At 59.1% G+C, this 56587-nt stretch carries 53 protein-coding genes and 5 pseudogenes (1 of these 58 only partly in view); 26 read left to right on the top strand and 32 right to left on the bottom strand.

All coding sequences use genetic code 11. The features are described 5' to 3' along the window. The 3 genes from MUG96_RS20345 to MUG96_RS20335 form a co-directional block, all read left to right on the top strand. Positions 1–322, top strand: partial view of a CPBP family intramembrane glutamic endopeptidase gene (locus tag MUG96_RS20345; protein WP_246988914.1) — the final stretch only. The gene continues 545 nt to the left of window position 1, outside the view; 322 of the gene's 867 nt are visible here — the last part of the coding sequence; its start codon lies beyond the left edge, outside the window; its stop codon occupies positions 320–322. A 109-nt stretch (positions 323–431) separates the two neighbouring features. Next, positions 432–977, top strand: coding sequence for a hypothetical protein (locus MUG96_RS20340; RefSeq protein ID WP_246988913.1), 546 nt, complete (start codon positions 432–434; stop codon positions 975–977). Positions 978–1027: 50 nt separating this feature from the next. After that, complete coding sequence (locus MUG96_RS20335; RefSeq protein ID WP_246988912.1) at positions 1028–1879, top strand: DUF6920 family protein; 852 nt, start codon at positions 1028–1030, stop codon at positions 1877–1879. Between the two features lie 59 nt (positions 1880–1938). Here MUG96_RS20335 and MUG96_RS20330 read toward each other — a convergent pair whose 3' ends face one another. From MUG96_RS20330 to MUG96_RS20315, 4 genes are all read right to left on the bottom strand, one after another. Continuing rightward, positions 1939–2760 carry an ABC transporter permease subunit gene (locus tag MUG96_RS20330; RefSeq protein WP_246988911.1) on the bottom strand — a complete coding sequence of 274 codons (822 nt, stop codon included), beginning with the start codon at positions 2758–2760 and terminating at the stop codon, positions 1939–1941. Continuing rightward, positions 2757–3731: an ABC transporter ATP-binding protein gene (locus MUG96_RS20325; protein ID WP_246988910.1), complete on the bottom strand. Its 975-nt coding sequence runs from the start codon at positions 3729–3731 to the stop codon at positions 2757–2759. The genes MUG96_RS20330 and MUG96_RS20325 overlap by 4 nt, the downstream gene beginning before the upstream one ends. Before the next feature lie 104 nt (positions 3732–3835). Beyond that, on the bottom strand, positions 3836–4441 hold the full coding sequence (locus tag MUG96_RS20320; RefSeq protein WP_246988909.1) for a hypothetical protein: 606 nt from the start codon (positions 4439–4441) through the stop codon (positions 3836–3838). Next, entirely contained in the window at positions 4442–4753 is a 312-nt protein-coding gene (locus MUG96_RS20315; RefSeq protein ID WP_246988908.1) for a DUF8065 family protein, read from the bottom strand. 344 nt (positions 4754–5097) lie between these two features. Between MUG96_RS20315 and MUG96_RS20310 the strand changes: the two genes are divergently transcribed. From MUG96_RS20310 to MUG96_RS20285, 6 genes and pseudogenes are all read left to right on the top strand, one after another. Next, on the top strand, positions 5098–5847 hold the full coding sequence (locus tag MUG96_RS20310; protein WP_246988906.1) for a CPBP family intramembrane glutamic endopeptidase: 750 nt from the start codon (positions 5098–5100) through the stop codon (positions 5845–5847). Positions 5848–6016: 169 nt separating this feature from the next. Further along, complete coding sequence (locus tag MUG96_RS20305; RefSeq protein ID WP_246988904.1) at positions 6017–6646, top strand: hypothetical protein; 630 nt, start codon at positions 6017–6019, stop codon at positions 6644–6646. A gap of 88 nt (positions 6647–6734) precedes the next feature. Then, complete coding sequence (locus MUG96_RS20300) at positions 6735–7538, top strand: CPBP family intramembrane glutamic endopeptidase (protein ID WP_246988902.1); 804 nt, start codon at positions 6735–6737, stop codon at positions 7536–7538. A 922-nt stretch (positions 7539–8460) separates the two neighbouring features. Beyond that, positions 8461–8670 (top strand): annotated as a pseudogene (locus MUG96_RS24315) (hypothetical protein); the annotation flags it as partial. 264 nt (positions 8671–8934) lie between these two features. Continuing rightward, complete coding sequence (locus MUG96_RS20290) at positions 8935–9501, top strand: DUF7437 domain-containing protein (protein WP_246988900.1); 567 nt, start codon at positions 8935–8937, stop codon at positions 9499–9501. Then, positions 9501–10040, top strand: a complete 540-nt coding sequence (locus tag MUG96_RS20285; protein ID WP_246988898.1) for a PIN domain-containing protein — start codon at positions 9501–9503, stop codon at positions 10038–10040. The genes MUG96_RS20290 and MUG96_RS20285 overlap by 1 nt, the downstream gene beginning before the upstream one ends. Positions 10041–10183: 143 nt before the next feature. Here MUG96_RS20285 and MUG96_RS20280 read toward each other — a convergent pair whose 3' ends face one another. From MUG96_RS20280 to MUG96_RS20245, 8 genes are all read right to left on the bottom strand, one after another. Further along, positions 10184–10597, bottom strand: a complete 414-nt coding sequence (locus MUG96_RS20280; RefSeq protein ID WP_246988896.1) for a TRAM domain-containing protein — start codon at positions 10595–10597, stop codon at positions 10184–10186. An 84-nt stretch (positions 10598–10681) separates the two neighbouring features. After that, positions 10682–10834 carry a DUF7837 family putative zinc-binding protein gene (locus MUG96_RS20275; RefSeq protein WP_246988894.1) on the bottom strand — a complete coding sequence of 51 codons (153 nt, stop codon included), beginning with the start codon at positions 10832–10834 and terminating at the stop codon, positions 10682–10684. Positions 10835–11748: 914 nt separating this feature from the next. After that, complete coding sequence (locus MUG96_RS20270; protein ID WP_246988892.1) at positions 11749–13170, bottom strand: PAS domain S-box protein; 1422 nt, start codon at positions 13168–13170, stop codon at positions 11749–11751. A 3-nt stretch (positions 13171–13173) separates the two neighbouring features. After that, entirely contained in the window at positions 13174–15372 is a 2199-nt protein-coding gene (locus tag MUG96_RS20265) for a PAS domain S-box protein (RefSeq protein ID WP_246988890.1), read from the bottom strand. A 20-nt stretch (positions 15373–15392) separates the two neighbouring features. Continuing rightward, a complete protein-coding gene (locus MUG96_RS20260) occupies positions 15393–16910 on the bottom strand; it encodes an ATPase domain-containing protein (protein WP_246988888.1) in 1518 nt (505 codons plus the stop codon). Positions 16911–17000: 90 nt separating this feature from the next. After that, the gene (locus MUG96_RS20255) at positions 17001–19595 is read right to left on the bottom strand and encodes a PAS domain S-box protein (RefSeq protein WP_246988886.1); all 2595 of its coding nucleotides are present in this window, start codon (positions 19593–19595) and stop codon (positions 17001–17003) included. Beyond that, entirely contained in the window at positions 19592–20017 is a 426-nt protein-coding gene (locus MUG96_RS20250; protein WP_246988884.1) for a chemotaxis protein CheW, read from the bottom strand. The genes MUG96_RS20255 and MUG96_RS20250 overlap by 4 nt, the downstream gene beginning before the upstream one ends. A gap of 4 nt (positions 20018–20021) precedes the next feature. Beyond that, a complete protein-coding gene (locus MUG96_RS20245) occupies positions 20022–22244 on the bottom strand; it encodes a HAMP domain-containing methyl-accepting chemotaxis protein (protein WP_246988882.1) in 2223 nt (740 codons plus the stop codon). A gap of 212 nt (positions 22245–22456) precedes the next feature. Here MUG96_RS20245 and MUG96_RS20240 point away from each other — a divergent pair, with 212 nt between their 5' ends. Next, the gene (locus tag MUG96_RS20240) at positions 22457–24217 is read left to right on the top strand and encodes a globin-coupled sensor protein (RefSeq protein ID WP_246988879.1); all 1761 of its coding nucleotides are present in this window, start codon (positions 22457–22459) and stop codon (positions 24215–24217) included. A gap of 113 nt (positions 24218–24330) precedes the next feature. After that, positions 24331–25056, top strand: coding sequence for a DICT sensory domain-containing protein (locus MUG96_RS20235; RefSeq protein WP_246988877.1), 726 nt, complete (start codon positions 24331–24333; stop codon positions 25054–25056). A gap of 290 nt (positions 25057–25346) precedes the next feature. Here the strand turns inward: MUG96_RS20235 and MUG96_RS20230 are convergent, their stop codons facing one another. Then, positions 25347–25595 (bottom strand): hypothetical protein, encoded by a 249-nt coding sequence (locus MUG96_RS20230; protein WP_246988875.1) that lies wholly within the window; start codon positions 25593–25595, stop codon positions 25347–25349. Between MUG96_RS20230 and MUG96_RS20225 the strand changes: the two genes are divergently transcribed. The 3 genes from MUG96_RS20225 (at position 25572) to MUG96_RS20215 (ending at position 28897) form a co-directional block, all read left to right on the top strand. Beyond that, on the top strand, positions 25572–27677 hold the full coding sequence (locus tag MUG96_RS20225; RefSeq protein ID WP_246988873.1) for a PAS domain-containing protein: 2106 nt from the start codon (positions 25572–25574) through the stop codon (positions 27675–27677). The two genes, MUG96_RS20230 and MUG96_RS20225, sit on opposite strands and share 24 nt — an antisense overlap. Before the next feature lie 200 nt (positions 27678–27877). Then, entirely contained in the window at positions 27878–28381 is a 504-nt protein-coding gene (locus tag MUG96_RS20220) for an IS630 family transposase (RefSeq protein WP_246988871.1), read from the top strand. A 261-nt stretch (positions 28382–28642) separates the two neighbouring features. Then, positions 28643–28897 carry a transposase gene (locus MUG96_RS20215; RefSeq protein ID WP_246988869.1) on the top strand — a complete coding sequence of 85 codons (255 nt, stop codon included), beginning with the start codon at positions 28643–28645 and terminating at the stop codon, positions 28895–28897. A 191-nt stretch (positions 28898–29088) separates the two neighbouring features. On the opposite strand, the gene MUG96_RS20210 is transcribed toward MUG96_RS20215, so the two are convergent. Beyond that, the gene (locus MUG96_RS20210) at positions 29089–29754 is read right to left on the bottom strand and encodes a helix-turn-helix domain-containing protein (RefSeq protein WP_246988867.1); all 666 of its coding nucleotides are present in this window, start codon (positions 29752–29754) and stop codon (positions 29089–29091) included. A 668-nt stretch (positions 29755–30422) separates the two neighbouring features. Here MUG96_RS20210 and MUG96_RS20205 point away from each other — a divergent pair. From MUG96_RS20205 to MUG96_RS24310, 3 genes and pseudogenes are all read left to right on the top strand, one after another. Continuing rightward, on the top strand, positions 30423–32273 hold the full coding sequence (locus tag MUG96_RS20205; protein ID WP_246988865.1) for a cytochrome c oxidase subunit I: 1851 nt from the start codon (positions 30423–30425) through the stop codon (positions 32271–32273). Positions 32274–33193: 920 nt separating this feature from the next. After that, on the top strand, positions 33194–33469 hold the full coding sequence (locus MUG96_RS20200) for a DUF433 domain-containing protein (protein ID WP_246988863.1): 276 nt from the start codon (positions 33194–33196) through the stop codon (positions 33467–33469). Further along, positions 33470–33604: pseudogene (locus MUG96_RS24310) on the top strand (DUF5615 family PIN-like protein); the annotation flags it as partial. Positions 33605–33647: 43 nt separating this feature from the next. Here the strand turns inward: MUG96_RS24310 and MUG96_RS20195 are convergent. After that, positions 33648–33932: a type II toxin-antitoxin system RelE family toxin gene (locus tag MUG96_RS20195; protein ID WP_246988861.1), complete on the bottom strand. Its 285-nt coding sequence runs from the start codon at positions 33930–33932 to the stop codon at positions 33648–33650. Next, entirely contained in the window at positions 33925–34197 is a 273-nt protein-coding gene (locus tag MUG96_RS20190; protein ID WP_246988859.1) for a ribbon-helix-helix domain-containing protein, read from the bottom strand. Before MUG96_RS20190 ends, MUG96_RS20195 begins: the two co-directional genes overlap by 8 nt. Positions 34198–34638: 441 nt before the next feature. On the opposite strand from MUG96_RS20190, the gene MUG96_RS20185 reads away from it, so the two are divergent. From MUG96_RS20185 to MUG96_RS24425, 3 genes are all read left to right on the top strand, one after another. Next, positions 34639–34998, top strand: coding sequence for a toxin-antitoxin system TumE family protein (locus tag MUG96_RS20185; protein WP_246988857.1), 360 nt, complete (start codon positions 34639–34641; stop codon positions 34996–34998). Next, positions 34991–35440 (top strand): HVO_A0114 family putative DNA-binding protein, encoded by a 450-nt coding sequence (locus MUG96_RS20180; protein WP_246988855.1) that lies wholly within the window; start codon positions 34991–34993, stop codon positions 35438–35440. Before MUG96_RS20185 ends, MUG96_RS20180 begins: the two co-directional genes overlap by 8 nt. Before the next feature lie 187 nt (positions 35441–35627). Then, on the top strand, positions 35628–35777 hold the full coding sequence (locus tag MUG96_RS24425; protein ID WP_443984569.1) for a DUF7563 family protein: 150 nt from the start codon (positions 35628–35630) through the stop codon (positions 35775–35777). A 508-nt stretch (positions 35778–36285) separates the two neighbouring features. Here the strand turns inward: MUG96_RS24425 and MUG96_RS20175 are convergent. The 8 genes and pseudogenes from MUG96_RS20175 to MUG96_RS20140 form a co-directional block, all read right to left on the bottom strand. Further along, the gene (locus tag MUG96_RS20175; RefSeq protein WP_246988853.1) at positions 36286–36684 is read right to left on the bottom strand and encodes a VOC family protein; all 399 of its coding nucleotides are present in this window, start codon (positions 36682–36684) and stop codon (positions 36286–36288) included. Positions 36685–36765: 81 nt separating this feature from the next. Next, positions 36766–36864: pseudogene (locus MUG96_RS20170) on the bottom strand (CGCGG family putative rSAM-modified RiPP protein); the annotation flags it as partial. Between the two features lie 227 nt (positions 36865–37091). Then, complete coding sequence (locus tag MUG96_RS20165; RefSeq protein WP_246988851.1) at positions 37092–37808, bottom strand: ZIP family metal transporter; 717 nt, start codon at positions 37806–37808, stop codon at positions 37092–37094. A gap of 326 nt (positions 37809–38134) precedes the next feature. Beyond that, positions 38135–38521 (bottom strand): ArsR/SmtB family transcription factor, encoded by a 387-nt coding sequence (locus MUG96_RS20160; RefSeq protein WP_246988849.1) that lies wholly within the window; start codon positions 38519–38521, stop codon positions 38135–38137. Between the two features lie 273 nt (positions 38522–38794). After that, positions 38795–40348, bottom strand: coding sequence for a bacterio-opsin activator domain-containing protein (locus MUG96_RS20155; RefSeq protein WP_246988847.1), 1554 nt, complete (start codon positions 40346–40348; stop codon positions 38795–38797). A 136-nt stretch (positions 40349–40484) separates the two neighbouring features. Further along, entirely contained in the window at positions 40485–40715 is a 231-nt protein-coding gene (locus MUG96_RS20150) for a hypothetical protein (protein WP_246988845.1), read from the bottom strand. Positions 40716–40725: 10 nt separating this feature from the next. After that, positions 40726–41796 (bottom strand): sensor histidine kinase, encoded by a 1071-nt coding sequence (locus MUG96_RS20145; protein ID WP_246988843.1) that lies wholly within the window; start codon positions 41794–41796, stop codon positions 40726–40728. Positions 41797–42345: 549 nt separating this feature from the next. Further along, on the bottom strand, positions 42346–42765 hold the full coding sequence (locus MUG96_RS20140; protein WP_246988841.1) for an ArsR/SmtB family transcription factor: 420 nt from the start codon (positions 42763–42765) through the stop codon (positions 42346–42348). A gap of 164 nt (positions 42766–42929) precedes the next feature. Between MUG96_RS20140 and MUG96_RS20135 the strand changes: the two genes are divergently transcribed. Beyond that, complete coding sequence (locus MUG96_RS20135) at positions 42930–43514, top strand: response regulator (protein ID WP_246988839.1); 585 nt, start codon at positions 42930–42932, stop codon at positions 43512–43514. A gap of 68 nt (positions 43515–43582) precedes the next feature. On the opposite strand, the pseudogene MUG96_RS20130 reads toward MUG96_RS20135, so the two are convergent. Then, positions 43583–44425, bottom strand: a pseudogene (locus MUG96_RS20130) (RNA-guided endonuclease InsQ/TnpB family protein); the annotation flags it as partial. 508 nt (positions 44426–44933) lie between these two features. On the opposite strand from MUG96_RS20130, the gene MUG96_RS20125 reads away from it, so the two are divergent. Further along, on the top strand, positions 44934–45605 hold the full coding sequence (locus tag MUG96_RS20125; protein WP_246988837.1) for a helix-turn-helix domain-containing protein: 672 nt from the start codon (positions 44934–44936) through the stop codon (positions 45603–45605). A gap of 96 nt (positions 45606–45701) precedes the next feature. Here the strand turns inward: MUG96_RS20125 and MUG96_RS20120 are convergent, their stop codons facing one another. The 3 genes from MUG96_RS20120 to MUG96_RS20110 all read right to left on the bottom strand — a co-directional run bounded on the left by MUG96_RS20120 (position 45702) and on the right by MUG96_RS20110 (position 48114). Next, on the bottom strand, positions 45702–46919 hold the full coding sequence (locus MUG96_RS20120) for an RNA-guided endonuclease InsQ/TnpB family protein (protein ID WP_246988835.1): 1218 nt from the start codon (positions 46917–46919) through the stop codon (positions 45702–45704). Positions 46920–47098: 179 nt separating this feature from the next. Beyond that, a complete protein-coding gene (locus tag MUG96_RS20115; protein ID WP_246988833.1) occupies positions 47099–47575 on the bottom strand; it encodes a hypothetical protein in 477 nt (158 codons plus the stop codon). Further along, complete coding sequence (locus tag MUG96_RS20110; RefSeq protein ID WP_246988831.1) at positions 47572–48114, bottom strand: helix-turn-helix domain-containing protein; 543 nt, start codon at positions 48112–48114, stop codon at positions 47572–47574. The genes MUG96_RS20115 and MUG96_RS20110 overlap by 4 nt, the downstream gene beginning before the upstream one ends. A gap of 210 nt (positions 48115–48324) precedes the next feature. On the opposite strand from MUG96_RS20110, the gene MUG96_RS20105 reads away from it, so the two are divergent. Next, on the top strand, positions 48325–49725 hold the full coding sequence (locus MUG96_RS20105; RefSeq protein ID WP_246988829.1) for an ATP-binding protein: 1401 nt from the start codon (positions 48325–48327) through the stop codon (positions 49723–49725). A gap of 50 nt (positions 49726–49775) precedes the next feature. Here the strand turns inward: MUG96_RS20105 and MUG96_RS20100 are convergent, their stop codons facing one another. Together MUG96_RS20100 and MUG96_RS20095 are read right to left on the bottom strand one after the other, a co-directional pair. Beyond that, a complete protein-coding gene (locus MUG96_RS20100) occupies positions 49776–50576 on the bottom strand; it encodes an SWIM zinc finger family protein (protein ID WP_246988827.1) in 801 nt (266 codons plus the stop codon). A gap of 94 nt (positions 50577–50670) precedes the next feature. Further along, positions 50671–51321, bottom strand: coding sequence for a helix-turn-helix domain-containing protein (locus tag MUG96_RS20095; protein ID WP_246988825.1), 651 nt, complete (start codon positions 51319–51321; stop codon positions 50671–50673). A gap of 176 nt (positions 51322–51497) precedes the next feature. On the opposite strand from MUG96_RS20095, the gene MUG96_RS20090 reads away from it, so the two are divergent. Beyond that, entirely contained in the window at positions 51498–51920 is a 423-nt protein-coding gene (locus MUG96_RS20090) for an HD domain-containing protein (RefSeq protein WP_246988823.1), read from the top strand. Positions 51921–52093: 173 nt separating this feature from the next. Here the strand turns inward: MUG96_RS20090 and MUG96_RS20085 are convergent, their stop codons facing one another. Beyond that, on the bottom strand, positions 52094–52726 hold the full coding sequence (locus tag MUG96_RS20085) for a vWA domain-containing protein (RefSeq protein ID WP_246988821.1): 633 nt from the start codon (positions 52724–52726) through the stop codon (positions 52094–52096). A 181-nt stretch (positions 52727–52907) separates the two neighbouring features. Between MUG96_RS20085 and MUG96_RS20080 the strand changes: the two genes are divergently transcribed. Both MUG96_RS20080 and MUG96_RS20075 read left to right on the top strand, forming a co-directional pair. After that, entirely contained in the window at positions 52908–53678 is a 771-nt protein-coding gene (locus MUG96_RS20080) for a hypothetical protein (RefSeq protein WP_246988819.1), read from the top strand. A 1481-nt stretch (positions 53679–55159) separates the two neighbouring features. After that, positions 55160–55593, top strand: a pseudogene (locus MUG96_RS20075) (transposase); the annotation flags it as partial. A 183-nt stretch (positions 55594–55776) separates the two neighbouring features. Here MUG96_RS20075 and MUG96_RS20070 read toward each other — a convergent pair. Further along, positions 55777–55944, bottom strand: a complete 168-nt coding sequence (locus MUG96_RS20070; protein WP_246988817.1) for a hypothetical protein — start codon at positions 55942–55944, stop codon at positions 55777–55779. Between the last annotated feature and the right edge of the window lie 643 nt (positions 55945–56587).

Here is a 56587-nt window from a genome sequence, read left to right as displayed (position 1 = left end):
CCTGTTCGTGGTGGCGGGTTCCTCACAGGCCGGTGACCCAGTCTACTACTACGCGCTCGCGGTCATTGCCCTCTCGGTCGTGTTTACCTGGCTATACAACGAAACCGGCGGGAGCGTCCTGCTGACGATGGTATTGCACGGGTCCGTGAACACCAGTGGTATTCTCTACCTCGTCGGTGGCGGTGCCGCACTCCAGACCGACCTGCCGAACGGACTCCTCGCAGTGGTGTTCCTCGTCGCCGCACTCGTCGTCGTCGCTGTCTACGGCAGCGAGCGCCTCGCGGAGGTCGAGATTCCGAAACGCCCGTCTGGGAGTCAGTGATCAGGAAAGGTAGCTTCCACCCACCAGTTTTTCACGACGAGGGTACTGTCGGTCAATCCGCACACTCAGTGACGAGAATATATACAGAGTGGCCGCGAAACCGTCATCGATGGCGAGCAATATCGGATTCGACACCTCGACCGCCCGACTGCTCTCGATCGGAATGGCGTTTCTCGCTGGCGTGCTCGCGGGCGCTGTCCTGCTGATGGCCGTTCCTGGACTGGCCGGAGGGCCGGCAGACACGGGACCGGACCCCGAGAATCCCCCGTTCTCGACCTCCAGTGGTGGCCCGAGTTGTTTCGATGGTGAGGTGAACCCGAATGCCGGCTGGGTTCACGAGATTGCCGTGGGCAACTCCTACGCCGTGGATCTCAACGCTACCATCGTCCACGACGCCGGAACGGTGGTGCGAGCGGACGTGATTCCCCGGAGCGGTAACGGCTACGAACTCGCACTCAGCACAGAATCGGAGACAACGGATCGATCGGTCGACTGTGAGCGCGTCCGGACAAAATTTGCTATGGCCGCCTCACTGCCCACCACCTATGAGGAATTGATCGTGACGATGAACGGCCGCGAACTCGTGCGGACGACCCGTGAGGACACGACGGGTGACCTCTACCCGCTCCCGAATCCGCTGAACGCCACCGAGTGACGGTGCCAATCCGAGCTAATCTTTAGGGACTGGGCGTCGACCGACGTTCCATGCGACGCACACGTGCCCTCCGCAGCGTACTCGGTGCAGTCGTCGTCTCTCTGGTCGGCCTCGTCGTGGGGCGAGCAATTCGAGACTGGAACACGGAACGAGAGACTGCCAAACTCAGACGGACAGCCGATACCGACCGCAGCGAAGTGGTCAGGATGGCGGATCTGGACGAAGTCCCCCAGCCGGTACGGGATTACTTCGCGAACGTCCTCCGCGACGGGCAACAGTACGTGACCACCGCGCAACTCGAGCAGGAAGGAGAGCTGCGGCCAGGCGATGCCGACTCCGAGTGGAAGCCGTTCACCGCGACGCAGTACATCACGACCGACCCGCCGGGGTTCCTCTGGGACGCGACGGTGCGCTTCTGGCCGCTGATCGACCTCCGGATCGGTGACCGCTACCGAGATGGCAGTGGGCGTGCGAGCGTCTCCCTGTTAGGAGTCCTCCCGCTCGGTGGTGACGAGGCGAATCCGGAACTTGACGAGGGAGAGTTGCTTCGCTATCTCGCCGAGGCGGTCTGGTATCCGACGGCGCTCCTGCCCAGTGAAGGTGTCGAGTGGGAAGCAGTCGATGACGACACCGCCAGGGCAACCCTCGAGTACGGCGGTGTCACGGCCACGCTCACGTTTCACTTCAACGAGGAGGACGAGGTGACGAAGGTCCACGCCGAGCAGCGCCCGCGACGCGTAGACGACGGCTACGAACCGACACCCTGGACCGGTCGCTGGCACGAGTACGAGACGCGGAACGGAATGCACGTTCCGACGGCTGGCGAAGTCATCTGGCACCTGCCGGACGGTGACATGGAAGCATGGCGGGGCCGAGTCACAAATATCAGCTACGACGTGTGACGAGTAACGCCCAGCAACCCTGGGACCTTGGCTGTCGACACACCTGATTCGTTCGCTCCTCAGAGGTCGGAACCGCGGAAGCGTCGGTACCCAATGGCCAGCGGAACGACGAGCCAGCCTGCTAGCAGGAGGAGGCTCATCCAGCCAGTGAGGTAGAACGGCGTGGGGCCGGCAGCCGAGAGATTGCCGAGGAACCAGCCGATCGCGTGCTGGTAGGCGGCTGTCGGCGTGACGACGCCGAGGAACTCAACGAGCGGCGACGTGGTCGTCATGCCCTGGGCCGAGAAGCCGTTCAAGACGAACGCTGCACCCAGTGGCAGGAGGTCGGCGAGGAATTCGAGGACGACGAATGCGCCGAGTCCGAACGCCATCGCGCGGCCACTGGAGTCGGTCGTTGCCGAGATACCGACCATGATTCCCACGTACGCGACTGCGAGCAGGAGGGTGAGGCCAGCGAAGGCGACGTAGTCGACGAGCGAGAAGGACCCGAAGATGGCCAGCAAGACGACGAGCGTCACGGCGAGTCCAGTGAGAATCGCGACCGAGAGGACTGCCGTGCGGCCGACGAGTTTCCCGAGGACGATGTCACGTCGGGTGTGTGGGAGCCCCAGGAGGAGCTTCGCGGAGCCACTGCTGCGTTCGCCAGCGATGGAGCCGACAGCGACGACGATGGCCGCGATGGCGATGAACAGCGTCGCGGGTGCACCGAGCATGAACAGCAGCCCGATCGTCGAGACGCCGCCGCCGCTGAGTTCCGGCACGGTGGCGTAGAGGTACGCCATCCCGGCTGACATGAGGACGAACAGTGCAGTCAGCGCCCAGAGTGCCTTCGAGAGCCGGGCGTCCTGGAAATCCTTCCGGGCAACAGCCGCCCAAGTCATGCGTCCTCCTCGGTATCGTCACCGACGGGAGATACGGGTTCCGTCTCCATCATTGCCTCGCCCTCGGAATCGACGGTGTAGGCAGCGAACATCTCCTCCAGCGAGGTTTCTTCGAGGTCGAAGTCCGAGACGACGCCACCTGCATCTTCGACGGCGTGGAGGACGTCGATTTTGGCGTCGTCGGTACAGAGGACCGACAGAGTCCGGTCGCCGTCGGTCTGGACGCTGGAGACGCCGGCGACAGCGCGAGCGGCACTGGTGACGTCGTCGGTCACGGCATCGACGGTGAGGGTGAGTCGGACGTCTGTGCCAAGCGCGTCACGCAGCGCGTCGATGGTGTCGACGGCGACGAGTCGGCCGTCACGGAGGATGCCCACGCGGTCACAGACAGCTTCTACCTGTTCGAGAATGTGTGAGGAGAAGAATACCGTTGCTCCGCGGTCACGCTCCGCGCGGATGATCTCGCGCATCTCGCGAGCCCCGTTCGGGTCCAGTCCCGTTGATGGCTCGTCGAGGACGAGAATCTCCGGGTCACCGACCAGTGCCATCGCGAGGACGAGGCGCTGTTTCATGCCCTTGGAGAAATCTCCGGCTTTGCGGTCGGCAGCGGCCGCGATGCCGACCCGCTCCAGCAGTTCCATCGGGTCATCGTCGGTGCCCTTGGAATCGATGGCGAACGCGACGTGCTGGCGGGCAGTCAGTCGGTCGTAGAGGTGGTACCCGTCCGGGAGAACGCCAACGCGCTGTCGCACAGCCAGCGATTCGCGCTGAGCGTCCATCCCGAGTACGGTGGCGGTCCCACCGGTGGGGCGGACGAAGTCGAGGAGGATGTCGATCGTCGTCGACTTCCCGGCACCGTTCGGGCCGAGGAAACCGAATATCTCTCCTTCCTCGACGGAGAGCGAGACGTCGTCGAGGGCCGTGACGTCACCGTACTGTTTGGTGACACCTGTGAGTTCGATTGCAGCCATGCTAGTACTTCGTGTCCGCACAGCATAAAGATAGAACGTGTGACATTATCACGGCGGCTGGACACAACCTGCGGTCGCGACTGTCGCGCGAGTCATCGAGTTCGTCAGGGAAGGAGATCGTTGTCCAGAATGTCACTGCAATCGATCGGGATTCCCTCCCACGCAGCTTTCACAGCGTTGTATCCGGTCCAGCCCTCACGTTCCAACAGTTCACCGCAGGCTTCACAGAACTCACGACGAGAAATCAGGTCGTTGTCGGAGAGAATGTAGAACAGAAACGGCGGTGCCAGGACACGAATGTCTTCGTCCTGGTCCTCGACAGCGCGACGAATCGAGCGCCGGCCTGCCGCGTCCATCAAGATGACGTAGTCGATAGCGTCCGGATTCTGTACCACTTCCTGTCGGAGTGACTCCTCGCCGGCGTCCGCCCCATGGGGCCGGGGAACACTCGTCACTCGCGTGAGCGGGAGGTCGTCATCCGCGAGCGCCTCGAGCGCGGTACGGCTTCCGTGATGAAGCCGGTAGGGACGACTGCCTGCCGGCGCGGTTTCGCGTGTTTCCTCGACGTGCCGCTCGAGTTCCTGTTTGCAGACGTTGGTCGTTGTGAGCCCGATGTTCTCGGTTATCTCGGCCCACAACGAGCTAGTCGCAACGGCGATCAGCGTGTCCGTATCGACGAGGATTGGATACCGCGTATCGTCGCCAGCCATCTAGACGAGATAGTCGCTGGTATCGTCCTCGGCGGCCTCCCGGAAGGCGTCGATGTCTTCTTGAAGGCGGTCGAACTCGTCACCGAGGAGGACTCGAGCAGCGTCCTCCGAGAGGTCGCCCGCCGAATAGTGCTCGTAAATCGCAATCTTGTCGTCGTCGGTCATCGCTCGACGAAGCATCTGTGTGAGTCCCTCACGTGCGAGTTCGCTGATATTGATCCCGCCCAGATGGATGGCATCCAGTTCGGTTGCTGCCTCTTTGAGCGGGCCAGCACGGAATTTGATCGTGTCGTCGAGCGATTCCTGACTCATAGCAGGGGATACGGAGGCCGGTCTGATAAGTTGTTCCCCTGTGTTTGAACATGTTGGTACACTTTTTAGCGCTGTGTCTTCGTCGCGCCAGAAAGTTGGCCTGCTGATAGAGATACGAGGCTAAGATCTCGCCCGTCAGGGTGGGGAGGATGTCAACACTCAGAATCTGAATACAGTCGTACCCACTTGTCGCGATTCGAGGGACCCTCGAAACAGACTGACATCGCCTCGGTCGCCGGACACATGAACTACGAGCGACAACAGTGAGAGAAGCTTTCACTGCTACTTTATGCTTTAGCAACACGTCTGTAGAGATACGCACTCCGTCCGGAGTTCGAAGTCTCATGTCAAACACAATCGAAACGACAGTCAGGAGTGGCACCGCACGCTCGCGGCCCGGCCGTACTATTGCATTCACAGTCGGGCTGCTTGGAATCGCACTCCTCGCACAGATCATCGTCGGTGCCGTCGCGTCGGTGTCCTATCTCAGCCTTGGCGGGGCCTTCGAGAACCCGTGGGCAGTCGTTATCCTGACGATCCCCACACAGTTCGTGCTCCTCGGCGTCGGCTACCTGTTCGTGACTCGATATCTGAATGGACTCCGTGCCGCCGTCCCCTCGAGAACGCAACTCGGGCTGGTCGCTGGCGCGACTGTCCTCATGCTCGCGCTCAACGCGGCCGGGAACCTGGCGCTGTCGAGAGCCGGCGTCGTGACACCGCCAGACGCGATGCTCATTGCAGCGTCCGCCCAGCCGCTGATCCTGCTGGCGTTCGCCGTGCTGTCGCTGGTACTGGTCGGGCCTGCCGAGGAACTCCTCTTCAGGGGTGCCGTGCAGGGGAACCTCCGGACGGCGTTCGGTCCGGCCGTCGCGATCGGGGCTACCGCGGTCGTGTTCGGGCTGATCCACGTTTCGAACTTCCTGGCTGTCGGCGCACCCCTGACGGTCGCCGTCTGGGCGAGCATCGGGCTTGTCGTCCTCAACGGCGTCATCTACGGCGGACTCTACGAACGAACTGGCAATCTCACCATCCCGATTCTCGCCCACGGCCTGTTCAACGCCGTCGGGTTCGTGTTCTACTTCGTGACGATCTAAACGCCACGAACGTATTCGATTTCTCGGTCCTGGCTCCGGTTTCGCGACGACCAGTATACTTCGGCGAGACTGACTGTGTAGTGCGAACCGGTTGGCCTCGTCTCGAACACTGACCCGTGCAATCACGCGTCAATTTGTCTATATCTTCGTGCGGGACGTACCACTGATCATGTCTTCCCGATCTCAGTTACTGTCGTTTGCAGTCGTGGGCATGGTCGTGATCGCCAGTGCGTTCGCGTTCATCGGGTTCGCGGCGGCCGAACACCGGACGGATGTCCAGCAGCAGGTCGCGACCTCGTCCACGAACGGCGCGTCGATGACTGTGCCAACTGCGCTACAGCTCTACGTCGTCGGGCCCGAACCGATGAGGGGGCAGGTCGAAGACGCGTTGGTCACCGCGTTCGACGACCGGGGAATCGACGCCCAGGTCGTGACTGACCTCCAGTCCGCGTACGACCGACCGGTTCTTCTGGTTGCAGTTCGGGACTCCCGCCTCGCGTACAATCCCATCACGCCGTCGGCGGCAGTCTCGATAGGTTTCGAGTACGCGGCGGACGGGAACGTGACGCAGTTTGGCCAGGACGGTGACGCGGCCTTCGACGTAGCGCTCGTCGACGACCGACTCATGCGTGGCGAGACGATCGCGGTCGTTCTCGACGACCAGAATACGCTGTTCCGGAGCGGCGAGATACGAGTCACCGACGAGAGTAACGGTGTGATTTCCTGGCCGGGGTATCAGGCATACGTCCTCGAAGCGGTCGGTGAAAGCACCGTCGTCTCACTCCTCGATACTGATTAGCGTCGCTGGCCGTGCCGCGGAACTATCGCTCTCTGCTGCGACAGAGTGTCAATAAGACTATAAGTAGTTAGACAGCGTAGTAGAGTCAATGACCTCTATCGTCGAGCGCCGGCCAGTCGTATTCACACTCGGGACGGCGATCGCCATCGTCGCGGTGACGGTGGCGTTCCGCCTTCTTGTCGCACCACTCCTGCCGTGGCTCACGCTGGACGGCGTGGGACTCGTCCTGAACTGGGTGTTCGTCCTGTTGGTCGTCGGTCTCGTCGCGTGGCTGGGCTGGTGGGAGAAGATCCGCCTGACTGCACCGGTCAACCGACGTGCACTGGTGTACCTGCTGCCGTTCGCCGCGCTGGTCCTGTTGCCGGTCGCGTTCGGACTCCGGATTCCCGAAGTCTCGCTCGTGACGGGCGAAGTGTTGCCCGTGTGGGCGACGCTGCTCGTCCTCGTGGTCGGCGTCGCGCTGGGCGCTGCAATCCTGGAGGAACTCCTCTTCCGTGGTGTCCTCCTCCGTGCGCTGGAGTCACGCGGCCCGCTCGTCGCCGGGATACTGCCGGCTGTCCTGTTCGGCCTCACGCACGTCTCGAAGATTATTCTCGGCGGATCCGTCGCCGAGTGGCTGCCCTCGATGCTCCTGATCATCCCGCTCGGCATCGGTCTCGCGGCCGTCACGCTTCGCCTCGGGAGCCTCTGGCCGCTCGTACTCTACCACTTCACGCAGGACGTCACGGGCCTGCTGGCCGCCAGCCAGTCGTCACTGTACGTCCTCAGCACCCTGGGCCTAGTCGCACTCGTCGGCGTGATGGGCCTGTGGCTGCTCTGGCAGGACCACCGTGTCTTCAGAGCCGAGCGACTGGCTGCCGCTTCGGATATCAATGATCCAAAACCGACCTGACCGGCGCACTACTTTGATTTCCTGCTGTCAGTCTCTCATTCTCCACGACACTCGGTCACGATAGAATCCCCGTCGATTCCGAGTCGGTGATTGATCATACTGGGCGCTACCTGCGACGAACATTTGTGGTGATCAAATCATGCGGAGTTGATGCTGTATTTGCGCTGTGTATGCAGCATCACTCCCACCACCTCCTCGGTCTCTTTCAATAACGGCGTGACCGATGTAGAGGGTGAGTGTAGCAGACCAAGTTCCACCTCACGATGAACGCGGCTAAGATTCTTCCGGCAGCCGGCTTTGAACACAAAAGGCAATTAAAACATGCCCCACACTCTCCTTTTGATCTCAAGTAGTCGAGATGGTACCATGGCAGAGTTAGGACTGTGGACAAACGCGGTAGGTCTCCTTACTATACTGGTGGCCAGAAGTAATCGGATATTCACCCAGAGAAGCCCCGTTTAGAAGAGTTGAGACGGTTATTCTACCAAGATGCCGCGTGAAGACTTCTGGCTGTTAGTATAGTATAGTAGGTACCCTGTTGCTTTTCATGCACACGACCAACCAGTACCATTCGGCCATACAGGATATCGGATCAATAGCTGTGGCGTATCTCGGTCTCATTCTCCTCGGGGTGTCGGTATCAGTCACGGGAGTCGCACTGGTGCTGAGGGCGAATCCTGATTGACATGGGCATCGTGCGGCACGGTCGCGGTTCGACACGCGAGTGACCGACTCGCGCCCTGTATTCAGCAGCGTCTGAACGAATGACTGAGTATCTGATAGAAGCGGCCTGCTGCATACAGAGATTCACTGCAGCAGTCCGTTACCGACTACATACCGCGCATGAGGGTTTGCACTGGGATACGATATGACAGGAGTGACGCGTCAGCGGGCATTGTTCGGACGCGATCGTTAGGTATTGCGAGTAGTCGAAGATTGCGAGGCGTTCGACTTACAGACCGTCGATTATGGACAAGTAATCGGCTACACGGGTGACTGTCCCGTCAAAACCGCTCGAAATGGGATTCTCCGAGTCGGGAGCCATAGCAAGTACGGTTTTGGAGAACTACGAGTGAAACCGGTCGAAACACCGACTGACGAGGAGGTGAACGCCAAAGGCACCACTATGTAGCTGTTTGTAGTAGAGCACCTGCCTGGATGCCTCGGAGTTCCCGATACAACTGATAAAGATATCGCACTCCAATCAAAAATTACGGCGGCGTCTGCCTCGCCAACACGCTCCCTGAGGTATTCCCTATTTTTACGCCGTTAGCGATGATGTTGCTGTCTCCGAACCCCGTGGAATCCAAACTTCATGACCGCGCCCATCTGTTGAGAGCATAACCTGAGGCAGTAGCAGAAGACCTAATACTCTATACGTGGAACATGGATTGTGATGTCAACGGGCTCTCGATTGAGTGATTCCGTAGATCCTGAGGAGACACTCGGTGACCTCCTCACCTACGCCGAATTGCTGAAGACGCCGCAGTTGGCACGCCTCTACATCTATGTCCTCCAGCACGGTCCGGTAGCTATCGAGACCGTCAAGGCTGATCTCGATATTCCGCATTCGACTGCCTATAAGTACGTGGGCGAGCTCGAAGAGATGGGTATCCTGACTCGCCACGAAGACGAGACGCCCACCCAGATTGCTGTTGACCCGATTCGTCTCACGCTCGAAACCGCGCACGGTGATGTCGTCGCAACGCCCGTTCTCGTCGATGCTATCGGGCGACAGCTCAAGAACGAGGACATCCGAGTGTTCGTCGATCGTCAGGGGATTCCGAAGCTCGCGGCTGCCCTCCATTACACGCTGCGGGTGATGAATGGCGAACTCACCCAACGCACTGCCACTAACAAACTCGATGTGCATCCAGTGGAGGGGATGACCGTCATTACGGCGTTACAGGAGGTCATCGAAGCGGCGAGTGAATACGACCCATACCTGGAGCCTTCGGAGTAATGCCGGCCGAGGAGTTGCCGAGCGATAGCCTCGCAATCGTCGATACCAGTATCATCTACGCGATGGGTGGCCCATCCAATGAGAAGTATCAGGCCTTCGAGCAGTATGTGACACGGCGGAACATCAGCGTCCGAATCCCCGACCATGTCGCTGAAGAACTCGGTGAAAGTCCGGACGCATACCACTATCAACGTGACAGGCTGCGATCGGCACAGGATGCTGGGTGGCTGGAGCGAGCAGATGTTGACTTTACTGATTCCGATGTCTCCGACGCCATCGACAGGACGCGAGAGCGGATCTACAATCTATCGGCGGATGATGTCACCGAAGACGAGATCGAGACAACCGATGCCGTGCTTGCTGGACTGGCGTACCAGTATGCTACGGAGCAGACGGGCCATGTCGCAGTTCTGGTCAGTGATACACTGGCCGAGCAGGCGATTGCTGATGTCCTCGCAGCGATGGGCGTTGGAGAAGAGACATCAGTAATCGAAGGTCGGATATTTCTGGACGATTTGCTGGATACGCAGTTCGATTGAGTCCCTGCAATTGAGGGTTTGGACTCCCGTTGGTTCCGTGGCTGTTGCTGCTGTTACCCCACGCAGTAGATATTCATTCGGCTCGTGGGGTAACTCTTAATTGAGGCAGCACAGTTAAGATTCAATTTCCGGTTCTTTGCGACTCAGTCGTAGTAGCTGATGCGTTCAACAACGTCTGCAAAGGCGACGTTCTCACGGACATCAGTAATCTCGATGGTGACTCGCTCTCCCTGCTCGGTATCGGAGACAATGACAACAAAGCCACGTTCGACACGGGTGATCCCGTCGCCCTGATCGCCGATGTCTTCGATTTCGACGGTCCGCTGTTCACCTTCTGTGACCGGTGGTTCCTGTGGTTCTGGTTCGAACTGTGACCTTGTGTCGGTATCGACGGCTTCGGTGGTTGACGGAGAAGGAAGCACAGCTACACGGTATGTTCCGCCTTGACCGATGTTCCCACGTTGAATCTCTCTTTTTGGAACTTCAACGATATACGATCCGTCCCGCTCTTCAAGCGTGGCCGAAAACAGGCAGCGAAGTTGGTCAGGGATATCCATCAGTAGTACCTTCTGCGATACACCCGAGCGAGAACACTTGGCTCTGCTGTCCGAATTCGTTCAGACCCCGTCGGAATCCAGTTGTTACTCTGGCGCTACAACATCCTCACACGACGGACATTCGGCCCATGTTCCATCGGTCCCGTCGTCTTTGGTGTACTCAACGAGCAGCCACGCCTCTGGAATACGCTCGCCGCAGTCCGGGCAACGACCAAGAGACGATTCGTCGGTGTTCATGCAAAGGGACTGGAAGGAGCGTGTGACAGTGTTCCTTCCATTCGTTCTTGCTTCGTCCTCGAATGTAAGGTTTCGGCGTTTTCCACGTTCAGAAACCCGTTTTCAGGTCGGTTGAACTGTCCACTAAGGTTAACTCACCATCACCTGTACTGCAGGGACGATGGGAGTTCACTCGCTCCTCACGCGACTACTCTCTGGTGGTGGCTCCGATGTCGTAGTTGAGTGCCGCCACTGTGGGACAACTGTGTCGTCGAAGGCTGAGGAGTGTCCGGACTGTGGGGGCAGTGAAATTTGTCGATACGAAATTCCGGAGTAGTCTCGTGGTTTCGTGCGAGGATGCGATCGCTGATCAGTACAGAGGATCGAGCTATCACGACGAACAGCCTTCTACTAATATCTGTCACAAACGGCGTGCTGAATACAGGGCGCGTATGCAGCAGGCTCTACTCGTCCCAATTTTAATTCCAGTGATAACAAATGGGGAGTCTATGGACTTGGTCACCCGATAGGATAGGAATCGCTTCACGATGAAGAGAAAGTACTCCATGAGCGAGTTCTACTTGAATCCCTCTACAATGCAATCGACGAAGTCTTCCCGAAACAAGCCGACTCTTGCACAAGCGAAGGTAAAATAATCCCCTATTTCGATGGTCTGAGTCAGGAGTAGACATCGCTAATCGGAGCCAGCCGCGTTTCGACGGGCGACCTAACGGAGTCGCGCTAAAACACGGAGCCGGATAGCAATTGAACGCCTGATCTGTTATTTTTTAAGCGGTATTCTGAGAACGGAAGATTGGTGCGGAAGACATTATTCCTAATTAAGAATACACGAACGGGGCCGCAGTTGACCAGATATTGGACCGGTTGTCTCAATGCATAGGCGACATGGGATGTTTGAGTGTTGGCCACGCCCCCTATTGTGACATCACGAACTCGAACCGCGCCCCATCTTCGGGCTCGTCTGTCACAGACACCGTCCACCCGTGAGCCTCCACGATCCGTTTTACGATGGTCAGTCCGAATCCGGTGCCCCCACTCGTCGAAGAGTGGCCTGGTTCGAAAACCTCTGCGCGCCTCTTTGCGGGAATCCCAGACCCATCGTCTTCGACGTAGATGGTGTCCTCATCGACGCGTCCGACACGAACAGTCACGTCCGTGCCACCGTGTTCGATAGCGTTTCGGAACAGATTCTCGAATACGTGTCGTAACCGGTCGCGATCGCCCTGGAACGTCATCTCGTCAGCTATCTCGAGGGTCGCCGCGTCTGCATCTACCGTTCCCCAGCACTTCCCGACGAGGTCGGTCAGACTGACCGTCTCCGTTTCGTCTATCGTCTCACCCTGTCGAGCGAGTGTCAACGTGTCCATGACGATTGCCTCCATCCGGTCGAGCGATTGTACGAGTGGATCCAAATGTTCGCTCTCCGTTTGTTCGTCAAGGAGTGTTGCGCGGGCCTGTGCGACGTTGAGCGGATTCCGAAGATCGTGGGAGATGACACTCGCAAACTCGTCGAGCCGCTCCTTTTGACGACGAAGCTGTCGTTCCCGTTCGACACGGTCAGTGACGTTTCGGGTGATTCCCACAAGACGGGTTACGTCGCCGTCAGTGAGTACCGGTGCGAGGTTCGTCTGCCAGATGCGTGCCTCCTCGTTGACTCGCAGTTCTTCCTGATACGAGATCGGCTCACGAGATTTGACACACCGGTGATAGTTTGCTTCGAGTTCTGCTCCCGCTTGCTCACCAAACACGTCTCGAGGCGTTTCTCCCCGGACCTCTTCGGTCGTGAGGCCGGTTTGACGCTCGTATGCCGGGCTAAGACGGTCGAACTCGAACGTAATGTCGTGGTCTGAAGCGTCGACATCAATGAAAAATATCGCGTCCTCTGCATTGTTCAGGAGGGCCTCGTACTCGCCAGCGAGTTCGCGGAGTTCGCGTTCACGGTTTTTCCGTTCGGTAATCTCACGACTGTTGAGGAGAATACCGTCGATGACATCGTCGTCGAGTCGGTTCCGCATCGTGGCCTCGATCCAGCACCACGACCCGTCGGCGTGTTTGAATCGGACTTCGACTGTCTGGGGTTCGTCCGGGGTTTCCAGAACGGCTTCGACCGCGTCGGCATTTCGTTCCCGGTCGTCCGGATGGACGAACTCGTATCCAGTGTTCCCGACCAATTCCTCGGGATCGTAGCCGAGGACTCGTGTGACGGCGGGGCTCACGTACGTTATCGTTCCCTCTGTGTCGATGATCGTGGCGACATCGTTCGACTCTTCGACCAGCGTCCGATGCAGGTCCGTCTGCTTCTCGTTCTGAGTTTCCGAAGGTCCAGTCTCTTTCATTGGTCAGTGGTGTTCGGCGGGTGTTCCCCGAGCGGATGCGTCGGCGGACATCCGGGGGAGACTCAATACGATGCCTGTTCCACGCGATGCGTCATCCACGAAGGTGACTTCGCCACCGTACAGCGAGACAGTCCAGTAGACGATCCAAAGCCCGAGTCCAGTACCGTGCTGGAGCGGTGTTTCCTCGCCCCGTTTGATCGTTTTCAGTTCGTGAGTTGGAATCTCCGGTCCGTTATCGATAATTTCGATGTCGATCCACTCTTCAGACCGCCTTTCACTGGATGGCCTGGCGGTAACCATCACCTCGGGAACCTGTTTATCGTTGTGGACGACAGCGTTGTTCAGTAGTTCCTCCAGTACCAGTCGCAATCGGTGGTCTGCTCGAGCGTGGAGTGGATCGGGATCATTGAAATCGAATGAAGCGGCCGGATACTCCTCGGAAAAGCAGCTAACGACGTCACCAACCAACTCCGTCACATTGGTAACGGTCTCAGATGATACATCGTCTTCGAACAGTGAGCGTACAGTACCAGCTTTGTCACTCAGCGTCGCCAGGGCGTTCACTTGTTCTTCGATCGCGCTCACATGCGCCTGGGCTTCGTCATCGCTTAGTGATTCATGGAGTAGTTCGGCCCGACCCCGAACAACGGTCATTCCGTTCTTGAGGTTGTGGCGCAAGACGCGATTGAGCACGTTGAGTTGCTGTTTTCGCAGCCGACGGTTCGTCACGTCGGCTTCGATCGTGACGAAGTGTGTGATTTCTCCGTCGTCGTTCCCGATGGGCGAGATCGTCTGGTCGACGTGGTACAACTCCCCGTTTTTGCGCTGATTGATGAGATTCGCATTCCACTGCTCGCCCGAGAGAATCGTCTGCCACATCCGATCGTAGAACACCTCGTCCTGTTTCCCTGACTTGATAATTCGGGGCGTCCGACCGACGGCTTCCGTACGAGTATAGCCGGATCGGGCTTCGAATTTCGGATTCACGTACTCGATGGTTCCGTCCCTGTCAGTGATGAAGACTGCATGCCCTGCATTTTCGACAGCTTTTTTGAACAGTTGGAGGTCCATCTCGCGCTCTTTGCGCTCGGAGACGTCCTCCTGAAATCCGACGTAGTTCACGACGGTGCCAGTGTCGTCTCTCACTGGCGCGATACTGACGCGGTTCCAGAACTGGCTGCCGTCCTTCCGGTAGTTCCGGAGTTCCACGGACACCGGCTCGTCGTTTTCAACCGCCGTTCGCATTTCAGCGACTGGTTCATCACGCGTCTCCTCTCCCTGAAGGAACCGACAGTTCCGCCCGAGCGCCTCTTCCTCAGAGTACCCCGTCAGCGCTTCGAATCCCTCGTTGACGTAGATCATCGGGTTGTCCTCCCGGTCGGGATCGGTGATGGTGATCCCGACGGGTGCTTTGTCCATCGCCTGGGACTTCAGCTCGAGTTCTCGTTCGTACGCTTTCCGTTCAGTCACGTCGCGTGCAGAGAGGATTACCGGTGACTGTTTGGAATCCCCGAGCGTCGCAGCCGACATCTCCAACTGTCGCTGTTGTCCCCCATTTGTTTGACACGTGAGGTCGTCTGTCGTTCCCTGCCCGGCCTCCCGTACCTCCTGGAGAAAGGACCGAAACCGCTCGCGATTATCGGCGTGAATCGTCTCCGTCGGGGATACAGAGAGTAATTCGTCACGCGAATATCCCACGAGGTCACACGCTGCCGGATTACACTCGGTAATCTCGTCGCCAGAAGGGGCAACCACGAAGATCGCGTCGTTCGTCGAATCGAACAGCCGCTGAAATCGAGTCTGAGCGTCCTCGTAGCGCTCGGACAACTCCACCGACTGCTCGCGCCTAGCCAACAGGTTCCCCACTCGACGAAACAGGGTCGTTCGGTCAACAGGTGCTGCCACCACTTCGTCGATGAGCAGTGGTCCGTCGCCGTTCTGCTCGGCCGGCAGCGGGACAGTTCCCCTCGACCCCTCCTGTTGGATCAGCAGTACGGGAGTGAAAGTCGGATGGACCTCGTTTTTATGCTCCCGTAACGCGTCTCGATACGTTGGTACCATCTGTTCACCAACGAGGTAACAATCGACGGGCTGGAGGGTGTCGTCGGCGATGACGTCGTACCGCTCGTCGAGAAATTCTTCGAGGGCTTCCCGGTCGTTATCGCCCTGTATCAGGAGTTGTATGGTGTGTTTGTCACTCACTTCGCGACTGGACCGGCCGGTCATGATTGATCGGTTGTTCTGTGGGACCCGTCTGGAACGGGATGCGTTGAACTCCCCTGCATGATTCCTCGAACGGTATCGAACGGGCCTTCGATAACCAGTCCCTCGTCGGATTCGATAGCGAACCGGTGGAACCGGCTGTCGAAATCCCCGAGTCGTTTTTTCACAACGCCGATCGCTCGGTCCAGTTCGCCGTCAACCTCCACGTAGGAGAGGAACACGATGTTGTCCGCGATGTAGCTGGTGTTCGTACTCGTAGCTTCCGGGATACCGGTGAGGCGGTCCGCCTCGTCCGTGATGATGACTGCGATACCGCGATTCTTGAGTATCCGGGTGAGACCGTGCAGCCGCCGAACGAGTCGCTGATCGTTGCCCTGGAGCGAGATCTTGTAGCCCGAGAGCCCGTCGATGAACACCGCGTCCGGCGCGTGCTCGTCGACCTGGTCGAGGACGTGATGATCGAACTCCTCGGCGGAACGCACGAGCGGTTCTGTCTCTGTCAGCCACAGTGATTCCTGCGCCCGCAATTCCGAAATCGGGAGTCCGAGGGTTTCCGAGCGATGGACGAACTGGTCGATAGACTCCTCGAACAGGTATCCGAGTGCTGTCCCACCGTCTTCGACGATGCCCGACAGTATCTGTGCACCGGTGGTGGATTTTCCGATGCCGGTTGGACCGCTGATAAACGAGACGGTCCCGCGTTCGATTCCACCACCGAGGAGCCCGTCGAGAGGTTCGTGTCCGGTGGAGATGAGTTCCGGATCGAACGTTCGGTTGTCGTGTTTCGGGATGGTCTGTGGGTAGACTTCGATCCCGTGCTCGCGGATTTCGAGTCCGTGGGTGCCGTCGATCTGTCCGAGGCCGCGGTGTTTCGGGACCGCGATCCGGCGCTCGTGCTCGTCGAGCGACAGGTTGATGACGCCGTCGCTAAGCGATTCAAAGTCGTCGTGGGTGGTCTCGCGAGTCCGTTCCCTGTCGAGTGTTCGCGTTGCGACTGTCGTCACCTGCCGGTTCCGAAGAAACCGGATGAGCGATTGCAACCGCTTCCGGTACTGGTATTCGTCCCGTTCCACGTACTGAAGTTGTGTGATCGGGTCGATGAGAATTCGGTCCGGATCGACATCCTCGATTACGTGTTTGATATCCTGCGTGAATTGCTCGGATTCGACTTCGGTCGCCTCGACCAGGTTGTAGGACTTGTCCTCGGCGAAAAAGTCCGTCCCGGGCCCGATGTCCAAAAACTCGGCATCCCGAATGTCGACGTCGAGTCGTGCTGCGTTGACGAGAATGTCGTCTCTGGACTCTTCGCCATGGATATAGACGACTGTTTCGTCGACATCGAGGCCTGCTCGCAGGAAGTGCTGGCCGAGCAGCGACTTCCCGGTTCCTGAGGCGCCTTGGACGAGGTACGTACGGCCCCGGATGTACCCTCCCTTGAGCAGTTTGTCCAGTTCGGGGATACCCGACGCTACCAGTTCGATTTCCTTGGTTGCCGTGTCGCTGGTATCATCAGGCATTTTTGTTATGTCTCGAGAGCGGGCCCAGAGGCAAATAAGCCGGCGGTCTAGATAACGGCACACGTGAAATATTTTTGAAAATGATTCCGGTCAGTGTGTAGCTTTGACGCCGGTAATCTCGAAGCGTGCGCCGTCCGTCTCGCTGTCGGTCACCCGGATTTCCCAGCCGTGTGCCTCGACAATCTGCTCGACGATCCGCAGGCCAAACCCCGTTCCATGCTCTGCGGTCGAATAGCCAGCCTCGAAGATTTCGTCTCGCTTGCTCTCGGGAATCCCGGCCCCTGTATCCGCCACGTAGAAGCCACCGTTCAGGTCACCGACGTGAACCGTCACTTCATCGCCTCCGTGTTCGACCGCGTTCCGATAGAAGTTCTCAAGGAGTTGCTGGAGGCGACTCTTGTCTGCCTTGATCACGTGTGTCGCGTCAGTTTCCAGCGTCGCCTGATCCGTATCGACGGTTTCCCAACTGCGCTGGGCCACGTCTGCAAGTCCAACAGGCTCGGTCCCGGTCACCGCTTTGCCCTCACGCGCCAGTGTCAGCAGGTCGTCGATGAGTGCCTGACTCCGGTCGATCGCGTCGGCTGCCCGGGCCAGGTGGTCGCTGTCGCACTCTTGTTGAGCGAACTCGATGTGCCCGTCGGCCACGGTGAGTGGACTCCGGAGGTCGTGGCTGACGATACTCGTGAACTCCTCCAGGCGGTCCCGTTGTCGTTTCACTCGTTTGCGCTCGCTAATGTCGATATAAAACGCGAGCGTCCCAGGTGACTCGCCTCTCGCTCCTTCCCGGGGGACCGCCCGCAAAAGCGTCTCGACTGTCTCCCCGTCCGCAGTCACCAACTCTCTGTTTTCGCGGACGAACTCGCCACTCAGTGCACGCTCGTAGCCGCCTTCTTCCAGCAATTTACGCTGTGACTCGGTAGTGTAAAACCGTTCGAGTTGTGCGCCGATGACGTCTGATTTCTCGTAGCTCAGGGTCTCGACGAACAGGTCGTTGCAGTCTTCGACGATCGGCCTGCCGTCTTCGGCGCGTGTAACGACCGCCATGACCGGAGCTTCCTCGAATAGATACCGGTACTGCGCTTCCAGTTCCGTGGTCAACGTTTCCAGTTTCTCTGTCCGGTCTTCGAGTTCCCGTTCCTGTTGTTTTCGTTCGGTAATATCTTGCAGTGTGCCACGAACACTGACGACGCTGCCGTCTTCGATCTCGGGATCGCCGCGGGTGCGCACCCAGCGACGGTTGTCAGCTTCGTCGATCAGCCGGAGTTCGAGATCGTAGGATTCGCCGGTCTCGACTGCTCGATCGAACGCGTCGCGGATTACGGGTCGGTCGTCGGGATGGTAGAAGCTGAGGCTCTTCTCGGGGCTCAGTTCGTCCTCCGGGGAGAGTCCATGAATTTCGTAGGTCTTCTCCGTAAAAAACGCCTCGTCGGTCCGCACGTCGTAACTCCAGGCCCCGACGTCAGCGATGGCCTGAGATTTTTTGAACAGGTCGTTTTGCCGTTCCAGTTGTTGCTCGCGCTGTTTGGCCGGAGTAACGTCCCGCAGCGTGCCGACAGACCCTTCGAACTGGTCACCTTCGTAGGGGAGAACGCCGATGTGGTCCTCGCAAATGATTGGGTCACGCTCGCGCGGTTGCAGTGTCACTTCGAACGAGACTGTCTCCGGGCCGTCACTCGACAGCAACCGCCCCAACTGGTGTTCCGCCCGTTCGACGGCATCCTCGTCTTTGATTAGCGATGGTGCGTTCCCGAGAATCGTTTCCCGGTCGTAGCCGACTAACTCGACGAGTTCGTCGCTGACGTAGGTAAACCGCCCCTCGTCGTCGAGCACGTACACCGCGTCTGTCAGCGACTCGATGATCGTCTCGTATCTTTCGAGTTCCTGTCGACGCTCTGTCCGGGCGGTAATATCATGACCCGCTCCACGCAGTTTCGGTACCCTCCCACCGGATTCTACGACCGGAGTGATCGTCATTTCTATCAGACGCTCGTCGCCGTCCCCTGGCTGAAGTCGCCACGTATTGTGCAGTTCCTCGCCCGTCTCGAAGGCCCTGGTGAGTGTTTGCTGAATGTCTTCGCGGTCGTCCGGGTGGAACAGTGTGATCGCTTCCTCCAGAGAGATTTCGGCCTGGTCAGGGCGACCGATAATTCGCCGGGTGCCAGCCGTCAGCAGGACAGTCCCGCTCTCTCTATCCAGTTCCCACCCACCAGTGTCGCCGGCGAACTCCGTCAGTCGCGCCAGTTGTTGCTGTCTGTCGACCCGCTGTGCCTCGCGTCGTGCCTGAACGGCATTCTGGATCCGGTTGGCCAAGAGTTCGTACCGTTCGGTGCCGGACCCCTTCTGGAGGTAGTCGGTGACGCCAGCAGAGATGGCGTCGCTGGCGACAGCCTCGCTACCTTTGCCAGTGAATAAAATAAACGGCAAATCAGCATATTCCTCCCGGACAGCCTGCAAGAACTCGATCCCATTCATACCAGGCATATTGTAGTCCGAAATGATACACTCGGGTCGATGATCATCGATTTTCTCTAACCCCTCGTCGGCGTTCGTCGCTGTCTCGACACTGAACTGGTCGTCCTCCTGCTCGAGAAACGTCGCAGTCAGGTCCGTGAGGGATGGTTCGTCATCAACGTGCAGAACGTCTACCGTTTCTATTGTCTCAGTCAGGACGTTGATCTCACTCATGTTTCGTCCAAGATGGTTCCAGGATCTATCCAGACGACCTGTTCGTCCTCCAGAGCGACGATGCCGTTGATAATCTCCTCATCGACTGCTTCGACAGATTCGGGATCGATCGTCACAATCCGGAGCACGTCCGTTACCATCCAGCCAGAACGCTCGCCTGTCATCATTTCGGTATCGAAAACGATCATCCTGTCCTGGCTGATCCCGTTGGCCTCGTATTCCTCTGGCAGGAGCCTGGCTCTCGGATCGATGATTCTCGTGGTCTCGCCGCGGAAATCGAGTTCCCCTTCGACGTGAGGCGGCGAATCCGGGATCGAAGATACGTCTTCCCGCAGACTGCTGACGACCTCCGCGATATACTCAATGTCGATGCAGTACTGTTTCCATCCAAGTGTGAATTCGAGGACTTGGTGTGACCCCATGTGCTCACACCTCCCCATCGCGATCCGGCGTCCGTCCCTCAGTCTCGGATGTGTGGTGCCCGCCGTCGGGTGCGGCCGCCGATTCCGGTGTCGTCTCGATTGCAGGACTGGAACCCGATCCGGTGTCGAAATCCGACACCTGGTCGTGCAGGTCTTCAGCGAGCGCGGACAGTTGCTGGACGTTCTCTGAGGCCTCGGACAGGGAGGCTGTCTGTTCTTCGGTCGCGGCAGAGACGTTGCTCGCCTCGGCCGCAGTCTGCTGACTGACGCTGGAGACCTCGTCGACCATCGATACCACTTCCTCGGACGAGGCCGCCTGGTCGTCGGTAGCCTCGCTGATCTCCCGGATCCCGCTTTCGGCCTCCTGAACAACGTTGGCGATCTCGTCGAACATCTCGATGGCGTCCTCGACCGTGTCGGCCCCGCGCTCGACGCGCTCGCTCATCTGTTGCATCCCCTCGACGGTATCGTCCGTCGTCGCCTGGACCTCTTCGATGCGCTGTTCGATGTCGGCAGTCGCGTCGGCTGCTTCCTCTGCCAGAGACTTGATTTCGTTTGCGACGACACCGAACCCCTCGCCTGCTTCCCCGGCCCGCGCGGCCTCGATCGAGGCGTTGAGTGCGAGCATATTCGTCTGTTCGGCGATTTCAGTTATCATCTCGACGATCTCTCCGATCTGGTCCATCTTCTCGTCGAGTTCCTCAACTTGGGTGGCTGCCTCGTCTGCCCGGGTTTCGATCGACTGAATCTCCTCGGTCGCATCTGAGGCGTACTGCCGCCCGGTCTCTCCCCGTTCGACGGCCGTGCTGGCGGTTGCAGCCACCTCCTCGGCCGAGGAGGCGATCTCCTCGACGGTCGCAGACATGTCGTTCATCTCGCTGGCCACCTCCTGGAGGTTCTCGCTCTGGGTATCGGCCCCGCGTGAGATCTCCTCGACGGACTCAGCGACCTGTTCGCTGGCCTGTTCAATCTCCTCCGAACTGCTCGTCACTTCTTCGCTCAAGGTTGCGACATCGTCCGCGATGGACTGGACGCGTTCGACGCTCGTATTCAGTTGCTGGATCCCGTCTTCGAAGTCACTCAGTGTGGATCCAAACGTTCCCGGGTAGTCCGTGTCGATATCCTGATCAAGGTGTCCGTCCTTCAGATCCCGGCTTGCGGTCGAGATCTGTGTGAAGCTCTCCGACAGCTGGGTGGTCCCGGTCGCAAGATCTTCCAGCACGTCGCCGTACTGCCCGGGTCGGTCGGTGTCGATATTTTGATCGATGACACCCTGCTGGAGGTCGTCACTCACACCCCGGATCTCCTCGAAACTCCCGGCGAGTTCGTCGGCACCCGCTTCGAGATCGGCGACGGTTTCCCCATATTGGCCCGGATAGTCGGCCTCGAACTCCCAGCCGAGATCGCCCTGTCGCAGGCCACGGCTGGCGGTTCCGATCTGCGAGAAAACGCCCCGGACGTTCGACTGCATCTCACTGAACGCCTCGATCATCCGGCCCAGTTCGTCGTCTTCGACGTGGCTGTCGAGATCGTTGTCGAGATCGCCGGCACTGACAGCCTGTGCAGTCTCCTCCAACTTGGCGATCGGCGGGATGATCCGTCCGGCCACGAACAGGCCGATGGCGATCGCCAGGACAAACGATACGAGAGTCAGTCCGATAAGTAACCACTGGACCGTCGCTGTGGTGCTGTCTGCCGACGCGACTGCTGTTTCTTTGTCCTCGACAGCGAGTTCTTCAAGCGTGTGTGCGTCCTCGCGCATGTCAGTCAGTATTGGGTCGAGTTCTGCCATGTGCTGTCTGGCACGCTCCGTCTCACCGGCCGCTTCTGCATCGAACACCTCCTGAGCAACGGCCGTGTACTCCTGATGTTTAGACTGCAGATCGGCGAAGGCCTGTTGTTCTTCCTCGCTCAGGTCGCTTTCATCCAGCTGCTGTGCCCACTCATCGAAGTGGGAATTGGCCTCCTCGAAGTCGGCTCTGGCCCCGTCCTCGTCGAGCAGAGCTGCCTGGACTGCCAATTGTTGTTCCTCGACGGCGACCAGCATCTCCATGGACGCGTCAATGTCATCAGCGTCCTCGGAGATGACGTGGGCTTCGCCATCGACGGCTCCCACGGCCTGGTACCCGACCAATCCTGTTACACCGACCAGCAAGGCCACGAGCACGAACGCCAGGATGAGTTTCGGCCGCAAGTCGAACCGATCGATTTTCACCTTCTCCAGCATGCCACACACTCTCACGACCAACCCAATAATTAGTGACTCTAGATAACAGGATGAGTATCACGGCTGAGAACCAACCATCGTCTCGATCCGCAACTTCTCCGTTCGAAGCGTCCCTCGAAGCCCCAGCCGAGAACATCGACTGAGTCGTGCTCCTGGTAGTGTGCCGGTATCTAGATGCGGGACTTATGCTCGTGTTCGATCCAATCACGTCCATGTCCGATTCGCCGCAGTACGGCCGAGACGATTTTGGACGGGGCGGCCTCAACGACCAGCTGGACGCGGACTCGCTTGTTGACGAGATCGGCCTGGATAAGTCTGAAATCCGGTGGCGGAAGGATTTCGTCGGTTTCACCGACGACGACATCCGCCGCCTTCGGACGTATCACAATGACTTCGTGGACAACGCCGAACAGGTGGCCGAGGACTTCTACGACAACCTGACTGACCACGAAGAGACAGTCGAGGTTATCGGGCGGTCGCCCAAGAACGTCGAGCAACTCAAGCGGACGCAATCGGCGTATCTCGTGACGCTTGCCGATGGCGAGTACGGCACAGACTACTTCCGGGACCGGGCCCGTATCGGCAAACTCCACGACATTTTGGATATGCCGATGAAACACTATCTCGGCCAGTATGGCGTCTACTACGATCTCATTCTCCCGCTGGTGGGCGACCGCCTCGTCGAATCACTCACCGAGCGCCTGACCGACGCTGTCGCAGACGGCGGGACTGAACCTGCCTCTGGCGGGGGAGAGGACGCGTTGAATCCCGGACCTGATCTCTCGCGTCGCGAAATCGAAACAGCGGTCGAAGAAGAGGTCGACGACGCCGTGCAGGATATCCTTGCGATTCTCCGAGTCATCAATCTCGACATGCAGGTCGTCACTGACACCTACATCCACTCATACAGCCAGCAACTCGAGGAGGAAATAGAGCGCAACGAACGGTTGATGGCCGACGTCGAGGAAGACGTGAAACAACCGGTGAGTGACCTCCAGACGAGCGCCGAGGACGTCGCCGAGAGCGCCACCGCAATCAGCGACGCAGCGACCCAACAGTCCGAACGGGTGGACGAGATCTCGTCCGAGGTAGCGAACCTCTCGGCGACAATCGAGGAAGTCGCATCGACAACCGATCAGGTCGAGAGTGCGAGCGACCGGTCCGAAACCCTCGCCGAAGACGGCAAGGAAGCCGCCGACACTGCTGTTGGGGTCATGGACGATATTGGCGACGCTGTAAACGAAGTGGCGGACGATGTCACCTCGTTACGGAACCGTGTCCAGCAGATAGACGAGTTCGTCGATGCGATTGACGGCATCGCCGAACAGACGAACATCCTCGCGCTGAACGCGTCGATCGAGGCCGCTCGTGCCGGGAAAGCGGGTGAAGGATTCGCCGTCGTCGCAGACGAAATCAAGTCACTCGCGAAGGAGTCACAGACACACGCCAGTGATATCGAGACGATGGTCGATGAGATTCAAACCGATGCCGAGGAGACGGCGGCCAATCTCGCTGGCACCACCGAGCAGGTTGATCGGGGTATCGAGCAGGTTCAGGACGCCATGGACAGCCTGACTGAAATCGTCGAGGCTGTCACCGAAACAGCGAACGGAATCAGCGAAGTCGCAGACGCGACCGACGACCAGGCTGCTGCTGCCGAAGAGATCGCGTCGATGGTCGACGAGGTGGTCGATCGGACCGACCGCGTCGCAGAAGAGATCGAGAGTCTGGCTGCGGCGAACGAGGAACAGGCGGCGATGGTCTCCGAAGTGGAGGAGTCAGTAATGCGCCTATCTGGTGAACGCTCCGCGACGGACGGCGGGCAGGATACCGTCACTACGACTGACTCCGAGCAGGTGTCGATTCCGCAAGACCTCCCCGACGACATGCCGGACTTCGTGATCGAAACGCTCTCCGAGGAGCAACTGCGAGAGGTGGCTATCGGGAACCGTGATCCGACAGACCTGCTGTGATGAGGGGCTTCCAGCGGAAACAGGATCGTACCGATAGCGAAAACAGACGGCAGCAGACGCTGGAGATAGCAACGAGGGAGGAGTACTGAATGGATTCACGTTCGGATGCGTCGATGGGTCTCCGGGACAGTATCGAGTATATCAGGCACCGCGAGAAGGAACTCCGTCTGTTCAACCTCGATTCCACTGACGCGATACACGAGGACCTCAGGTCGTATTTCGAGACGTTGAACGTGCGAATCACCGTCGACCGAACGGCATCTGGGAAACCGGAAGGCGTCGCAGTCCTCAGCAACGCGGCGGAAGTGCTCGCGGTCGTCGACGTCGCGACCCTCAGGGAGTTGCTCGAAGACGCGCCGACAGGAGCCGGCCAGTTCGGCATAGCCGACGGGAAATACGAGGACATCCTCCGTCATCTCAAGGAGACCTCCTTCACGTCGTACGATACGGAACAGTTGCTATACGCGTCCCGGGAAATCGAGGACCGTGCCCGTCGGGTCGGCCAGGGTACGATTCACGCGGGGTTTCAGCAGTGCTCGGTCATGGCGGAACAACGATCCGTCTACACCGATCTCGCTCGTCGAGGGGTCGCTGTACACGCCTACGGCGTCCCCGACGCTACGCCACCGGATTTCGGTTCCGGGCACGTTCATGCAGTTTCGACGGCCGAGATTGCTGAAACGTGGTTTGTCGTCTCCGACGGCGGTGGCGACGATACGCAGAAGACTGCTTTAGTTGCCCGCGAAAACGACGACATTGGATTTCACGGAATTTTGATGTACGATCCGGGATTCGTTGATCACCTGCTCGCTCACCTGAATCAGACCTACGACTCCTGAACCGACGACGTGACATCTCCCCTCTAAAGTTCACATGCGAGAGTGCATACCGAATCCCTCATCTCGATACAGAAAACTGACAAATATCTGGTTGGAAGAAATATCACCACTATTCTAAAAATATGAAATGAGTAATATGTTATTTAAAGCTGGGTGAAAGACCGTGATGTGAGATGAGCGGACAGGATCGGCAGAATAGAGATGGCGAGGAAGAGCAGTCGAATCGCGCCGACGCTGTCGAAGCCGATTCTGTTACGTGGCGTGATATTTTCGAGACTGAAGAGCGCACGTCAGAACGGGCCGAAGTAGTAGACGAAACCACCGAGTCCGGAGAGACAGCCGAGAGAAAACTTCAGGAACGAACGAACGCGCTCAACGCGCTCAAGCGGGCGAGTGAACTCTTTACTGGCCTGTCTGACGATATTGACGACAGTATTCGGACGTACGTCGCTGAACTCCCACAGTGGTTCCGGCGTTCGAAAACAATTGAGGCCAGGATCCGGGTAGGAGACGATGTGTTCGAAACTGATGGATTCCATCAGACTACAGACACCCTGACAGCGAAGGCCTGCACACGCATCGGAACATCTGTCTCGATAACAGTCGTCTGCACGGACCAGCAACCCAGCACGGGCCAGCGGGCGTGGACCGGAACCGAGCGGGAACTGGCCGAGGCGGTCGTCACACTCATCAAATCAGCAATCACTCGATGGGAGATAGACAGTCTGAAGCGCGTGTCCGATGGCGTTGCCGCACTCGACAGCGACCTCTCCTACGCATACGTGAACCAAGAGGCCGAACAGCTTCTCGGTCAAGACAGCGAGGAACTACGCGGTGAATACGTCTGGGACGTTTTCCCCGAAGCGGTTGACACCATCGCCGAAGAGAAAATCCAGACGGCTCTCGATACGCAGTCATCGACATCCTTCGAGCGATATAATGCCGAAAAAGAGCAGTGGGTCGAAGCCAGAGTCCACCCGAGCGACGACGGCGTCGTCATCGTCTTCTCCGATATCACCGACTCGAAAGTAGCCGAACAGGAACTGGATCACGTTCTGGAAACGACTCCCGTTGGAATCATCCTCCTGAACGCCGAGGGGGATATCACTCGCACAAACTCCCGTGCCGAAGAGTTACTTGGCCTGTCCAGACACAAGATGGATGAAAAGGGGTACACCCACCCCGACTGGGACATCTGGGACGAGGCGGGCAACCCGATCACGCGTGAGGACCATCCGATCACGCGTGTCTTTGAAACCGGCGAGACCATCCAGGGGTTCACTCACGGAATCACACTCCCGGACGGCTCCGAACGGTGGCTGTCGAGCAACGTCGCTCCCGTCAAGCGCGAGGACGGGTCTATCGAGCAGATCATCGTCGCGCTGGAAGACGTCACCGTTCCCAAACGTCTCGAACAGCTTATCGAGACGTTCCAGCCGGCCGACGAGATTCTCAACAGCGCAACCGCGGCCGAGGAGACCAGACAGGCAATCTGTGAGTTGCTGACGGACACGCGAGAATACCAGTACGCACGGATCAGTGAGCACACCCCGGGCACGGAACTGATCGAGTCGGATCTCCAGGAAGGGTCGGGATCTGTCGCTGCCGACGAGTCGGTGACCCTCCCGATACAATCGCAGGCAGAGGTCGCTCCGGCAGCGCTCGCTGTCGAAACAGGCGAGATACAGGTGGTTACGAGGGCCCAATCCGACTCACGGTTTGCACGGTGGCGAGCGGATACACTGGACAACGGGTTCCAGGGTGGCGCTATCGTTCCTCTTCAGCATAGAGGTCGTGTCTACGGTCTACTCGTCCTGTATACACACCGTGGGGAGGCCTTCGGGGGCCGCGAGCAGACACTCCTGACAACGTTCGGTGAGCGGGTTGGGCAGGTCCTTCACTCACTCGAGACAGAGCGCATTCTCCACGCCGACAAAATGGCCGAGCTCACCTTCGAGAGTACTGACTCGGCGTCGTTTTTTGTCTCCGCTTCTGAACAACTAGACTGTACGATCGAGGTCATGGACACGATTCCGGCCTCGAATGAGATGCTCGTCCACTATGCGTCCGTTCAGGGTGCTTCGTTGGATGCCCTCGGTGATGTCGCGGAAGACGCGGACCGGGCCGCCCAGTTGCGACAGATCCGGCAGACTGAGCATCCGCCTGGCGGAGAAGTCGAAATCGGGCTTCGCCGGCGGTCCCTGGCACAGACACTAGTCACAGAGGGTGCAGTCGTCACGACGGACACAGTAACTGACGGTCGGGCCGAAGTCGTCTGCGAAGTACCACTCGGTACCGATATCGGGTCGCTGGTGGCACGTGTGCAGGAGTCGTTCCCGGAAACCACGTTTGCCTCGAAACGTGAATACACTCCGGCTGCGAAGACGGATGCACACGCAGTCGGGTGGGTGCTCTGTAATATTTTCGAGGAGGAACTCACGGACCGTCAACAGCAGGTCCTGCGAGCTGCGATGTACGGTGGGTACTTCCGGTCACCGCGACGCAGTACGGCAACCGAGATCGCCGACGCGCTCTCACTGACTCAGTCGACTTTCTCCTATCATCTACGAAATGCGCAGCAGACGCTTTTTGAGCGGCTATTCGATCGATTACAGCGATAACCACCGACACTCTGTCGGAATTCCACGTATCCCGAAGAGGAGATTACTGTCCACTTGTCGCTCCTCGAGGTCGCGTTCACGGAGAGGAAAACTATCTGACTACGGCCCCGTACTTCTGGTATTGTCCCACCCCTGTCCGACTATACTAAGAGACAAAACTAATCGATAGTACTAACTAACTTCGTGATGTGAATGGTGTAATGGCAAGATTAGAAAACGTCTCTGTAGAGGAGTTGGAGGCGGCACTCGAGGAAGCAACCGGAAAACGAGAGACAAAGCGGTTGCTTGTTGCGATTATCTACAAGCGAGGACCGTCTGCACCAATGATCGCAGAGTGGCTTGATACGCGTGAGCAAACGATTTATCGGTGGTTCGGCCGCCTCGAAGAAGAACCGATCAGCGAAGCCGTCCAGGATCGGCAGCGCTCCGGTCGGCCACCGAAACTCGATGATTCTGACCGAGCGGAGTTTCAAGAGGCTGTTCAAAATCCGCCGTCTGAGGCCGGCTACGACCAACCGGCGTGGACGACCGAACTCGCACGACAGTTTCTCCTGGACGAATTTGACGTGGAATATTCCCGGCGTCACGTCCAGAGATTGCTAAAAGACGCCGGTCTTACCTGGCAAACGCCGCGGCCGCAACCGCCGACGGCTGACGAGGATGAACGCACCGAATTTTGGGAAACTACCAAAAAAAATCGATAATTCGCTCTCTGATGAGTACACGACGATTGCGGTCGATCAAACTCGAAAAACAGTCGGCTGTGACTTGTACCACTCGTGGTTTCCGTGCGGAAAGCGCGTCACGTTCCCGTTTTGGCAGCACTCGAAAAAAGGCGTCAAACTCCTCGGCGCAGTTACTGACGAGCGAGAATTGTTCGCAACCGAAGTCGTAGACCGCTTCACAAGCGACGTGACGATCAGATTTCTTCGAGCACTGCAAGATGAGTTTGGCGAGAAATCCACGTGTTGCTGGATAATGCGTCGTATTTCAAGTCGAAGCAGGTGCGCGACTTCATCGAAGAAACGCAGATCGAGGTGACGTACTTTCCGCGTGGATCGCCGGATCTCAACCCTGTCGAGGAGTGCTGGCGCCAATTGAAACGGACTCTCGGCAACCGCTTTTTCGGTTCGATCGACGAGCGCAGACCAGCTATGACTGCTGCACTTGACCAAATCAACCCACCACAGATAACCGATTACTTACGTCGGGCAGTATAGTAGGCGAAAAGACTGCGACAATCGGACGACAGCGGCTCCCCGCCGATGCTACATTCTACATATCTTCTGGGAGTTTAGCGGTCTGCTGAATGCAGAGCGCATAGCGCTCACCACACGCCTCCCGTCACGCTAAACGGGGCGCGAGTAGTGGCCTGTGTGGCATCACCGCCACTGCAGCGAGTAGCCGTCGATCAACCTGGCTCTTCACTATCGTCCTTCAGGGACGACATGATGAGTCGCTTGAGTCCACGTCGAAGGAGCCCACTGGCTGCGGGTTGAGAGATATTCAGATCGGCTGCAACCTCGCTGAGAGTTGCGTTCCGCGGCTCTTCGAAATACCCTGATTCGAGTGCCACAAGGAGTGCTTCTCGTTGGCTATCGGTCAACCCAGCGCCCGTATTACCTAACCCATCGTATTCGTTCACACGCAGTAGATCGATATCGATGTCGTTCTGTCGTGCATATTCCCAGAGATGGGCCAGGTCCGTTCGCTCAGCCATCCATATGGTCATTGTCCAGGCGCTTCCGTCGTTCTCCATGTCGAGGATGACACCGTCCGCCGCCGAAATTACTGGTGAGATGATCTTCGCATCGTCCGTATATTCGAAACTGTAGATCGCCTCCTCGTCTCCAGTATCGATGACTCGCTCGAATCCACCGATGGTGCTATCCTTCCGTAATCCGTCCTCGAACTGGTGGAAATCGGAAGACTCTATATGATAGAAGAATTTTCCCGCCGTCGGGTCAGTTCCTGCTTCTGAAACCGACTTCACTTTCGAACTCCGGTCGTGAGCAACCGTCTGTGTAAGCACGATGTCAGGATGCTTGACTCGGACGACTGTCTTGATATCGCTCATCGTTCTTTGGCTACTATTTTACTTCGTCCAAATTGTATTCAATATTTTATATGACCGGTGAAAATCTACATTTCAGTGCTCGCTAACGGGGGTGTAACGGTGGTCGTATGGTAGCTTAAATGAGTCGGTCGGTCGTGAGTTCTGAATACGAGTCGCGCCTTGAAGCGGTAATCCGCTCGGGTCGTTCCAACTCTGGCCATTATTGATCTATTCCGGTGGTCCAGCACGATGGCCGAGTAGCATCGCCCAGATACGCCTGAACCGACCGGTTTTGAATGTCGTGGTGGTCACCCCAGGGAGGTAGAGGTGTGATTCAGTAGCGCTGGTTCCGTCGCCGTCAGTGCGTTCCTGTGGCATATAAATAAATAGCATAGCCGTGACCGTATCGCTCTGTAGCTTAATCATATAGCCTATTTATATATGGATAGAAAATCCTCTGTCTTCCCGCCCCCTTCCGCACGTCGCTCGGTTGCTACGGCCGAAACAACGAGGAAGTTAACACAGGAGACAGATTCAGCGGCCGCCACGACTCACGTTTGAGCGCATTGGACCCTCCTTTTATGTACCGTGTGAGAGAGACGGGAGTTCACGGATTTTCACATCTGGTATAAGCGTGTTATACGCTTAACCCGTGGAATATTACAATTACGAGTCTTCCTTTCGTTAGAATGGCTGTAGGAGATCTAGCGTTGACTGGGGTGATGGCTATTCTCCTTGTCGGCATTGTCGCGTTACTCACGCGCGTCGAGAACTGGCGGTCGTACACGCCACTAGCCGAGGGTGGGACAGCGACCGGAGAGGACGCCGTCCCCCTCACCCGGGAGAAACCCACTGGGCTAATTCGCTGGCTGACGACCGTCGATCACAAAGACATCGGCCTACTGTACGGACTGTTCGCCATCATCGCGTTCGCCGTCGGTGGCATTATGGCGATGCTCATTCGCATCCAGCTTATCGTCCCAGGAGGGGCGATTCTGGGAACGAGCGCCTATAACTCTATCATGACGAGTCACGGGATCACGATGCTGTTCCTGTTCGGGACGCCGATCATCGCGGCGTTTGCGAACTACTTCATCCCGCTTCTGATCGGTGCGGACGACATGGCCTTCCCGCGGATCAACGCCATCGCCTTCTGGCTATTGCCCCCCGCGGCACTGCTGATCTGGGCTGGGTTCTTCACCGCCCCTCTCACCGGAAACGCGGTCGAACCCGCCCAGACCGCCTGGACGATGTACACGCCGCTGTCGGCCGAACAGGCCAACCCTGGCGTTGACTTGATGCTGCTGGGCCTGCACCTTTCGGGAGTCTCCACGACGATGGGCGCGATCAACTTCATCGCGACAGTCTTCACCGAGCGCGGTGAGGACGTCTCCTGGGCGAATCTCGACATTTTCTCGTGGACTGTCTTGACCCAATCGGCGCTCATTCTCTTTTCGTTCCCGCTGCTGGGTAGCGCTCTTGTCATGCTCCTTTTGGACCGGAACTTCGCCACGACGTTCTTCGCGGTCGAGGGCGGGAGTCCGATCCTGTGGCAACACCTGTTCTGGTTCTTCGGTCACCCCGAAGTGTACATCCTCGTGCTCCCGCCGATGGGCCTGGTCAGTCTCATCCTGCCGAAGTTCTCTGGCCGCAAGCTGTTCGGGTTCGAGTTCATCGTCTACTCTACGCTGGCCATCGGTGTGCTCTCTTTCGGTGTGTGGGCTCACCACATGTTCACGACCGGGATGGACCCACGGCTACAGGCCTCGTTTATGGCCGTCTCGATCGCTATCTCGATCCCCAGCGCAGTCAAGACGTTCAACTGGATTACGACGATGTGGAACGGCCGCCTCCGACTGGCCACGCCGATGCTGTTCTGTATCGGGTTCGTCTCGAACTTCATCATCGGCGGCGTTACCGGCGTCTTCCTCGCCGCGATCCCAGTCAATCTAGTGCTGCACGACACCTACTACGTCGTCGGGCACTTCCACTACATACTTATGGGCGCTCTCGGCTTCGGTATCTTCGCGGGCATCTACTACTGGTTCCCGATCTTCACGGGCCGGATGTACCAGCGCACACTCGGGAAGGCCCACTTCTGGCTCTCGATGATCGGAACTAACCTCACCTTCTTTGCGATGCTGGCGCTGGGCTATCTGGGGATGCCCCGTCGGTACGCCACCTACCAGTTCGACGGTGCTCTCGCACCGCTGGCACAGGTCAGTACCTTCCACCTGCTGGCCAGCGGGGGCGCCTTCATATTGCTAGTCGGTCAACTCGTTTTCGTCTGGAACTTGCTGCAGTCCTGGCTCGAAGGGCCGAAAGTCGCGGACGGCGACCCGTGGAACCTCGAACGCGACGGGATGCTGGATAAGGAGTGGAACTGGTTCGACCGTAAACTGGAGACCGCTATCGCTGACGGCGGTCGAGAATCGGCCGAGGACGATTCTCGAGCACACCAGAAATCGGAGAGTTCTGGGGACGGCGAGGATGAGGAGCAAGCAGCGCTGATCGACGGCAGCGAACCAACCGAAGACTGACGCTGCCGACGTTATTTTTCGAGTTTTTTGATTTCTATACAGCATATGATCGAACTGCCCTGTTGCATACATCCTCTATATGCAGCAGTCGATTTCTGACGTGAGTACGACACAGTTGACACGAGAGTCAACAAATGGTACGCCTGGGGCGAGAATAGCTGAAGATTCCATTAGAGGCACTGTCGCTTTCGCCCCCCTGTGCCCGTTCTGGACACAGCAGTACAGAGCGACACCGGCACGAGATCGCGATCAGGATCGGAATAGCGGCCCCACATCGTCACGCATCCAGTCGAGACGACGATTCCGGCCGTTCAAAATCCGGGGCAGAACCCGCAAGGAATGTATCAGATCGCGAACCGTGGTCGAACTAGGAACCCCGGTAACAGTCGTGAGTGCCAGCGCCCCCCCAGACACGGGGTCGCGGTCGTATGAAAGACCAGTTGCGTCGGTACGACTCCTGGCCAACGGGAACAGACGAAGTTTCAAAATCGGCCACTGTCTTGCGGTTATATGATTTTGAACGGGGCAGTCGGCCTCGTTTCCAGCGCCCGCGGGGTCACGCCGTGATTCGAACTGCCATCCGAGCGCCACGCTCGGCCTGTTATCCGGTCCGTCTCTCCCGTGTGGGCGTCCACACGCTGGGTCCCCTCGTTCGTTCATAGTCGTTGGTTTGCTTCGCTCACGAGTTACGATTCCGGATCGAAGACCGGTCTTTGAATGACACGCATCGGCAGCGTGGACTATGTGGAGACAGCCATCCTCGCTGGTGACCGTCTTGAACAGTCGATACCGATGATGAGAGTGTCTACCGTTACGGTTTCCTCGAGTGGGCTATCCGGCAGTTCATCATCGGGCACGGCTGGTGTGTTACTCAGTCAGACCGAACACTCTTTGCGCCGGGAACGGTACGATTTGACAGTATGAGTTCGACGGTCCAGGTCGTGAAGACGCCCGACGTGCTCCACGGAGAGCCCCGCCTCGAGGGAACGCGCGTCGGTGTCCTCCAGATCGGCGAGCTGGTTCGCGAGCGCGAGTGGGAGTTCGACGAGGTCGCCGACCAACTGGACCTCGACATCGCGCAGGTCAGGGCAGCGACCGACTACTACGACGAACACCCGGAACTGATGGAGACGCTCCGGGCACAGAAGGAGGCCCGACAGCAGTCGGTCGCCGCCCAGAGTCGCGCGCCGGAATAGATGCGGATTCTCTGCGACCAGAACGTCCCCGCGAAGTACATCGCGGCGCTCGAATCCATCGACGGTTTCACAGTGTCTACCGTCGAAGACGCTCTCCAGCACGACGCGACGGATACGGAAATCGCGGCCTTTGCAAAGCAAAAAATGACAATTAACCACCAATTGATGTCGTCGCGCGTCAGTCGTCGTCGGCCTTGTACGCGCCACTGCGATGCTCGATACTGTAGATATCCAGTACCTGTTCGGCGTGATTGCAGTCGGCAGCGAGTCGGAACTGGCCGATACGGAGTTTCGAGTGTGGTGCGCCAGTCAGTGGTTCCAGATAGTCGTCCGGGGCCCGCCACTGATCGTTCACGATTTCATCGAGTTTGTCGGTGATTCGGTCCTGCGCGTGGTCGTCGAGATCGTCGTAGGTTTGCTTGGCGGGCTTGCGAAACTGCCAGGTCCACTCCTCGTCACTCATCGTCGCCGAGGATCTCCTCGCGGGAGAACGTCTCGCTCTCGCCGGTCCGACGGGCGTGTTCGACGGCGGCGATCTGCTTCCAGCTCTCGCGGGTCAGGTCCGGATGCCGAACCGCGTCTCGGAGCGCCTCCCGGATGAACTCGCTCCGGCTTTTGTACCCCTCGTCCTGCCACGTCGCGTCGATGTCCTCGAGAAACGTCTCGGTCAGCCTGATGTTGACGTTCGTCTTCTCCGGATCGCCGCTATTTGTATCTGTATTCGACATACAAGAGTGTTACACCTATCGAATAAAGAGTGTTTTCCTCAAGCCGCACAGACTCCACCCGCTAGGATCTCAGACAGTGGCCTCACAGACCGGAGGATTCAGTCCATCTCCCGCCGATCAACGGCTGGCTGACAGCCGTGAAAACTCTGGACGATCCTCGCCAGGGCCCATCTCGATTTTGCACGGTTATAAGTCACCGTTTTCGTGGTACAGCGACTCTGAAAGGGTTAATTTCTATCGTGGCCGGTTCGAAGCAACGGATTTGCTAGCAGTCAATCACGATTACCGGGCGAGCCACCTCGTGCCTTCGTTGCTGACGAGCAGCAGGGTGGGAGGTAATCAATCGCCGATTGATGCTAGAGCGGTTGCTGCCGCTGCACAGGACAATTGGTTTCCAAACCAATACCATTATGGCATTGGCCTGTGTACAAATAGTCGAGGATGGGGTCGGTGACAGCCGACGACCTCAATGGTGTGAGTGAGGCCCAGAAGTACCCCGACGGGACGGTCATCCGCGTATTCTGTATGCGGACTAACCAGGACGCGTACCAGTCAGGGTGGGCCTACAAGCTCCACTACGGCGCGACGCAGCCGGACCCTCCCCAGACGCTCGACGACGGGACGATTCGCCGATACGATAACTCCCACGAGGACACGAAGGGGCACGAATTACACGTCGCACCGGAGCCCGACCCAGAGACGACCGAATTCCCGGGTATGGTCGAACTCTGGGACCGGTTCTGGAGCGAGGTGCCGAAAGACGAGTTCGAGGTCGACTCACAAGGTGATCACAATGACTGATACCACACCACCGCTGCATCCGATGGAACGCGAACAGCTCCAGGCCGAATCGACGCTCGTCGTGACCGTGAAATCGGCCGAGGAGTTCCACGATGACGTGACTGCCAGCATCGAGGACCTTGCTGCGGATGACACGGCGGACTCGACGCCGACGCTCTCGTTCACCAGCTACGACGACCTTCTTGAGACGCTGACGCCGCGGACGCTCGAGCTCATCGAAGCTATCCGTCGCGACGAACCGGCCAGTATCAACGAGACGGCACGGGTCGTTGAACGAGACGTAAAGAACGTCCACGAGGAACTCAGCCGACTCGCTCAACTGGGTATCATCTACTTCGAAGAAGATGGCCAGCGGAAACGACCGGTCGTCTGGTTCGACGAACTCGTTATCAACCTTCCGTTCGATCCAGAGGCTGGCGATACGGCAGCAGCGCCATCCTGAACCGTGGAGCGTTGCGGTGTGTGATTTTTCGCGTCTGGGATCTATCGAGACTCGCCGTCAACTGTAGTCGTCCGTGAGACTATAGACCGGAGCATATAATAAATTATTTCTTTCTATTAGCAAACCAGAGTTTGGGCTATATGAAAATATATTAGTAGCCATAATTCGTAGACAGAATCGTGGGAACATGTCCCAATGTAAAAACTGCGGCGAGCACGTTTCCGAGCGGTTCCGGCGAGTGTTCGGCGACGAGCATGGGGAGGTATACGCCTGTCCGAACTGTTCGGCGAACGCCGGGATCGGTGATACGAGCCGGCAACGTGCAACGGACGACTGACAGTGATCCAGCGGAAGCGGATCGGCGTCGGCGTGAACCCGAACGAATGGACTCGCGTACTGGTCGACAGCCTCCGGCCACGCGGCGTCTCCAATGACGAGCAACATCCCAACGACCGGCCGCAACCGGTGGCCCGTCGGACGAACGTCGGAAGTGGTCCGACCATTATAGGGATTAGTGGGCGGAGTACCGGCGTCGGTACAGAGCCGAACACGACGAGGACTGGGAGACAACTACCCTTGAGGAAGTAGACCCCGTGCTATCGTTTCAGTCGAATACGGGCGACCCACTCGAAGAGGAAGCACCGCTCCCGGCGTTCAGACGGTGTGTAGGTCGTACCCGTCGGCGACGAGTGCAGCCACGTCCGGCGAGTGTTCCTCACCCACGATCTCGAAGCCTTCGGCTTTCACAGCCTCGGCGACACCCTTGAACGTGGCACAGTGGTCACAGACACCCGCGATGAGATCCTCGATCCCACGACGGGCGACCCTTCACCAATCCGTCTGACTCACAGGTGTTCGATAAGTTCGACGCGGGCACCGTTGGGATCAGTGAGGAACGCGATCCGGAGGTCGCCGAACGTGGTCGGGGGCATGAAAACCGGCACGTTCGCCGCATCGAGATCGGTTACCGCGGCGTCGACGTCCGGGACGACGTATCCAAAGTGGAGGAAGCCGGTCGGGACGGACTCGACCAGTCCAGCAGCCTCGTACGGCGCCTCGTCGAACAGATAGAGGAGCTTGTCCCCGATATCGAGCGTGACGTGATTGACGTCGGTCGCGCTGCCGCTACCGTCCGCGCTTCCTCGTTCGACGACGGACGCATCGAAGTGGTCCTGATAAAACCCCTCGCTCGCATCGAGGTCGTCGGTCTTGATCGCGACGTGAAAAAACGACTCTGGGTCCATACCGGAAATTGCAGTCCCCGGGCTGAAAAGCGTGGAGTTGTCGCTGGTGGACGAGCTAAGGGCGATCGATCGCCCTCACCGCTACACGTGGACCCGGACAACGTGACCGCCACAGCCACACTGTTCGTCGTACTCCCAGTCGACGTCGTCTCCGAACTCGTCTCCGAGCGCCGAATAGAGCATTGGCGGTTTCCCGGTTCATACTCCCAGTTCAAACGGTCAAAGCCGCCGCTGTCCAGCGATTCACCAGAGCCGTCTGGATGGATTGGCTGTACTACGACTGCGGTGTTGATATCTGGCGATCGTTCGGCATCCGCTGGACCGCTCAATCACCGAGCACTTATCGCACCGCGGGTCCCACCGGGACCGAATCCGGAGAGACTGCGTCGCTCCTTCGTGTGCCGTCCTCAGTGGAGCGTATCGAGCAGGAAGATGGCCAGAAAGCCAACGAAAAACAGCGTCGTCGACACCGGCGTCTCGGGGACTTCCGCTGCTTTCACGAGCAGTTCCTCGGTGACGAGGTACAACAGGGCGGCGGAACCGAACGCGAGGATGATCGCGATCGGAGCGCCGGTCACGCCGTCCAGTGCGAGTACGCCAGCGATCACGCCCGTCGTTAGCAGGACGCCGAACGCCGTCGGGACGGCGAGTTTCCGAATCATGCTCAGGTCTCGTGGCAATGCGACGACCCCGGCGACACCGAGAAAGAGTACCTCGATGGCAAGTGCCACGGCGATGATGATGCCGGTATCGGGATTGTCGAGGAAGGTGACGCCGATCAACACCCCGTCGATGACCATGTCGATCCCGACGGTGATGAGCAACCCGGCCGCACCGGCGAACTGCCCGCCGATACCGCGCTTCTCGATCGTCTTGCTCAGACGGTGGATCCCCAGCATCGTCGCGACCCCGATGGCGAACCCGAGGACGACGATCTGTGGTGCTCGGCCGTGAATGTCAGGCAGCAACTCTGCGGCGACGGCAGCGATGACGACCCCTGCCGCGAAGTGCTGGACGTTGCTTTCCATCTGCGGGCTCGGCGGTCGGTAGACTGCGATCACACCGCCGACGAGGGCGGCCACGACCGCGAGCGCCGTATACGACAGCGCCTGCGCGAGTACCATGTCTGTTCATGACGACCGGAGCCTCAAGGCTCTTGACCGGGCAGCCGTCGCAAGCCGAAGGGAGACGCGTCGCCGAGAACCGCGCGTCCCGCATTCAACGGATCCCACGTGCGAAGCAGCCACTGTCCGGTTCGTGTGAGTATCTGACGAAACCCCGGCCTTCGGGCCCGTCACACAGCGGTTTGGTCCGGTTGTCTCCGCCCCAGGGTCGACACACGGCCTGTCGTCCCGGACGTTCCAGCCCGGAGCGCCGCAGTCGGCGGCTTCACACCGGTCGCGACCAGTCCCGTCGGATTGGAGGGGTAGGTCCGACGGCTGGACCTGTGTCATGCGGCCGAATCGACCGTAATCCTGTCGGCGTCGATCGAGACGACGACCCGGTCCAGCGTGGCGGTGAACTGCTGGCGGTGGTGGCCGTCGGCGTCGAACGAAAGCGACGTCTCGACGACACCGATCGCTTCCAGTCGGTTGAGACGGCGGTAGACGGTGGGCCGGGAGAGATCGAGTTGGTCGGCGATCTCCCGCGCCGGGAGGGGGTCCTCGCTGATCGTCGTCAAAATCTCCCGTGCGCTGTCGTCACTCAGCAGGGAGAGCAATTCGTCTGAATCGGCCGAATCGTTCGATCCGGCCGCGGCGTCGGGGCCGCTCTGTGAAAGTTCTGCGTCGGTCCGTCCGCGGGTTTGGGGGACAGTTTCGGGCATCGTCGTATCCATGTCTTTCGAGCGGTCCCCCGAGTAACGCGGTGCTACTAATCTGGAACCCCTGGTTCGCCCGCCTCTAGTTATCTTAACCAGCGGGCAAATACGCGTGATTGCAACGGTAGCGAGGCGAAAGCCAACGGCTCTGGCTGTGTCCCGGCACGGTCGGCCCCACTCCCCTCTGTCCCGGGCGATTCTCTCCCGTCGTCGCGGGAGCGTAGTGTTCCGTCGGCGAGTGTCAAACGGCCCGCTGTTGATCCGACAGGCCTGCGTGGCCGCTGCCCGATGTCAGTCACCGATATCCGATGCCGAACCCTCGTCGAAGAAGGCGTCGAGTAACTTCCGCTGTGCGTTCCGAAGGTGATAGAGGACCGTGGGACCGGCGATGTCGAGCGCTTCCGCGACCTCCTCGGACGTACTCCCTCGCGGCGAGGTGAAATAATCCGAGAGGTGTGCGGTCCTGAGTACCGTTCGCTGTTTGTCCGTCAGTGCCTCCGCGAGGTCGTTCCGAAACGCCTCCATCGTTTCCGGTTCCCGTGCCTGTGTCTCCTTCGAGAGGATCTCGGTCTCGTCGAATCTGTCGCTCACGGTCGTGACCACGTCCCTGACGTCCCCGTCGGAGGGTAGGTCGGCGACGATCTCGGCAGAGCGCGGGGTGTACGTCGCATCCGTGATCGTTGCACCCCGATCCGACAGCGCCGTGATCGGTGTCGCTCCCGACACGCCGACCTCCAGCAGTTGCGTCTCCTCCCCCTCTTGGACTGCCCGTACGGACGAGACCTCGGTGTGGCCATCCAGCGCCGATACCACCGCCTCGGTCGCCTCTGGCGCACGGAGATAACACATGACAGTCTCGTCCTCACGGAGGACGGCACCGTCGAGGGCGAGTCGGTCGTCGGCTGTTTCGGCCGCGACGACGAACGGGATCGTGTCGTCCGCGACCGAGAGGGTCAGTTCGGTGACCGTGTCGGCGAACAGGAGGTCGGCCTGTTGAATGGCGTTGACGGCGAACCCGGCGAGTGCCCCGAGTGTTTCGAGGCTCGCGACCTCCTGTTCGCTGAACCCGTCCTCGCGGGTGGCGTACACGCCCATGACGCCGTAGACGGTCTCGCCGTACGCGAGCGGAACCGCGATCGACGACTGGAGCCCACGTCCGAACGCCGCCACTCGTAGTTCGCGTGGCATGTCGTCCTCGTCCGCGATGGTCTGGACGACGCGGGTGGATTCGGTCTCGACGGCGAGTCGCTCGGGGACACCACTGCCAGTCCCGAGTTGGTCGCTGATCGTGTCGAGCAGTTCCGGCGCGTCACCTGCTGACGCGGCGATCTGAAGCTGGTCGTCGGTGAGGTCCCGTTCGCCGATCCACGCGAACTCGTACAGGTCGGTCGTCCCGAGTCGGTCACACACCGTGTGCCAGACTTCCTCGCGTGCCGAGGCGTCGATGATCTTCCGCAGGACCGTCGCAACGAGCGAGTCTATCGCCTCGACGCGCTCCAGTCGGTGTTCGAGCCGGTCGATCGTCCGCGTTCGATCGTGACGGCGGGTCCGGTCGCGCACGTACAGGAGGACACCGTCGTCGTCACCGAACAGATCGATCTCCAACCACCTGTCGATCTCCGGGTAGTACTCCTCGATCGACTGCTCGTCGGGCGGGTCCCCGGCGAAGGCTTCCCGAAGCGTTCCGTTTGCGGACCTGGGGAGCGCCGACGACACGTCTCGTCCGACCAGTTCTCCAGCATCCGCGTCTAGCGTCGTCGCCGCCGCCGGGTTCGCCGCTTCGATCTCACCGTCGAGAGTCGTTTCCAGCACACCGACCGGGGCACGCTGCAGGTTCTCGTTCATGCCGGGACCGCTTACGAGTGCATGCCACCCGGCCGGTATAGAACTTACCGACTCGGCGCTCCGACCGTCCGTCTCCCGGCGCGGTACGGGTCTCCACGCCGTCGGTGTCTCGACGGTCGTTCACGTGCCAGGCCCCTCAGGGAAGATGCTCGTACGGATCGTCTTCGAACACCCAGTAGACACCGAGACAGAACCACAGGACGAACGCGCCGAGCCCACAATAAAACGCGTCCACGCTGATCGGACCGACCGAGACGACGGCCGCTCCCGGGCCGGAGCGCACGAGGAGAAACACCGTCCCGCAGAGGCCACCGACGATCGGTATCACGCGGTGTACGAGATCGTCGTACCGTCTCCACCAGTCCATCCGAAGAGCGTTACTGTCTGCTCGTTTCGACGCCACGGAACTCGAAACGTGCGCCGCCGCCCTCGCCGTTCCGGAGCGTGACGGTCCAGCCGTGTGCCACCGCGATCCGTTCGACGATGGTCAAGCCGAGCCCGGTTCCACCGTCGGCGTCGGTGTACCCTGGATCGAACACCTCGGCTCGTTCGTCCTGGGGGACGCCGGGCCCGTCGTCTGCGACATAAAAGCCGCCGTCGATTGTCCCCACCCGGATCGTGAGTCCGTCCTGGTCCGGTTCGGAATCGCCGCTCGCCTCGGCCGCCGGGCCGTCAGTCCGGCCGTGTTCGGCGCTGTTCCGAAAGAGGTTCTCGAAGAGCCGCTGGAGACGGTCGGGGTCGGCCGTGATCGCGGGCAGATCCGATCCGAGCGTGAGCGACGCATGGGGCGTATCGACCGTCTCCCAGGCGTCCGCTGCGATGGCATCGATCTCGACGGCTGGCGACGGGGAAATCACCCCCTCTCGACGGGCCAGCGTGAGCACGTCCTGGATGATCCGTTCCATCCGGTCATGTGCCTGTTCGAGGCTGTCGAAGTGCGTTTGTTCGCCCGTTTCGCGGGCCGCCTGCAGGTGCGCTTTCGCCACGTCGAGCGGGTTCCGGAGGTCGTGGCTGATGACGCTCGCGATCTGTTCGCCCGCGAAATCTTCGCCGCGGTCAATCGGTACCTCGGTGACGACGATCGTCCCGTGCTGGTCTCGGGTTTCGCTGGCCTCGAGCTGGTACGTCCTGTCTCCTGTGCCGTTGGCATCGGCACCGGCCCCATCGGCGCTAACTAACACGTCGACCGGGTCGCCGGCCACGAGGGCCTGACAGAGCTCGTCGATATCCCGGTCCCGGGCGGCAAGTTCGTTCTCCGTCCACCAGGTCCGAAACGAGCCGTCGGTCCCACCGACAGCGAAGGTCGACTCGAACCGGTCGTTCGCCTCGGTCAGTACCACCGTGTCGTCTCGGACCGCGTACCGGGCGAGGGGCTTCGGGACCGCGTCCACCGGGATCGTGCCGTCGTTTCGGTCCGCCTGGCAGTCGTCGCTATCCACGGTGATCACCGACCCGTCGGTGGAGCGAACCGAGACCACAGTGGCGCAGACGATGGGCCATCCGCCTCCGTCCCGGTCCGCTGTGGACTGGATTCGGGGACATCCTTACTCGGGAGGTGACACCCCTCGCACTTAGGTTGTTGTTCTAGCAGTCCTAACATCACGGCTAGACCGCAGGGCGGCGGGCAGACACCGACGACCTGTGCGACCCTCGACACCGGACATGCCCACGTGATGCGAACGCGGATTTGCCGACCGCGGCGGCGAAAGCCCCGCCGACGGGAACGCGCCGTAGGCCGCCGCCCGACTGAACCGCCAGCCGAACACGCGTACCAAACAGGCGCGACCACGACGAAAGCCACGCCCAGCCGTCCGATCCAGGGTGATTTCGAACTCCTGGAGCTGGACGTGTACACCTGCTCCGTTCGAGGTCACACGGTCCTCCGGTGGCGTTTCACTGTCGATCGACAGTTGCTATCCTTGCTCTGAAACCGTCGAAACAGGGAACTCCCCGGGTGCGTGGAGGGGGAGCGTCAGCGGGGTCGTGGAGGGAGGGCGTCAGCGGGCGCGCTGAGAGGGTTCACCGCTGGGGTCGGCGTCGGAAACGGTAGCATCGGCGACGGCGATTCGGTCGGCACCGATCGAGACGACGACCTGGTCCAGCGCGGCGTGGAACTGCTTGCAGTGATGGCCGTCGGGGTCGAGCGAGAACGAGGTCTCGACGACGCCCATGGCTTCCAGTTGGTTGAGACGGCGGTAGACGGTCGTTCGGGAGATGTCGAGACGGTCGGCGATCTCCCGGGCCCGCAGTTGCTCCTCGGTGATCGCCGTCAAAATCTCCCGTGCGCTGTCGTCGCTCAGCAGGGAGAGCAGCTCGGCGGAATCGGCCATGTCGGTCACTCGGGTCGCGGCCTCGGGGTCGTTCCGTGACGGTTCCGTGTCGGCCCGCGTGCGATCGCGGTGGACGGTTTCGGGCATCGTCGTAGCTACGTCTTCCGAGCCCTCTTCCCTGTAATCCGGCGCTACCAATCGTGACCCGGGGCCAGTCCCCGCTCTAGCTATCTTCACTTCCGGGCTGCACTGGTCGGATGACGTCGAACGGCGCGTATTATGTGTCCTGAGCGTAAGACGTACACAACACGATGTCAGGCGAAATGCGCGTGACGCTGCCACGGGTGCTGCTGGTGGACGACGAGAAAGAGGTCGCCGACGCGTACGCGCTCCGACTCGAGGATGTCGCCGACGTCACGATCGCCTACAGCGGCGAGGAGGCGCTCGAAACCGTCGATCCGGCGGACGCGCCCGACGTGGTTTTGCTAGATCGGCACATGCCTGGACTGTCGGGCGACGAGGTGCTCAAAGAGTTGCGCGACATGGAGATGCGCACGCAGGTGATCATGGTGACGGCGATCGATCCCGGGCTCGAGATTCTCGACCTGCCGTTCGACGAGTACCTGTGTAAACCCGTCGAGCGTGAGGACGTCCGGGCCGCCGTCGACCAGCAGTGTCAGGTCCTGGCATACGACCTGCTCGGCCAGTACTTCCAGTTCGAGTCGAAGCGGGCGGTCATCGAGGCGGAACTGCCACCCGAGCAGCTCGACGGACACGAGGAGTTCGCCGAACTCGACCGCCGGACCGACGAGCTTCGCGACCGCGCGTGCCGCCTGCTCCCCGACGCCGACGACGTGTTGGACACCTTTTCCGGGATCGATCGCGAGGGATACTGAACTACACACAGCGATCACCTGCCTCGACGTGAACGCCGAGGTCTGTCGGTGGACCCCCGGTCTGTCCACTACACTGTGGAAGGCGAATAGTCGCCGTTCCCGTTCACTGTCCCCGACTTGAGGGCAAGGTGATTGGTCGCCCGTCCAGAACCAGACTTGAGCCGATTCTGGACGTACCTGTGTGCGATATTCCGTGCCGCATTGTAGTCGGCGTGTAGCTCTTTGCCGCACTTCTGACAGGCAAACTCGTTACCGTCGCGGTTGTCTTCGTGCGTGAAGCCACAGTCGGCGTGACTGCACCGTTGACTGGTGTATGCCGGATGGACTGACTCGACGGCGATTCCTTCAGCACGGGCTTTGTATGCCGTTTGGCGTTTCAACTCGCGGAACGCCCACTGCTGGAACTTCGAGGCGTTCGAGATACGTTCCCGTATCTGTTCCAGGTCCTCGAAAACGATAACAGAACAGTCCTGTGACACGGCTTGTTCGACCAGCCGTTTTGACGCTTGGTGTAGGAAGCCCTCTGGCCAGTTAGCGAAGGTGTCACCGATGGACTGAATCGTAAGGTGTGCGCTCCGCGTCCCCTGCTGTTGGAGCCGAGCGCGACGACGTTCGTACTCGCGGCGCTTGTGGTTTAGTAGGTCAGCGTTGCCGATGAACGCTCCCGTGCTGGTGACGGCCAGATACCCGTCCACGTTCCGGTCTACACCGAGAACTGTTCGGCTCTCGGCTTCTTCCGATGAGTCTTCGCGTTCCTGTGTGACGGAAACGTGTAGATAGTAGGTATCGGTCTGGCGGTCGTAGCGGAGTTTCGCGCCCTGTTTGGCCCACTCGTCGCTTTCCATATATTCGGCTTGGGGTGAGTCGTCCGGGTAGACGTACTCAGCATGGACACGCCCACTGCCGTGAGAGGGTACGCGGTGAGGTCACCGCCTTGTGGCGGTTTTCACCCTCAATTGCCCCGTCGATCCTGGGCTTTCCGTTGTGACAGGTGGATCTAATGGGTGCCAGATATAAAAATCAGCGGCTGATTGCCTCCGAGGCAACTTCGAAGGGTCGAGTCAGATGCGGCTGATACCCACCGCGATATCAGTTGATCAGACAATTGCTCAACAATCGTTGTCCCGCCGCAGCCATCAACCACCAATGTAGCCGCACCTGCTGTCTCCGATTCGGGCAAACGATGGCTACACACCGTCGGAAGAAGCTCGGCTGCGTCTACCGTGGGCTGCTTTGTGTGCAGACCCTCCCGAAGATATCGAGGCCAACGTAGTCCCGCTCGACGAGGCTGTCGACGAGGATGACTGAACTGATCGAGGATGTCCTCAGTGGCATGACTATCTGTGCAGAGATAGTTTTATTTCATACGTCGGTGGAAAATACTCATACTGTTAGATACGATACCGATAACTAACGATGATGGAGTTCATCGATGAGACCGCGGCGAAAATCATGTTAGCGGCGCAGCCAGGAGACTCGATTCGGCGAATCGCCCAGAAGATCGACGGCTCCTACTCGTGGGTCTATGAGTGGCTCGAACGGCTGGACGAGGCAGGTTTCGTCCGGCGCGATAATGGCGTCTACATCGAGAACTATGAGGTCAGAGACCGGTACCGCGACATGGTCGGGGCCCTCTCCCGATCGGTTCCACCGTCGATTGACGACGGCTACGTCATTCCACACTTCGCCGATATGCCGTTCGCGTACACGAAAATCGACAGTGTCTATGTCTGGACCCATGGCGGGTATCAGATTGCCCGTGGTCACGACGACTATCCGATCTTTATCCAGGTCCGCGACAAAGATGTCGAACGGTGGACTGCATTCTTTGATGAATTCGGGATTCCGAGTCGGATCGAAGAACGACCAGATGCGACCGACTATGACGCGACCGTCTCATACGTGTTGTTCCCGACGAGCGAAGAGATAACGTGCGAATGGGTCGACGGCAACCCAGTCGTTCCGTTGGACGAAACGATCGACCACATGATGGAGTACCGGGTGAACTACGAGCCGGCGTTAGAGATGATCGCAGAGGAGCACGACTGTGATATCGATGCATCCCACGAGGATCCACGTCTGAACGCATGAGTCTGGGCGAGCGGGAAGACGAGCTGCTGGATACGCGTTAACTGCCCCGCGCACGGTGGCGCGGGGCTTGTCAGTGAACTCGGCCTCTGCCGACAGTTAGTCGGACGGGACGAATCCACGGTTCGGCGTCACAGTTCCTGACTTCAGGGCGAGTTGACTGTCGCCCGTCCGCCGCGACGACTGTAGACCGCGACGGACATACCGCCACCCAACATTCTTCGCACCCACGTAATCTGCATTCTGAGTTGCACCGCACGACTCACACTCGAACTCCGCCTGCCTGACGCGATTCCCGTCGCTCGTGTGACCACATTCGGGACACCGTCGACTCGTGTTCTTCGGATCAACAAACTCGACGCTAATCCCTTCGGCTTCAGCCTTGTACTCAACGAGGTCAACGAGCTGCCGGTGCGCCCACTGGTGGAACTCTTTGACGGGAGGCGCACGCTCCCTGATGTGTTTCAGGTTCTCGAACGCGATGTACTCGCAATCGTGAGTACGTGCTTCTTCGAGAATCTGATTCGCAACTTGATGGAGTTGGTCACGAAGATACCGTGATTCCCTACCGCTCATCTTCTGAATCGTCCGATGGGCGGATTGTGTACCAGTCTGCTGGAGATCGCCGCGTATCCGCTCAAACTCTCGATGCTGGTGTCGAAGTTCTCTGCCGGAGGCGAAGTACGCTGTACTAGTGGTGGCGATGTTGACGATACCGAGGTCAACGCCGAGAACTGTCCTGTCCTCGTCGTCACCCTGTTGTTCAACCTGTTTCTCGGGTTTGTCCTTTCGAAACCCAAGGTGGAGGTAGTAGTCGCCATCACGCTTTGACAGCGTAGACTCTGTTACTTCCCACTCGACATCAGTGAGGTATTCGTATTGATACCCGTCTTCTTCGTCGGGGAGATTCAGGCCACACCGAATCCGGCCATCGACAGTGGAGAGCGAAACAGACCCATCATCGAACAGCATCATCGTCCGGGTGTCGTATTTCACCGTGTTACTGGTGAACTCTGGTTGAGACGTTTTGTAGTGTTCATCAAGGTCTTCGATTGCGTCGACACCATCGAGTCCGGCTGCGGCCTGATGGGTGGCGAGAATTGCGTGCTGACTCCCGAGACGTGTTTCCTCCAACACTGTGTTGTAGGCGAGGTCTTGGAGGTAGGTTTTCCGCGTCTCACCTGCATCCCATCCGATGCGACTACTGATGTTACAGGCATCTTTCCACTCGCCGATGGTGGCGTCGAGCAGGTCCTGTTGCTCGTCGGTGAGGATGGGACGGGTGATTGCGGTGCGTCTCAGGTAGTCGTCTGCCACGAGTTTCAACAGATAGTAGAGGTAGTTAGTAGTCCGTGGTTTGTGGCAGCGAGTGTCGGCTTCAACCCCGCCCACGGTGGGGCGGGGAATCCGCCTCGCTACCTAGTTTGAAACACAGAATTAAATCACCCATCCATCGTAATGCAGTCGAAATAGTCGACTATTCATGTACCAATCAGTCAACCGGCATCGCCGAGCCGGTCGGCGAGCGCATCCATCATTTCCCACAGGAGCCCGGTCACCGAGCGTGCGTCGAACGAGACTGGCACGTACGTGTACTCCTTAGTCGTGCCCTCGCGCTCCTGATAGTGGAGCAAGCCGTCGACGTGTGGGTTCGGTTCGCAGTGGAGTCCACAGTCGAGACCGTCCGGATCGCTGTAATGGAGGGTGTAGTACGCCCGAATCGGTGTTCGCTTCCAGGTGTCGCTCTCGCGATCAGATGCGTCGGGCCCAGGTGACGGATCCGGGATCCACGTCAGCCGGAGCGATGCTGTCTCCCCTGAGTGACCGAACCACGATGGGTCGAGAGTCGCTCGCAGTTCCCGATACGCGTCCGGCGGGTCCCCCTTGACAGCTCGAACGGCAGGGTGTCGCGCTAACTCGCCGCGCAACTCGCGGAGGATGCGGTGTCGATCCCGGCCAGAATCCGCCGTCATCCTGTGATCGATGACGGATCGGCTGACCAGGTATCGTAGTTCTCGATGGCGTCCTGCACGAGCGAGAGTTGGTATCGGGCGAGTTCCCAATCGCTTGCGACCGCGACGAGTTCGTGCGCCCGTTCAGCAGCGACATCGTCTTTGGCCGCTCGTTCACGCAGGGCCGCCGGGGAATCAGCGTCATACTCGGCCTTCCAGGCCGCAATGTCGTCTTTCAATTCGGCGGCCTGCTCCGACAGTTCGCGTTTCGTCGTCTCCTTGAGCAACTCCCTGACATCCCGGAGCCGCGTGTACAGCGGGTCTGGATAGTAGTGGCGGGTTCTATCGTTCTCGGTCGCTGTCACCACACCGAGATCGACGAGTCGGCGCAGGTGGTCCCGGGCCGTATTCGGTGAGACGCCCGCTTCCGTTGCGATCCACGACGCTGGCCGCGGCTCCGAGAGCGTCATCGTGACCGATTTCACTCGGTCGAACGCCGACGCGTGCTCTTTCCACGTCTCGACCCAGTCGGTCTCGTCTGGCGGATTCTCGGGCGGCATACTGGACAGCAAACATTCGAGCGTAATATTTCTACTCCTCCGCAAATTATTGCGCGAGCCCGCTATTGACCGATTTAGACCCGTCGATTGCCGTGTCTTGGTCCCAGTGACCAGCCAGTGAAATATACTGGAAAATAGTAAAATCGAAGTTAGTAAAATCGAGATTTAGATAGTCGAAAGCATAATCGGTGCTGGGAGGGGATAGTACGTATGGCTAACCAACGTTTCGTCAACCGGGAGGACGAACTTGAACTGCTAAATTCGCGGTTCGAGAGCGACAGTGCCGAACTGATTGTTGTCTACGGGCGACGACGGCTCGGCAAGAGTTCGCTCGTGCGTGAAGCGGTTCAGAGCCGTGAGGACTCCGTCTACTGGCAGGCAACCGAGGAGACCGCGGCCGCACAACTCGCTAACTTCGTCGACACGGCCAGCGAGACGGTTCCACTACTGGAGGACATTCAGCGCGACTGGGAAGCCCTACTCCGGGCACTCGGTCGCGAAGACGCAATCGTCGTCCTGGACGAATTCCCCTATCTCGTCGAATCCGACGACGCACTCCCGTCGAAAATACAGCGCGTCTGGGACACGCATCTCGAGGAGACGGACACGACACTCGTGCTCGTCGGCTCGTCGATCAGCATCATGGAAGACAAGGTCCTCAGCGGTGGCAGCCCGTTGTACGGCCGTCGAACGGCGACCATCGACCTCCCCCCGCTCGACCTCGCGGACGCACAGCAGTTCTACCCCAGCGACGACCCGGACACAGTCATCCAGGCTTGGAGTGTCTTCGGCGGGACGCCGTACTATCTCCAGGCGCTCGATCCATCTCGCTCGCTGGCAGAGAACGTCCAGTCACAGGTACTCTCGGAACACGGCGTCCTCCACAACGAACCGGAGTTCCTGCTGCGGACGGAGTTCGGGATTCGGGAGCCACAGACGTACTACACGATTCTCCGGGCAATCGCGACCGGCAAGCGAGCTGCCAACGAGATCGCCGGGTTCGCGGGGGTCGACTCCAACGCGCTGGGTTCGTATCTCTCGAAGCTCCGCAGACTGCGTCTCGTCGAACGCGATATTCCCGTGACCGCCGATCCTAACTCGACGCGGAAGAGTCGGTACCGGCTGAAGGAACCGCTGTTCCGGTTCTGGTTCCGGTACGTCTACGGCCAGCAGGGCGAACTCGTCCAGCTTGACGAAGACGCTTACGAGCAGGCCGTCGAGCCAACCTTCACCGACTACATGGGAACGATGTTCGAGCGAGTCTGTCAGAACGCGCTTCCGTCGCTGATCCCCAAAACGTACCAGGGTATCGGCTACTGGTGGCACAAACAGCACGAGATCGACGTCGTGGGACTCGCGAGTGACGGCACACTTGTTGCAGGCGAGTGCAAGTACACCAGCCGAGAGATGACCGAAGGCGACTTGGCCGACCTCGAACGGACAACATCAGAGGTCCAGTGGACGCCAGCCAACGAAAGCAACCGGACGGAGCAGTATTGCTGTTTCTGCCGCTCCGGGTTTTCCGATGGCCTGCGACAGGTGGCTGCGGAACGTGACGACCTGTCACTGTTCACGCCCAGTGACATCGTGCCGGGCGGTATCGATGGGTGACAACGAAGGACCCTCAAGTGTGCTCGGCAGCGGTGTGCTGTCGTGTGGTATCAGGCATTGTATCGATCTTCGAGGTCGTCGAGCGCGCGCCGGAACTGCTCGTCGTTGATTCGTGGTTCCGTCGTTGCTCGCGTCTCTAGCACGCCGACGTACGTGTCGAACGCTTCGGGATCTGGATTGGTCGCGAGGACACACTCCACGTAGCCATCGAGTGCCCGCTGGATGGCCCGTGCGTAGTGATCGTAGGCACCGTCGACTAGGTTGTATCGCTCGTCGACCTCCTCGAAGAGTGCTCGGTAGACAGTGGCGGCCGCGAGATGCCGTTCGCGGTCGCGGTACTCCTCGGCAATCTCGAAAAACCGCGAGAAGTCGATGGCTTCGAACACGACCGGGTCAGCGTGTGCCTCGAACAGGTGGCCGATTTCCTTGCGGTACTCGTCGACCGATTTGTGGTCATCGCCGAAGCGTGCGAGAAACTGGTCGCGCAGCTCCGCGTTCTCGGCGAGTGCATCGCGGACGAACGCACGTAGCTCCTCGGCGGATACGTCTGCGAGGACTGTCTCGATGTCCTCACTTTCGTCCCGTGGCGGGCTCGCGGCGACATCCAGCAATACGGCGACAACGTGCTTGCAGTCGCCGCTTCCAGCATACGGACAGGTACACCGCGTGTCGAGGTCTCGCCCATCAAACTCGACAGTCACGTCGTACAAGCTCGACCCATGGACTGTCGCCGTAACCCGCTCGTCGAAGCGGTCGAGGCGCTGGATACGTCCCTCGTCGCGGTAGTTCACACCACGCTCGAAGACGGCATCCGTACACCGCTTCCGGATCGTCGCCTCGTCGACGTTCATGCCCACGAGTATGCCGCTTACAGTCGTACCGTTTCCGGTTCAATCAGTCCTGTCCCCAGCCCCACCGCCGACATCCTCTTCACCGTCGAACAGTTCACTGAGCGTTTACATTTTCACTCTCATCACTGGCCTCACTATCGTACATCTCCTCGAAATTCCGTTCATTGCGAATCAGTTCGTGGATTCCGTCAGTTAGCGCAACCCGGCCGAACACCGTCGGTCGATACGTCGTCGACGTCTCCGTCGTTCCGTGTTCCGTGTACTCCCATCGCTCGACCAAGAACACATCACACAGCGTCTCAACGTGGTCCACTACGGGTTCTTTTTCGTCGATAGCCAGCTCTCGTTCAATAGCATCGGGACTCAGTTCTCCCTCCTGAACAAGCAACCGCAGGATCTCGTACCGCGTTTGATTCCCGAGTGCGCGATGCATCGAGAGATATTTCTCGAATTCTAGCGTTGGGTTCTCCGGCAGGAGGGGTAAATCCTCCTCCGTATCCGCAGTTGTTTCCTGCCGTCCGTCGCGCTGCTCGGGTGACATACCGTTTCGGTCGCGACTGTCGCCAGAGTGCGTCCTGAGCGAGGTGAGCAGCTCATGGCGCGCTTCAGGCGGCAACTCGACGGTAATCTGCTCGCCCTCCGGCGTCGTGAACGACAATTCCCATTCGCAACTGCCTGGGCCAACTGGCCGCAAATCAAGACTCCCTCGTTCATCCACGTTGAACCGGCGGTCCTCTCCAGTCATGTCACTTTCTACGAACTCAACGCTGGTAAAACGTCGCCGCCCTGCTCCTGTGACCAACCACAATAGAAGCCTACCCCTGTCGTACCCAGGAACACAGGAATATGATGGCCCCGTCGTCCAAGATTCAGGGGGCAACTCCCTCACACTCTTTTGCTGCTGGTGCGATATCATAATCCATGGACGATTTAGAACGTGCAATCGAGATTGCTCTCGATGCCTACGAAGGACAGACCGACAAGGCGGGCGAGACCTACATCCGCCATCCGCTTCGCGTAATGGAACAGGTGGAGACGCGTCGCCAACGGGTTGTCGCGGTACTGCATGATGTCGTTGAGGATTCAGAGTACGACTTGGGTCAGATTGAGGATGCATTCGATGCTGAGATTCGGGATGCGGTCGATGCGATGACCAAGCGTGATGGTGAGGATTATCTCGATGATTTTATTCCGCGGGTCGCGGAAAACGACATCGCGCGAGCGGTCAAATTTGCGGACATCGAGGACAATATGGACATCACGCGCCTGCCAGAGGTGTCGGATGACGTCCTTGAGAAGCAGGCAACCTACCATTCGGCTTGGCAGCGGCTTCAGGGCGACTGACTCCTCACTCTCCCTCTGGGATGCCCTTACAGAGATATTGCAATCGCGTTCAGTTGCCCATCAACACTAACCAGCAATCATAGCAGAGGGCACTCTGAGCGTGGTCCTTGACCGGGAACTTGCGCTTACAGTTGCGGCAGACGAACGTCTCCGGCATCTCAAATCGTCCACATTCAAGAATCGTCTGCCTGTTCCTGTCGCCGACGATCTTCCTCGGTATACCCACCGGTCTGGCCCTTTTGTCGGGCTTCGCTGATGTTCCGCGATGTCGATCGATAGGCTTCCTTTGTGCCTTCGCCGCTGTGGCTCATGTCGAGAGATTTGTCGCGGTCCATGCCCATTTTCTCGGCTGTCAGTGCGGCGTCCTGATTGGCGCCGATGAATAGGAACTCCCAGCCTTCGTCCTGTCGTTGCTTGACGCGTTCGCGGACGGCGTCCTGTGGCGTCTCGGAAGCATTCTCTTTGCCGTCGGTCAACACGACCACGATGACGTTGTCCGGCCGGTCACTGTCTGGTGCTGTCTCGATGTGATCGGCTGTTTCGTCGATCGCCCGCGTGATTGCATCGTGGAGCGCGGTCTTCCCGCCCGGTCGATAGTTCTCGTTGTCGAGTTTCGGCGCGTCCGCAATCGGAATGTCCTGATAGACCATCTCCACAGTGTCGCTGAAATCGTAGAGCGTGACTGTGGCGGACCCTTCTTCCTCGCGCTGTTCTTGGAGGAAGATATTGAACCCGCCTTTCGTGTCGTCCGCGATTTTCGACATCGATCCGGAAGAATCCAGTACGAAAGTGACGTGAGTTTTCATGCATAATATTTGTTCTATTGACATAATAATGTTCGGTCGGCGCGGGGCAAAACGAGTGAGAATCCCGTGAAGGACTGACGCTGCTGGTGGACATGCTGTCAGAAGACAGTGATAGATGATTTATCGGTTGACATATTTACAATCCGGCACTGCGAACTCCCAGTAGTCAGAGCGCACGTCTATGTTCGACAGGGAGACACTCGACACCGAACACCTCGTGCCCGCCGCCGTACCAGCCGACGATGTCCTCGTCGCTGCCGATATGGACAACCCCGAGTCAGTCCGACTTCGCTGTGCGATCTGCGGGACGCCAGAAGCGGCCGCGTCGAACCTCCCGGTCGGCTATTCGAATCCGGTCTGCCAGGCCTGCGACGACCTCGCTGTCAGCGCCACAGGTGACGAGCCGTGGCACGGCTATCCACCGGGCCAGGAACCTGACTCCGACAGTGGCACAATTCAGCTGGCGCCTGATCACGGCGAGAATCCCGTGTACATCAGGGGTGTCAAATGCTGGCGGCGCTATCGCTTCGGCGGTTGGATTACGCGTCGCGATGCCTATGACTGTGCCTCGCTCGAAGAGTTCCAGAATCTGCACCGCGTCGGCGGGAACTGGATACACGCATTCAACGTGCCTCAACCCGACGGTGTCGACCTCCCGGAGGGTGACTGCCAGGAGCACATTGAGACACTTGACCACCTCGAACGGATTCGCGAGGATGCTACAGCCCTCCGCAATGACACAAGCACGAGCACCACTCTCGACGATCTCGATCGCCGGGTCGGCGCGTCCGTACTGGCCCCGCTTCCAGATGACGCGCCGCTAGCCACGCCAGCTACGAAGGACGATTACACAGACTACGTGCGCCACATGGCACGGCACCAAATCGAGGAGATGCCGGTCGCCCGGTTGTGTAAACGGTACTACGGAGACGCGCCATCGCAGACCGAGTGAACCGCCGCCGACAACACTCTACTCTGATTTGGAAATGTGATGTTCGGCAAACAGTAATGGGGTATAGCCGGCATATGTGCGTACATGGCTGACCGATGTCGCTGGGATGTCTCGCTGGACGGCGAGGCAACCGTGACCGTCACCCAGGTCGCGGACGACATCGACGACGGGCAGTGCGGCTATCGCCTCACCCTTGAGTCGGCAGAGTCGACGGCAGATCTGGCCGTCACCAGTACGACCGATGCGGTCGTAGCGACGCCCGAGCAGGACGAGTCTGCCCCGGCGGTGGTCGTCACGCTTCCCGAAGACCACGGTCTTGCCAGGGTGTCCGTTCGACATGACTCCCACGAACAGCGCCTCTTTCTCCCTGGCTCGACACTCAGGCACCAGTGTCTCGCGGTAATCGACGGCGACGTAGATGCTGTTCGGGCGCTCCTCTCGACGTTCGACGACCCAATCCAGGTTCCTGCGATGTGCGGCGCGTTTCTCGACCTTCGTGAAATCGGGGCGTTGATCGAGACACTCGCTTGTGTCAACCGATACACCGCTGGTCGACTGCATTCCTACCGGTACCCGCTGGTCCGCAGTGCGATTGTCTCTCCAGTCGGATTGTCAGTCTCCACCGCCGACGAACTCAAGACACTGGTTGAGGCAATCGACAGCGCAGAGGGCGTGGGGTCTGTGATGCTGCTGGACAGTATTGCTGAGGTGATGGCTACGGTCTCATCGGCGCCGGCACTGACAGATCGGTTGCTGGATGACCTGGGATTCGACCGTGCGTCGATCGAGCGCCGCGACACTGGCCTGCTGCTCACCTGTTCCCTCGCACAGCTGGTCACAACAAAGGGGATCGGAGCGACGCAAGACTTCGTGCTTGAGCGCCAGTGGTGGATGGACGGCGACTACGAAGGGCGGAAAACGCGCGCCGAGAATCTGGCATACTCGGAGCGCGACGAGGCCTGGCGAAAACTCCTCTGCATGGGGGCTCGTCAATCTCGGGACGAGTTCGCATACGTCCTCGCGAATGCGCTGTACTGGTCGGGTGAGATTAGCCGAACCGATTCACGGCTCGGCGAGTTACTGTTCGATGCTGCTGCCACGGTTGCAGTTGGTATCGGCCTCGAGTATCTCGAGGGGCGTGCGCGATACGAACTGGCAGTCTCGAAAGGTCACCGGCTCCGCGGTCAGAACTGCTACGAACTCTCGACACGGCAGTTCTCAGACGCGATCGAGATCGCATCGGAGCACGAATTCCTTCCGGGCTGGGAGCCAGTGTACGCACGGGCAAATGCCCACTCAGCAGCCCTCGACACCGCTGGGGAGCACGAGGCCGCTGTCACCGTGCTTGAGGACGCCGTCGCGGAGATGTTCGAGTACGATATCCCCGAAGAGAAACTCAACCACATCATCCACCACCTCGAAGGCCAGAAACTCGAGACACAGGCCAAGATAGCAGATTTCGCGGACGAAAGCGAGACACCGATCAAGATGCATCGAAGTGCTACGATCCAACCGACGAAGGACACTACTACGGCTACGGTTGTACAATCATCTCGACCAGGCAAAAAACCCGATTGCAGCTGAGTTCACCAAGAGTAAGCATGCGCCAGAGGAGACGGTACTGCGCGTCACAAGTGATGCGCTCGCCGTCACCACGCCGGTCTGGATAGTCGGTGACAGCGCCGACGATACGGTCGACTGGCACGACCACCTGTTGGCCGCAGAAGTCGTGCCAGTCGCTCCGTACAACGCACAAAACACCGACGATCCACCCAGTACCGAGTACCGGGTCGAAGACCGCATCACCGAACACAGCGAAGACTTTTGACTGAAGCAATTGACGCTGGACGAGACGTACAACCGCCGGACTGGCGTCGAACGAACCAACGAGTCATTGAAGGACTGCGGCCTCGGGTAAACGCACGCCCGAAGCCGCGTCCATGCACGGGCACAGGTGTACAGTGGTGTCGGACTGGCGCCGAGTTCGAGCCTGATAGCAGGGTGCCCCGACGCCGATATTTTTATTACCGTGTTATTGAATGGTATTGGTGTGGATTAGTGGGCGGCCAACGGCCAGGTTGGATTCTCCGCCCCCGTCTCAAGCGACGAGATACATTACTGCTCCGAACACCATACTCGCGAGTGTTGCAGCATAGAGGACTGTCCCGAGAATCGTCTGCCACCGATTCCAGTGAATCGTTGTCACCGGTCCCCTCGTTTCACGAACCGATTCGTCATCGTCTTCGTTCTCATCTTCTCCTTTCATAGTTGATACTCTCCATAGCCCGGTCGCGCCCCGTAGTTGTGTTGTGGATCAGTGGGCGGCCGAACTACGTTGAGGGAGTTAGAGACGGGTCAAAAAACGATTTTTGTGTATTAGTTACCAATTTGTTCACTTCGTCTTTTCGCGCCGGTAGACAGCGCTCTCATGGTTGGTAATCTATCCGCCAGCGTATCGCAGACCACCTTTGTGAGGTCGGCATCGCAAGGAGGGTGTGGCTGATCCCGCTGCTTGCGATCCTGTCGCGCCGCCGGCCTACTCGCGACAGTCGTCGCACCGGGCATTGTCAGGAATCGTCGGTTCGCCACACTCGAAACAGGTCTTGACGTAGGTGCCGGCATGTTCTCACTCGTTGATACCGTGCTCAGATATCGTCGCGCTACTCCCCGGCGAATTAGCATAGGATAGCAATTCGTCCATTCGCATCTCTTAGGATCAAGCACATGCAAGAATTCCGGTAGCTCAATTGAATACGGAGAGGGGGTGTCGGCAATTATTCACTGGACGGTAGCTGAGAAACCGGCAAGACTCGAATTGAAGACACGGGGTTCCGAAATACCGGTTTAATTACACACGGCTTCCGAAGCGACGAGAAATCAAGTAACATAGATCGGTAGCGGCTGGAAAG

This window comes from Halorientalis marina, assembly GCF_023028345.1.
GTDB lineage: Archaea > Halobacteriota > Halobacteria > Halobacteriales > Haloarculaceae > Halorientalis > Halorientalis marina.
The sequence above is the reverse complement of the archived record's forward strand: the minus strand, read 5'-3'. Positions and strand labels throughout refer to the sequence as shown.

What these genes read in the sequence shown, in the direction of transcription:
- MUG96_RS20340 (WP_246988913.1), top strand. Translation starts at nt 432, where the DNA reads ATGGCGAGCAATATCGGATTCGACACCTCGACCGCCCGACTGCTCTCG.
- MUG96_RS20220 (WP_246988871.1), top strand. Translation starts at nt 27,878, where the DNA reads ATGGCAAGATTAGAAAACGTCTCTGTAGAGGAGTTGGAGGCGGCACTC.
- MUG96_RS20180 (WP_246988855.1), top strand. Translation starts at nt 34,991, where the DNA reads ATGACTGATACCACACCACCGCTGCATCCGATGGAACGCGAACAGCTC.
- MUG96_RS20240 (WP_246988879.1), top strand. Translation starts at nt 22,457, where the DNA reads ATGTCCGATTCGCCGCAGTACGGCCGAGACGATTTTGGACGGGGCGGC.
- MUG96_RS20305 (WP_246988904.1), top strand. Translation starts at nt 6,017, where the DNA reads ATGTCTTCCCGATCTCAGTTACTGTCGTTTGCAGTCGTGGGCATGGTC.
- MUG96_RS20300 (WP_246988902.1), top strand. Translation starts at nt 6,735, where the DNA reads ATGACCTCTATCGTCGAGCGCCGGCCAGTCGTATTCACACTCGGGACG.
- MUG96_RS20115 (WP_246988833.1), bottom strand. Translation starts at nt 47,575, where the DNA reads ATGACGGCGGATTCTGGCCGGGATCGACACCGCATCCTCCGCGAGTTG.
- MUG96_RS20140 (WP_246988841.1), bottom strand. Translation starts at nt 42,765, where the DNA reads ATGCCCGAAACCGTCCACCGCGATCGCACGCGGGCCGACACGGAACCG.
- MUG96_RS20275 (WP_246988894.1), bottom strand. Translation starts at nt 10,834, where the DNA reads ATGAACACCGACGAATCGTCTCTTGGTCGTTGCCCGGACTGCGGCGAG.
- MUG96_RS20165 (WP_246988851.1), bottom strand. Translation starts at nt 37,808, where the DNA reads ATGGTACTCGCGCAGGCGCTGTCGTATACGGCGCTCGCGGTCGTGGCC.
- MUG96_RS20335 (WP_246988912.1), top strand. Translation starts at nt 1,028, where the DNA reads ATGCGACGCACACGTGCCCTCCGCAGCGTACTCGGTGCAGTCGTCGTC.
- MUG96_RS20270 (WP_246988892.1), bottom strand. Translation starts at nt 13,170, where the DNA reads ATGAAAGAGACTGGACCTTCGGAAACTCAGAACGAGAAGCAGACGGAC.
- MUG96_RS20155 (WP_246988847.1), bottom strand. Translation starts at nt 40,348, where the DNA reads ATGAACGAGAACCTGCAGCGTGCCCCGGTCGGTGTGCTGGAAACGACT.
- MUG96_RS20195 (WP_246988861.1), bottom strand. Translation starts at nt 33,932, where the DNA reads ATGAGTGACGAGGAGTGGACCTGGCAGTTTCGCAAGCCCGCCAAGCAA.
- MUG96_RS24425 (WP_443984569.1), top strand. Translation starts at nt 35,628, where the DNA reads ATGTCCCAATGTAAAAACTGCGGCGAGCACGTTTCCGAGCGGTTCCGG.
- MUG96_RS20210 (WP_246988867.1), bottom strand. Translation starts at nt 29,754, where the DNA reads ATGAGCGATATCAAGACAGTCGTCCGAGTCAAGCATCCTGACATCGTG.
- MUG96_RS20080 (WP_246988819.1), top strand. Translation starts at nt 52,908, where the DNA reads ATGTTCGACAGGGAGACACTCGACACCGAACACCTCGTGCCCGCCGCC.
- MUG96_RS20230 (WP_246988875.1), bottom strand. Translation starts at nt 25,595, where the DNA reads ATGGAATCCATCAGTTTCGAACACATCGTCTCCTACCCGGATCCTGGC.
- MUG96_RS20085 (WP_246988821.1), bottom strand. Translation starts at nt 52,726, where the DNA reads ATGAAAACTCACGTCACTTTCGTACTGGATTCTTCCGGATCGATGTCG.
- MUG96_RS20160 (WP_246988849.1), bottom strand. Translation starts at nt 38,521, where the DNA reads ATGGATACGACGATGCCCGAAACTGTCCCCCAAACCCGCGGACGGACC.
- MUG96_RS20310 (WP_246988906.1), top strand. Translation starts at nt 5,098, where the DNA reads ATGTCAAACACAATCGAAACGACAGTCAGGAGTGGCACCGCACGCTCG.
- MUG96_RS20330 (WP_246988911.1), bottom strand. Translation starts at nt 2,760, where the DNA reads ATGACTTGGGCGGCTGTTGCCCGGAAGGATTTCCAGGACGCCCGGCTC.
- MUG96_RS20175 (WP_246988853.1), bottom strand. Translation starts at nt 36,684, where the DNA reads ATGGACCCAGAGTCGTTTTTTCACGTCGCGATCAAGACCGACGACCTC.
- MUG96_RS20070 (WP_246988817.1), bottom strand. Translation starts at nt 55,944, where the DNA reads ATGAAAGGAGAAGATGAGAACGAAGACGATGACGAATCGGTTCGTGAA.
- MUG96_RS20235 (WP_246988877.1), top strand. Translation starts at nt 24,331, where the DNA reads ATGGGTCTCCGGGACAGTATCGAGTATATCAGGCACCGCGAGAAGGAA.
- MUG96_RS20245 (WP_246988882.1), bottom strand. Translation starts at nt 22,244, where the DNA reads ATGCTGGAGAAGGTGAAAATCGATCGGTTCGACTTGCGGCCGAAACTC.
- MUG96_RS20285 (WP_246988898.1), top strand. Translation starts at nt 9,501, where the DNA reads ATGCCGGCCGAGGAGTTGCCGAGCGATAGCCTCGCAATCGTCGATACC.
- MUG96_RS20290 (WP_246988900.1), top strand. Translation starts at nt 8,935, where the DNA reads ATGTCAACGGGCTCTCGATTGAGTGATTCCGTAGATCCTGAGGAGACA.
- MUG96_RS20325 (WP_246988910.1), bottom strand. Translation starts at nt 3,731, where the DNA reads ATGGCTGCAATCGAACTCACAGGTGTCACCAAACAGTACGGTGACGTC.
- MUG96_RS20320 (WP_246988909.1), bottom strand. Translation starts at nt 4,441, where the DNA reads ATGGCTGGCGACGATACGCGGTATCCAATCCTCGTCGATACGGACACG.
- MUG96_RS20260 (WP_246988888.1), bottom strand. Translation starts at nt 16,910, where the DNA reads ATGCCTGATGATACCAGCGACACGGCAACCAAGGAAATCGAACTGGTA.
- MUG96_RS20315 (WP_246988908.1), bottom strand. Translation starts at nt 4,753, where the DNA reads ATGAGTCAGGAATCGCTCGACGACACGATCAAATTCCGTGCTGGCCCG.
- MUG96_RS20135 (WP_246988839.1), top strand. Translation starts at nt 42,930, where the DNA reads ATGTCAGGCGAAATGCGCGTGACGCTGCCACGGGTGCTGCTGGTGGAC.
- MUG96_RS20190 (WP_246988859.1), bottom strand. Translation starts at nt 34,197, where the DNA reads ATGTCGAATACAGATACAAATAGCGGCGATCCGGAGAAGACGAACGTC.
- MUG96_RS20205 (WP_246988865.1), top strand. Translation starts at nt 30,423, where the DNA reads ATGGCTGTAGGAGATCTAGCGTTGACTGGGGTGATGGCTATTCTCCTT.
- MUG96_RS20185 (WP_246988857.1), top strand. Translation starts at nt 34,639, where the DNA reads ATGGGGTCGGTGACAGCCGACGACCTCAATGGTGTGAGTGAGGCCCAG.
- MUG96_RS20280 (WP_246988896.1), bottom strand. Translation starts at nt 10,597, where the DNA reads ATGGATATCCCTGACCAACTTCGCTGCCTGTTTTCGGCCACGCTTGAA.
- MUG96_RS20255 (WP_246988886.1), bottom strand. Translation starts at nt 19,595, where the DNA reads ATGAGTGAGATCAACGTCCTGACTGAGACAATAGAAACGGTAGACGTT.
- MUG96_RS20095 (WP_246988825.1), bottom strand. Translation starts at nt 51,321, where the DNA reads ATGACTGGAGAGGACCGCCGGTTCAACGTGGATGAACGAGGGAGTCTT.
- MUG96_RS20250 (WP_246988884.1), bottom strand. Translation starts at nt 20,017, where the DNA reads ATGGGGTCACACCAAGTCCTCGAATTCACACTTGGATGGAAACAGTAC.
- MUG96_RS20100 (WP_246988827.1), bottom strand. Translation starts at nt 50,576, where the DNA reads ATGAACGTCGACGAGGCGACGATCCGGAAGCGGTGTACGGATGCCGTC.
- MUG96_RS20110 (WP_246988831.1), bottom strand. Translation starts at nt 48,114, where the DNA reads ATGCCGCCCGAGAATCCGCCAGACGAGACCGACTGGGTCGAGACGTGG.
- MUG96_RS20125 (WP_246988837.1), top strand. Translation starts at nt 44,934, where the DNA reads ATGGAGTTCATCGATGAGACCGCGGCGAAAATCATGTTAGCGGCGCAG.
- MUG96_RS20090 (WP_246988823.1), top strand. Translation starts at nt 51,498, where the DNA reads ATGGACGATTTAGAACGTGCAATCGAGATTGCTCTCGATGCCTACGAA.
- MUG96_RS20105 (WP_246988829.1), top strand. Translation starts at nt 48,325, where the DNA reads ATGGCTAACCAACGTTTCGTCAACCGGGAGGACGAACTTGAACTGCTA.
- MUG96_RS20200 (WP_246988863.1), top strand. Translation starts at nt 33,194, where the DNA reads ATGAGTTCGACGGTCCAGGTCGTGAAGACGCCCGACGTGCTCCACGGA.
- MUG96_RS20150 (WP_246988845.1), bottom strand. Translation starts at nt 40,715, where the DNA reads ATGGACTGGTGGAGACGGTACGACGATCTCGTACACCGCGTGATACCG.